The sequence below is a fragment of the Burkholderia sp. WAC0059 genome (genome assembly GCF_002870125.1).
GTDB lineage: Bacteria > Pseudomonadota > Gammaproteobacteria > Burkholderiales > Burkholderiaceae > Paraburkholderia.
Window position 1 is genome coordinate 57672 of record NZ_PNEO01000005.1, and the last position, 57194, is coordinate 114865.

Here is a 57194-nt window from a genome sequence, read left to right on the forward strand (position 1 = left end):
GTATAGATGAGATCCTCCGGCAACGCCCCCCCCGTAAGAACAAATCCGGAAAAAATGATAAAGAAGAAGGAAACTCCCAATCAGCCGGAGCTTGCGGCATAAGAAAGACGGCCACGCCAGACAGTGGATGCATGAAATGCTGCGACCATCAAGGCGACTACACCTCGCACGGCAGTCAGAGACGGGAGTCTTGCGTATCTTGCATTCATAACGCGATCCTTTCGTCACCTCCATCCAGCCCCCTCAAAACCGCATCAACTCCCCCGCCTTCACGATCGTGCCCGCGACCTCCTCGATCGACTCGCGGTTGTGCATCGCCTGCTCCCGCAGACGCTGATACGCCTCGTCCTCGGTCACGCCGTTGGCCCGCATCAGAATCTGCTTCGCCTGCTCGATCACGCGCAGCTTCACCGACTTCTGCTCGAGCCGCTCGATGTATCGCTCGCGCAGGCGGCTCGCCTTATGCTGGCTCAGCGTCAGCGCAATCGCCATCATCAGCCCGGACGAGCGCACCGGCGACGGGATCGTCGTGAACGCCTGCAATTGCAGCACCGCCTCGATCGTCAACGGATTCTCGTAGCCGACGACCGGAATGATCGGCGGCGACGACGCCTTGCCGAGCCACGCGTAGCGCTGCGACATCGTCTCCGGGCGCACCGCCATCAGAATCAGCCCGGTGCCGTCGACGACGACGTCCGCGTCCGGCCAGCACATGTGGACCTGGCAACCGATGCGCTGGAGTTGCGCATGGAGTTCGTCGCCGTCCTGGTCCTGCGGATGGATCAGCATGACCTTCAGCGAGCGCAGATCCTTCAGCACCTGGGGAGTCTGGACCGGAGGGCGGCTCATTGCCCGGCCCCCTCGCGCGGCGCGTGACCGCGCGGCTCCAGCGTCCACGGCGGCGTGTCGTGCGATACGACGTACGGGTCCGCCTTCACGCGCGCAGGCGCGCTCGCGACGATGTCGAACTGCCCGCGGCGATTCACGCGCCCGATCCGCGGATGCAGATACGTGTGGTTGTTGCGCTCGTCGATCCGCACGCGCCCCTGAGGCGCCTCGAATTCGAGGCCGGGCAGCACGCGCAGCAGCATGGTCGGATCGTCGCTCTGCGCGATCCGGATCGCGTCGGCCAGCAAATGCAACTGGAAATACGCGGCTTCCCAGCACATGTTCGTCGTAAGCGCGGCGCCGAAGCGCGCGTGATAGCGCGCGACGACCGCGCGATTCGCGGGCGTGTCGAGGCTCTGGAAATACGCGGCCGCCGTGATATGGCCTTCGGCGGCCTCGGCGCCCATCTGCGCGACCTCGGCCTCGCTCGTCATCGGGCTCGCGATCGGCATGCGGTACGGATCGAGGCCGACTCTCGCGAACGCGCGGTAAAGCGAGGCGATGCCCTCGCCGACCACGGTCGAAAAAACGAAGTCGGGCGCGAGGCGCTTGATGCGCTGCGCGACCCCGAGGTAGTCGCTCGCGCTCGCGTCGAGCGGCAGATAGGTCTCGTCGAGCTTCTCGCCGCCGCGCTCGCCGAGCAGGTCGGTCATCACGCGGTTCGATTCGCGCGGGCACACGTAGTCGGAGCCGACCATCGCGACGCGCGAGCCGTAGTTGGTCAGCATGAAGCTGCCGAGCGGCAGCGTGTTCTGGTTCGGCGCCGCGCCCGTGTAGATCACGTTGCGGCTGTATTCGAAGCCTTCATAGGGCGTCGCGTAGAAGAGCAGCGCGTTGTGGCGCTCGACGACCGGAATCACCGCCTTGCGTCCGCTCGACATGTAGCAGCCCGCGATCAGCCTGACCCGATGCTCGACGATCAGCGCCTCGGCGAGGCTCGCGTAGTTGCGCGCGACGCATTGCGGGTCGACCGGAATCAGACGAATCTCGCGGCCGAGCACGCCGCCCGCTTCGTTGATCTCGTCGGCGGCGAGTTGCGTCGCGCGCAGTTGCGTCGATTCGGCGGACGACGTCACGCCGCTCGTTGAGTACAACACACCGACCTTGATCGGCTCCTGATGGGAATGGGCCATTGCGATTCGTTCGATGAGAAACGGCACCGTCCGGGCGCCGCCCGCGCCGCGCCGCGCCGTTTCCGGGTGCATCCGTGCACGCGCGTTGTGCGCGATGCGACAAAACCGGGCGGACGACGGCAGCCGGCCGGCACGCTTCGACGATGATGCCCGAGCGCGTTCGCGCGACGCAAGCGTTGCCGAAATCGGCGCATGGCGCGAACCGTCGCGCGAGATGAAGCATCGACGCGAGCGTGCGGCGCGCGCATTGGCATGCGCTTTGCTCTTACTGGCATACGCAGACTTCGGGCCATGTGCATGGCGCGCGTCCCGGACTCCGCGCAGCCTCGCGTGCGAAACAACGGTGTTTCGCATCGCACCGGCCAAAAAAGGCCCGAAGCCAGCTCGTCTGGCTTCGGGCCTTTTTTTGTCCTTCACCCATGTCGGAGCTCACAAGATGAAGAGACGTGCGTTTCTTTCGGCAGTCGGTTCGGGGATCGCGACTGCCGCGATCGGCAACCTTCCGCAGGTGGCCCACGCGGCGGGCGGCGAACCGATCAAGCTCGGTCTGCTGTTCTCGCAGTCCGGCACGATGGCCAACGGCGAGTCGCTGCTGAAGGACATCTCGCTGATGACGATCGACCAGATCAACGCGCAGGGCGGCGTGCTCGGGCGCCAGTTGCAGGGCGTCGTCGTCGATCCCGCGTCGGACTGGCCGATGTACGCGCAACTCGCGAGGCAGTTGATCCTGCAGGACAAGGTCGCCGCGCTGTTCGGCTGCTGGACGTCGGTCTCGCGCAAGTCGGTGCTGCCCGTGGTCGAGGCGCAGAACAGCCTGCTGTTCTATCCGCTGCACTTCGAAGGCGAGGAGCAGTCGAAGAACGTCGTCTACCTCAACTCGCCGCCGAGCAGCTCCGTGCTGCCGGCCGTCGACTACCTGATGAGCGCGCAGGGCGGCCAGGCCCGCCGGTTCTACATGGTCGGCACCGACTACGTGTGGCCGCGCACGATCAACAAGATGCTGCGCGGCTACTTCAAGACCCGGGGGATTCCCGATTCGGCGCTGCGAGAGCACTACGTCCCGTTCGGCCAGTCGAACTTCCAGACCATCGTCCGCGAGATCAAGGACTTCGCCTCGCAGCCGGGCGGCCAGGCCATCGTCGTGATGACCGTGGTCGGCGACTCGATCCCCGCGCTGTTCAAGGAAGCCGTGAACCAGGGCGTGCGGGCGACCGACATTCCGATCCTCGGTCTCGACGTCGTCGACAGCGACCTCGAAGGCCTCGACACCACACCGCTCGTCGGAAACCTGAGCTGCTGGTGCTACTTCCAGAACGTCGACACGCCGCTGAACCGCCAGTTGAAAACCGACTGGAAGAACTACGTGACCACCCACAACCTGAAGCACCGACCGGACATGGTGATCGACCCGATGGTGTCCACGTGGCTCGGCATCCACCTCTGGGCGCAGGCGGTCACGAAGGCGAAATCCACCGGCACCGACGCGGTCCGCCGGGCGATCGCCGGCCAGTCGATGCTCGACCCCGCCGGCTACGAGGTGAAAATGGATGCGTCGAACCAGTATCTGTGGCGCGGCGACATGATCGGCTCGATCAACGCGAAACAGGGCTTCGACATCCTGTGGAAGTCGCCGACCATCGTCAAGCCGGTGCCGTTCAGCCCTTACATCAGCCAGGCATGACGACCCGGCTGCACCGCGCGCCCGTACGCATCGCCCGCCTCGCACGTCTCGTCTGCGCGGGCGGAGCGCTCCTCTGCTCGCTCGTTCCGGCGCCTGCTCGCGCGGCGCCGGACGCGAGCGGTCATACGGCGATCGTGCAGGCGTTTTGCGGAACCAACGGCGACCCTGTCGCGGCGCTCTCGCAGGTCGTCGCGGCCGGCCTGTCGGCCGACGCCGGCGAGCGGCGCTGGGCGCGCGACGTCGTCGATGCGCTCGGGAACGGCGGCCTCGGCTGCACGTCCGACGCGCGCGCGACGCTAACTGTCGACGGCCGACAGGTCGATGCGGACACGCTCGCGCCCAGCACGGCAGGCGCGAGCGTCTCGCCGTACGTGCCGAGCATCGTGATGATGCGGCACCTCGCGGTCGCGTCGGCCGAACTCGATCTCGGCGACCCCGACCGCGCGAAGCGGCTCGCCGCCGCGCAGCAGGTCGAAAAATTCTTCACGCTGCTCGACCCTCAACTCGTCGGGCGTGCGCTGCACGCCGAGCACGACGGCGCGGTCGCGGCCGAGTTGCGGCTCGCGCTCGCGGAACGCGGATTGAACAGCACCGTGCGCAGCGAACGCCTCGCGGCGATCGCCGCCATCGCCGGCGCGCCGAGCGAAAGCGGCCGCACGCTGCTCGCGAACCTGCTTGCCGACGACACGGTGCGCGCCGATCCGGCCGTGCTGGCCGCGGTGCAATCGGCAATCGCGGACCTCGACCGGCGGCTCGCGGTCGGCCATGCCCTGTCGGTGCTCTACAGCGGCCTCAGCTATGCGGGCGTGCTGCTGCTCACGGCGCTCGGGCTGTCGATCGTGTTCGGGCTGATGGGCGTGATCAACCTCGCGCACGGAGAGTTCATCATGCTCGGCGCGTACTCGACCTATCTCGTCGAGCAGGCGTTCCGCGCATGGCTGCCGGCCAGCGCATTCGGCGCATACATCTTCGCCGCGCTGCCCGCCGCGTTCGTCATGTGCGCGATCACGGGCATGCTGCTCGAATTCTTCGTGATCCGCTTTCTGTACCGGCGGCCGCTCGAAACGCTGCTCGCCACCTGGGCGGTCAGCATCGCGCTGATCAAGCTCGTGCAGGTGATATTCGGCTCGCAGAACGTCGAGTTCGTGACGCCGGACTTCCTGAACGGCGGCTTCGAGCCGATCGCGGGGTTCTTCGTCACCTACAACCGGCTGTTCGCCATCGCGGTCGCGCTCGCGGTATTCGGCGCGACGTACGCCGTGATCCGCTACACGAAGATCGGCCTGCTGATGCGCGCGACGACCCAACTGCGCGACATGGCGCGCTGCCTCGGCGTGCCGTCCGAGCGGGTGGATCGGCTCGCCTTCGGGTTCGGCGCGGGCCTGGCAGGCCTCGCCGGCGTCGTGCTCACGCAGATCGCGAACGTCAACCCGTCGATGGGCACCGACTTCGTGGTCGATTCGTTCATGGTGGTCGTGCTGGGCGGCGCCGGCAGCCTGGCCGGCACGGTCGTGTCGTCGTTCGCGCTCGGCGAAATCAACCAGTTCATCGAGCCGTTCTACGGCGCCGTCGCCGCGAAAGTCGCCGTCCTGTTGCTGATCGTGCTGATCATCCAGAAGCGCCCGCAAGGGCTCTTCACGGTCAGGACGCGGGTTTGACGGCGCTCGCGTCGGGGCACCGCATGTCATCGAGGAGAGACTTCATGCTGGCAAAACGGGGCATGGGCGAGCAGATGGAACTCGGCTTCGCGGCCGCGCTCGTGCTGCTCGCGCTTTACGTGCCGTTCGCTCATTTCGTGATTCCGGCGGCAAGCGCGCTGCATCTGTCGATCTTCGGCATCAATCTGATCGGCCAGATCATGTGCTTCGCGCTGCTCGCGCTCGCGCTCGACCTCGTGTGGGGCTACGCGGGCATCCTGAGCCTCGGGCACGGCATTTTCTTCGGCATCGGCGCTTACCTGATGGGCATCTACCTGCTCGACGCCGCCTGGCGCGACACGCACGTGCTGCCCGACTTCATGCAGTACATGGGCTGGTCTGCGTTCCCGACGGTCTGGGGACTCTTCTCGGGACTCGGCGCGACGATCGTGCTGACCGTCCTGGTCGCGGCGGCCGTCGCCGGCGTGTTCGGCTTCGTCACGTTTCGCTCGCGGATCAACGGCGTCTATCTGTCGATCATCACGCAGGCGCTCACCTACGCGCTGATGCTGCTACTCTTCATCAACGACGTCGGGCTCGGCGGCAACAACGGCCTGACCGGCTTCACAAGCATCGCCGGCCACCGGCTCGCCGACGTCCCGACCCAGGTCGCGCTCGCCGTCGCGTCGTGCCTGCTGCTCGTCGGCGCGTACCTCGCCCTGCGCGCGCTCACGCGCTCCAGTCTCGGCCGCGCGCTGATCGCGGTGCGCGACGACGAGCCGCGAATGCGCTTTCTCGGCTACCGCACGCACGTGCTGAAGCTGCTCGCGTGGTGCCTGTCCGCCGTGCTCGCCGCGCTGGCCGGCATGCTGTACGTGCCGCAGGTCGGCATCGTCAACCCGACGATCGTGTCGCCGGAGCTGTCGGTCGAAATTGCGGTCTGGGTCGCGATCGGCGGCCGCGGCACGCTCATCGGCGCGATCGTCGGCGCCATTCTGGTCAACGGCCTGAAGTTCTGGCTCTCCGCGCGCCTGCCGAGCGTGTGGCCGTTCATCCTCGCGGCCGTCACGCTCGCGATCACGGTCTATCTCGGCGGCGGCCTGTGGGGCGCCGTGCGACCCGGCCTGCAACGAGGCAAGTAACCATGCGCGCCCCCGCGCCCGCCGCCCGATGAAAACCGATACCGCGATCTACATCAGCGGCCTGTCCGTCACCTTCGCCGGATTCGCCGCGATCACGAACCTGTCGATGGAGCTGCGCTACGGCGAGATCCGCGCCATCATCGGCCCGAACGGCGCCGGCAAGACGACGCTGATGGACGTGATCACCGGCAAGACGCGGCCGGCGGCCGGCGAGGTGTTCCTCGACAAACGGGTCGACCTCTCGAAGCTCGACGAGACGGCGATCGCGCGGCTCGGCATCGGCCGCAAGTTCCAGAAGCCGAGCGTGTTCGAGGCGCTGCTCGTGCGCGAGAACCTCGAGCTGGCGATCCGCAACGGACGCGGCTACGCAGGCATGCTGCGCTCGACGCTCAGCGCACAACAGCGCGCGCGCATCGACGAGGTGCTCGAGACGATCGGGCTCGCGGACGGCGGCGCGCGCCTCGCCGGCACGCTCTCGCACGGCCAGAAGCAGTGGCTCGAAATCGGCATGCTGCTCGTCAGCGACCCGCACGTCATCCTGCTCGACGAGCCCGTCGCCGGCATGACCGATCACGAGACGCAGCGCACGGTCGAGCTGATCGCGCGGCTCAAATCGCCGGAGCGCGCGGTGGTCGTGATCGAGCACGACATGGACTTCGTCGGCGAGATCGCCGACCTCGTCAGCGTGCTGCACGAAGGCCGGCTGCTCGGCGAAGGTCCGATGGCGCAGGTCCGCAACGATCCGCGCGTCATTCAAGTCTACCTGGGACGCTAACGATGCTCACCATCAGCGATCTGAACCAGTATTACGGCAGCAGCCACACGCTGCGCGGCGTGTCGCTTTCGGTGGCCGAGGGCACCTGCACCGTGCTGCTCGGGCGCAACGGCGTCGGCAAGACCACGCTGCTCAAATGCCTCGTCGGGCTGCTGCCGGTGAAGAGCGGCGCGATCGCGCTGCGCGGCCACGACCTGCTGCGCCTGCCCGCGCATCGCCGCGCGCTGGCCGGGCTCGGCTACGTGCCGCAGGGACGCGAAATCTTTCCGCTCCTCACCGTCGAGGAAAACCTGCTGATCGGCGCCTATACCGGCGAGCGCGCGAGCGAGAAGCAATTCTCGTTCGAGGACGTGTTCAACCTCTTTCCGGTGCTCAGGCAGATGCGCTCGCGCATCGCCGGCAACCTGTCCGGCGGCCAGCAGCAGCAGCTCGCGATCGGGCGGGCACTGCTGACGAACCCGTCGCTATTGATCCTCGACGAACCGACCGAGGGCATCCAGCCGTCGATCGTCAAGGAGATCGAGGCCGTCATCCTGTCGCTGAAGGGCTCGCTGTCGATCCTGCTCGTCGAGCAGTTCTTCGACTTCGCGCAGTCGGTCGCCGACCACTACGTCGTGCTCGTGCGCGGCCAGGTGGCGAGCGCGGGCCGCGGCGACGAGATGGACGCCAACGACGTGCGCTCGCTGATCGCCGTCTAGCGTCCGCAGGCCGACATCGCGCGCCGCACCGTACCCGTGAGGCGCCACGTATCCACTCACCACCATCGGGAACCGCAATGAACTGGCTCGACCAATCGATCATGTACACCCGCGGCGTCGCGCGCGGCAAGGTGGGCGCGACCCACTCGCTGACGGAGGAACGGCAGGGCACGTTCCACTATACGATCGGACCGTACTCGACTCCGGTCATGGAGGTGCAGCCCGGCGACCGGATCGTCGTCGAAACGCGCGACGCGTTCGACAAAAAAATCCAGACCGAGCAGGACAAGCCGACCGAGAAGCTGCGCATGCCGTGGCTTAATCCGCAGAACGGGCCGATCATGATCGACGGCGCGGAGAAAGGCGACGTCGTCGCGGTCCACATCGAGTCGATGCTGCCGCGCGGCGAGAACCCGCGCGGCACCTGCTGCCTGATTCCGCGCTTCGGCGCGCTGACCGGCACCGACTACACGGCGACGCTGAACGACCCGCTGCCCGAGATCACGCGCAAGATCGACCTCGACGAGGAAGGCGTCTACTGGAGCAAGCGCGTGCAACTGCCGTACAGGCCGCACATCGGCACGCTAAGCCTCTCGCCGGAGATCGACTCGATCAACTCGCTCACGCCCGACAATCACGGCGGCAACATGGACGTGCCCGACATGGGGCCCGGCAGCATCACCTACCTGCCGGTCCGCTCGCCCGGCGCGCGGCTCTTCATCGGCGACGCGCACGCGTGCCAGGGCGACGGCGAAGTGTGCGGCACGGCGGTCGAATACGCGAGCGTCACGACGATCCAGGTGGAGCTGATCAAGGGCTGGGACATCGTGTGGCCGCGGCTCGAAACGTCGGAGCTGCTGATGACGATCGGCAGCGCCCGCCCGCTCGAGGACGCGACGCGCATCGCCTACCACGAGCTCGTGCTCTGGATGGAGAAGGAATACGGCTTCGACCGCTGGGACGCGTACATGATGCTGAGCCAGTGCGGCAAGGTCCGGCTCGGCAACTTCGTCGACCCGAAGTACTCGGTCGGCGCCGCGATCAGCAAACACTACCTGGCAAGCGCCGCCTGAAGGAGACCACGATGGATCTGCAACTCGCAGGATTGAAGGCGCTCGTCACGGGCGGCACCCGCGGCATTGGCCGCGCGATCGTCGAGCGGCTCGCGGCCGAAGGCGCCGATCTCGCGCTATGCGCGCGCGATGCGGCCGCCGTCGACGCGACCGTCCGGCAGCTCCGCGCGAGCGGCAAGCGCGCGACAGGCGCGGCGGTCGACGTCTCGGACGGCGACGCGCTGCGCCGCTTCGTCGACGCGTCGGCCGCGGAACTGGGCGGACTCGACATCGTCGTCGCGAACGTCAGCGCGCTCGCGATCGGCCAGGACGAGGCGTCGTGGCGGCAGGAGTTCGAAACCGACCTGATGGGCACGGTGCGCCTCGTCGATGCCGCCATGCCGATGCTGCGCCGCAGCCGCGCCGCGTCGATCGTCGCGATTTCGAGCGTGTCGGGCCGCGAGATCGACTTCGCGGCCGGCCCGTACGGCACGTTCAAGGCCGCGCTGATCCACTACGTGCAGGGACTCGCGTACCAGCTCGCGGGCGCGGGCATTCGCGCGAACGTCGTCTCGCCGGGCAACGTTTACTTCGAAGGCGGCGTCTGGCCTCACATCGAAAAGACGAACCCGACGCTGTTCGCCGAGGCGCTGGCCCTGAACCCGACGGGGCGCATGGGTCGGCCCGAGGAAATCGCGAACGTCGTCGCATTCGTCGCGAGTCCACTCGCGAGTTTCGTCAGCGGCGCGAACGTGCTCGTCGACGGCGCGCTCACGCGCGGCGTGCAATTCTGATTGCATCGGCGCGAACGTATCTTCGAAAATAATCGTCCGCGTTCCGGACAGGGGAACCGGGGGCAACGGGCAACGCGACCCGTCGCCCCCTTTTTCGTTTACCGAATGTCCCCCGAATGTCCCGTCCATCAGGCGCCGGGGGCGACCTGCGTCAGGGCTGCCCGAACGCCTCGGCAAACTCGTCCGAATAAATCTCGGCCAGTGCCACGCGCAGTGCCGCCGCGCGGTCCGCGCCGTACACCGTTTCGAAGCGCCCCTGCGCCCGGCGCCAGAGCCGGTTGGCCTCGGCAAGCTTCGCGCGGCCGGCCGGCGTCAACCCCACGCGACGGCTGCGGCCGTCTTCCTCGTCGGGCCGCTGCACGAGATAGCCGTCGCGCTCCAGCGGCTTGATGTTGCGCGCGAGCGCCGAGCGGTCGAGCACCATCGCATAGGCGAGCTCGGTCATGGTCGGGCTGCCCGCCCGGTCGATGTGAACGAGGACCGAGCGCTGCGCCGAGCTGAGCCCGCACGGCGCGAGCGCCGTGTCGTAGAGCTGCGAGAGCCTGCGCGAAGCCTTGCGCAGCGCGGCTCCGTTACAGACGAGCGGATCTTTCGGAATCGACGGCGACACGGCGCACCCCTCCTTCAGGGCTTGAGTTCGGAACTCGAGACTCGACGGGCCGACGCCCGGCCCGACACTGGTACACAGTGTAAATCATCTTGACCAATACGGGCATATGCAAGTACATTCCCACTCAATCTATTTGCATATACCCGTATTTAACTTCCCTCGCCGCCCCTGACGCACGACGATGAACACCTCCCCTCCTCCCGCCGCCGCGCGACCGCTCTCCGCGGCCCATCCCCGCCTGCGCTCAATGCTCGAGGCGCCGATCGCGCCGATGCTCGCGCGCATGGGCTGGTCGAACATGCTGATGATGCTGGCCCAGTCGTCGACGGGCCTCGTCGAGACGTGGTTTCTCGCGAAGCTCGGCACCCAGGTGCTCGCGGGCGTCGCCGTGGTCGTGCCGGTGTTGATGCTGATGCAGAACATGTCGCAAGGCGCGATGGGCGGCGGGATCTCGTCGTCGGTCGCGCGCACGCTCGGCTCCGGCAACGCCGCGCTCGTCGACCCGCTCGCGCGGCACGCGGTCGTGCTCAACACGCTGATCGGCATCGTGTTCTCCGCGGTCCTGCTCGCGATCACGCGGCCGCTCATGCAGATGCTCGGCGCGCACGGCGCCGCGCTCGACGCCGCGACGACGTACGGACACGTCGTGTTCGCCGGCCTGCCGCTCATGTGGGCGATGAACGCGCTCGCCAGCGTCATCCGCGGCACCGGCAACATGGCCGTGCCGGGCGCGGTGATCTGCGGCGGCGCGGTACTGCTGATTCCGCTCTCGCCCTGCCTGATCTTCGGCATCGGGCCGCTACCGCATCTCGGCGTCGCCGGCGGCGCCTGGGCGCTGATCGCCTACTATGCAGCCGGCACCGCGATACTGGGCTGGTATTGCGCGAGCGGACGCAATCCGGCCCGCCTCGCGCGCGGCCCGCTGCACTGGGCGCCGATGCGCAGCATCCTCACGGTCGGCGGCCTCGCGTGCCTGAACCCGCTCCTGACGAACGCGCTGATCGCCCTGACCGGCGCCGCCGTCGGCGCGCACGCGGGCACCGCGGCGCTCGCCGGCTACGGCACGGCCGCCCGCCTCGAATATCTGCTGATGCCGATCGCGTTCGGCCTGGGCGCACCGATGGTCGCGCTCGTCGGCGCGAACATCGGCGCCGGGCAACCCGAGCGCGCACGCCGCATCGCGCTGACGGGCGGCGCGATGGCGTTCGCGCTCGCCGAACTGGTCGGCGTCGCGGCCGCGCTATGGCCGCACGCGTGGTTGCGCCTGTTCGGCGCGAACGAACAGTTACTGCAGACCGGCTCGACCTGCCTGCGCATCATCGGCCCGTTTTACGGTTTCTTCGGGCTCGGCTTCTCGCTGTATTTCGCCGCCCAGGGCGCGGGACGGCTCGAATGGCCGCTCGGCGCGGGCGCGCTGCGGCTCGCGCTCTACGCAGGCGTCGGCTCGCTGGCGCTGAGGCTCACCGGATCGCTGCCGCTCTTCTTCGCGACCGGTTCGGCCGCGATGGCGGCATACGGTTCGATCATTCTGTGGTCGGTCGCCTCGGGACGCTGGTTCGCAGCCGGCCGACGCGGCGACCGCAAGACCGTGAGAAGGACAGGACAATGAAGATTCTCGTAGTGGGCGCCGGGGCCATCGGCGGATATTACGGCGCGAGGCTCGTCGACGCCGGCGCGGACGTCGCGTTTCTCGTCAGGCCGAGACGCGCGGCCGTGCTGGCCGCGCTCGGACTGCAGGTGCGCAGCGTGCTCGGCAACTTCGACGCGCCGGTGCGCACGGTGCAGCGCGACGCGCTCAAGCCCGGGTACGACCTGATCCTGCTGAGCTGCAAGGCCTTCGATCTCGACGCCGCCCTCGCCGACTTCACGCCGGCAGTCGGCCCTCAGACGGTCGTGCTGCCGTTCCTGAACGGCCTCGGCGTGTATGACCGGCTAGACGCCCGCTTCGGACGCGAGCGCGTCGCGGGCGGCGTGTCATACATCGCGACGACGCTTGGGCCCGACAGCGCGATCCGCCACGACGGTCCGACCGACACCGTGCAGATCGGCGCACGCGCGCCGGCCGCGCAGGACGCCGCGCAGCGCTTTCACGACCTGCTCGCCCGTTCGCCCGGCGTGCGCGCGCTCGTGCCCGACATCGGGCAGGCGCTCTGGAACAAGTGGGTGATGCTCGCGGCCGGCGCGTCGATGACGTGCCTGATGCGCGGCACCGTCGGCGACATCCTCGCGAGCCGGGACGGCAAGCGGCTGATGAACCAGGCGATCGAAGAGTGCCTCGCCGTCGCCGCCGCCGAAGGCTATCGGCCCGGCGCCGAGGACGTCGACCGGATCGACGCGCGACTACTCGATCCGGACTCGACGTGGGCCGCTTCGATGATGCGCGACATCGCGAGCGGCGCGGCGCGCGTGGAAGCCGACGCGATCGTCGGCGACCTGCTTGCGCGGGCCGGGCGGCATTCGATCGATCTGCCGCTCGTGCGCATCGCCTATTGCCACCTGCAGGTCTATCAGCGGCAGCATCGCGCGGACGGCACCGCTACGCCATGATGCAACGACGGGCCCCCGACTCACAGCGCCGCGACGAGACACGTCCGCGTATTCGCCAGTATCTCGTCGGCCAGCGCCGCGTCGTCCACCGTGCGCGCGAGCGTCATGGCGCCGGTCAGCGCCCCGGCGACGAACTGCGCGCGCGCGCGTTTCTCCGCTGCGTCGCCCTGCGTCTGAAGGTTCACGAGCGCCTCGACGAAATGGCGGAAGCCGCCGGTCGCCTTGCTGCGCAAGGCCGGCGCCTGCCGCGCGAGCTCGCTTCCGACCGCCGCGAAACCGCAGCCGCAAGCCCGATCCTCGAGATGTCCAGGCGACAGATACAACTCGATGAAGGCACGCAACCGCTGCTCCGCCGGGATCTCCGCCAGCCGTTGGACCAGCGCATCGACCACGGCGGTGAGCATGTCCGCGTAAGCCTCGCCGATCAATTGCTCGCGCGACTCGAAATGCCGGTAAAACCCGCCGTGCGTGAGCCCCGCGTCGCGCATGACGTCGGCCAGCGACGTCGCCTCCAGCCCGCACCGCCGTAGCCGCTCCGACGCGGCGCCGACGATCCGCACCCGCGTTTTCGAGGCTTCTTCTCTCGATTTCCTCATTCCCCCTCGCCCCCAAGGACTTCAACATTCAGATGATACTTGACATCTAATAAGATGTCGATCAACATCTTATTTACGTTGTGCCCGGACCGATCGCATGGTCGCGAAATCGGACGCCCCCGGACGACCGCCGCGCGACGAGGCCGTCACGCAACGATTCAGGTATCCACACGGAGTGAAATCATGGAAGTCAAAGGACAAACTGCCCTCGTCACGGGCGCGAACCGCGGCCTCGGACGCGCCATCGCCGAGGCGCTGGTGGCGGCCGGCGCGAAGAAGGTCTACGCCACCGCTCGCGATCCGTCGAAGATCGACATTCCGGGCGTCGTGCCGATCAAGCTCGACGTCACGAACCTGGCCGATGCCCAGGCCGCGGCATCGCGGTGCGGCGACGTCGGTATCGTGATCAACAACGCCGGCATCATGTCGGCAGGTCCCGCGCTCGCGGAAGCGGCCGACGGGCTCATTCGCAGCCATATGGAAACGAACCTGTTCAGCATCCTCTACGTTTCCGATGCGTTCGCCCCGATCCTCGCAAAGAACGGCGGCGGCGCGCTCGTCAACATTCTTTCCGTGCTGAGCTGGCTCACGATCGACGGCACGAGCGCCTACAGCGCCTCCAAGGCCGCGGCCTGGGCCTACACCAACGGCATCAGGAAGGAACTGGCCGCGCAGAAAACGCTCGTCACGGGCGTTCATCTCGCCTACATGGACACGGACATGACCGCCGGGCTGAACGTCCCCAAGATCACCCCCGCCGACGTCGCGTCGCAAATCCTCGCGGGAATCGGGCAAGGCAAAACGGAAATTCTCGCCGACGACACGACGCGCGCGGTCAAAAAGTCCTTCGGCGCCGAAACGTCCGCATACCTCTGACCGGCCGCGCGTCCGGACGCGAATGCGCCACGGGTAACCGTCAACGATTGTCAGGGTAATTTGCACACCACCCTGTCGCCTTCTACTATCGAGGCGAGTCTCCTCGGTAGTTGTGGCTTGGGCCGCCCATTCGTGGGCGGCTTTTTTTCCGGCCGGAAAAAATAAACACAGGGCGGCCGGCGAGTACGCCAGCCAAAGCGCCGCGACAAATGGCTAGAATGCGCAGAACGCAACGTAATCAGACAAACCGACGGGGAAAAGCATGAAAACAGAAGACGTAATCGCGATCTTCGAGCACTTGAATAAAGACGGCAACATCGACATCGACCTCGCCGACACCTGCACGGGCTTTGCCGAGTGGCTGGCCAAGGTGTGGAACCATCTCGGCTCGGACGATATTTCGCTACTGACGGGCGTAGGCGCGGTGCTGTGGCGCGAAGGCTTCGCCCGCCAACGCTGACCGGACAGCGCCCGACCGGGTGCGGACGGGTCGTCCGACTGCGGCTCCGACCCGGGCACGGGTGTAGTGGCCGATCCGCCGGCGCCCTCTCCTGCCGATCGCGTCCCGGCCCTGCCGCCGCCCGGTCGGGCCACCCGGCGCAATACGACAACCGCAATACGAAAGCCGAGAAAACCACCGGCTTCGCGCTCCAGCGCATGCCCCGCGCTTCGTCTCTGCTCCCCCTGCGCCGGATCGGCGACGCCGATCGTTAAGGCCTGCCAACCCGTTCTTCGTCGCGGAAAAGCGGCGGTCAAACGCCCTTGACGGTTAACGGCAGCCGGGGCCGGCCACCTGAATCGCGGCCGACATTGCCAACCGTGCCAGGGACTCCGACCTTACTAGTCGTCATGGAATCGTCACCGCTTTGCCATCCAAACGTAACCGCCCATTACTAAATTGGCGAAAAAGTTTCATTACCTTTCGACCTGGGACGCACCATGCGAGAAATGTCGACGCCTACCCCGCCCCTCGCTTCGATTTCGTTCGAATCCCATCGGCATCTGCCGCGTGCCCGGGAAACGGTCACGCCGCAGCATCGTCTGCAGGTAGCGTGGGCGCGCAGCGAAGAAGAACTGCGCGAGGCCCAGCATCTGCGCTACCGGATCTTCGCCGACGAAATGGGTGCCCGCCTCGCCGGGCCGGCCGGGCTCGACGTCGACGAATTCGACCCCTGGTGCGATCACCTCATCGTGCGCGACCTCGACACGCTACGCGTCGTCGGCACCTACCGGGCGCTGCCGCCGCACCAGGCGGCGCGCATCGGCCGGCTCTACGCGGAAGGCGAATTCGACCTCTCGCGCCTCGCGCACCTGCGCCCCAAAATGGTGGAGGTAGGCCGCTCGTGCGTGCACCCTGACTACCGCAGCGGTTCCGTCATCATGTCGCTGTGGGCCGGGCTCGCTGCCTATATGTTGCATAACGGCTACGAAACGATGCTCGGCTGCGCCAGCGTCGCGATGGCCGACGGCGGGCACTACGCCGCGAACCTGTACTGCTCGCTCGACGAGCAGACGCTGAGCGCGCCGGAGTATCGCGCGTTTCCGCACACGCCGCTGCCGGTCGAGGAACTGCGCACGGGCGTGCCGGCCGTCCCGCCGCCGCTCGTGAAGGGCTATCTGCGCCTCGGCGCGCGGATTTGCGGCGCCCCGGCCTGGGACCCGGACTTCAACACGGCCGACTTCCTGACGCTCTTCCGGTTCTCCGAGATCAACGCGCGTTATGCGCGGCACTTCCTCGGCGACTCGCCTTCGCGCTGATGCCGCCGTAACGGCAAAACAGAACGCCCGACAGCGCAAACGTTGTCGGGCGTTCTGTTTTCGATGACGACATCGCCGGAAAGCGGGCCGCTTTCCAAACGCCGCGTCACGACTCGCCGGTATAAACCACGCGATACGGAATGCCGATCTTCTCCCATTCGGCCGCTTCCTGGACGAGGCTGTAATCGGTGAGCGGATTGTTCGCGACCCACGCGCCCGGCAGACGCACCTCGTAGCCGCTGGGTCCGTTCGCGACGGCGATGTCGGGCAAACCGACGTCGGCGCGCCGGCGACACAGAAGCGCGGCAAGTCGCAGACAGAACAGCAGCGGCCACTCGACGTCGCGCGCCTGCGAGAGCTTGCCGAGCTTGCCCGCGTGGCCGAGCACGAGCGCGGCGAGGCGCGCCTGGTCGGTTCGCGAAAAGCCCGGCATGTCGGCGTTGCTCGCGATGTAGGCGGAATGCTTGTGATAGGCGCTGTGCGAAATGGACAGACCGATCTCGTGCAGCGACGCGGCCCAGTTGAGAAACATCCGGCACTCCGCGCGCCGCTCGGCGTCGGGCTCGCGAAGCTGCTCGTAAAAGCGCACGGCAAGCTCGCCGATGCGCGCGGCCTGGGCGCGATCCACGCCGTAGCGGCGCATGAACCCTTCGACGGTCACCGCGCGCATGTCCTCGTGCTGCGAGCGGCCGAGCAGGTCATAGAGCACGCCGAGCCGCAGCGCGCCGTCGGTCGTATCGACGTAGTCGACGCCGAGCTCGTCGAACACCGCGATCATGATCGCGAGCCCGCCCGCCAGCACCGGCACGCGGTCGGCCTTGAGCGCGGCCAGCTTGAGGCGGTTGACGTTCTCGGCCTTGACGAGCGCCCGCTTGAGCCGCTCGAGGCCGCCGCGCGAAATGCCGTGCGTCACGCCGACGTCGTTGAAGCCGTTGGCTTCGACGAGTTCGGCGAGCGCGCGCGCCGTGCCCGACGAGCCGATGGCCTGGTCCCAGCCCGTCTGCCGGTAGTCGGCCGAAATGATCTGGATTTCGCGGGTCGCCGCCAGTTCGGCCTGGCGCATCGTGTACTCGTCGACGTTGCCCGTCGGGAAAAACGTGCGGCTGTGGCTCACGCAGCCGATGTAAAGGCTTTCCATGCGGATCGGCGTGTAGTGCGAGCCGATGATGAACTCGGTCGAGCCGCCGCCGATGTCGACCACGAGCCGCTTGCCGGGACTCGCCGGCACCGAGTGTGCCGCGCCGGCGTAGATGAGCCGCGCTTCCTCGCGCCCGGCGATCACTTCGATCGGAAACCCGAGCGCCTTCTCGGCCTCGCCCAGAAATTCGCGGGCGTTCTTCGCGATGCGCAGCGTGTTGGTCGCGACGGCGCGCACGTGGTCCGGATGAAAATCGCGCAGCCGCTCGCCGAAGCGCTTGAGCGCCTCCCAGCCGCGCACCTGCGAGGCGCGGTCGAGCATCTTGTCCTTCGAGAGCCCGGCCGCGAGCCGCACCGGCTCGCGCAGCGCATCGACCGGGTAGATCTGGCTGCCCGCGTCGGTCTCTTCGACCCGACCGACGATGAGGCGAAAACTGTTCGAACCAAGATCCACTGCGGCAAGCAACTGCGGAATATTTACCATCGGTCGGGCGGGCTCCATGTACGCGACCGCCATCGTTGCGGCGGTCGTGCTGTTCAAAGACGCCATTCTAAGCGTACCGGGGGTCTTCGTCCTTCCGCGGACACAGTTTCAGCCAGTATGCACGGTTACACTTTCCGTTGACGGGGCCGCGAAATTGCAGAGTAGAATTTGTGACAGCCCAAATATCATAAGACTGTCATCTTACTGTGAGAATTTCCGAACGTCCTTTCGAGTCCCTGTCCGACATTCCATTCTCACTGCCGATGTCCCTCCGCTACCCCCTGCTCAATCGCGAACTGGGCATTCTGGGCTTCAACGAGCGCGTCCTCGCTCAGGCAGCAGATCCGGCCGTTCCGCTCCTGGAACGTTTGCGCTTCATCTGCATCACCAGCAGCAACCTCGACGAATTCTTCGAAGTCCGCATGGCCGGCCTGCAGGAGCAGATGCGCGACAATCCGGGCACGCTCTCGCCCGACGGCATGTCGCTGCAGCACGTGTACGACCTCGTGGTGGAACGCGCGCAGCGGCTCGTGCACCGGCAATACACGATGCTGCACGACACGGTGATGCCGGCGCTCGAGCAGGAAGGCATCTACTTTCACGGCACCGACACCTGGAACGAGGCGCAGACCGCCTGGGCCCGCCAGTATTTCTTCGACGAACTGCTCCCGGTCCTCACGCCGATCGGTCTCGATCCCGCGCATCCGTTCCCGCGCGTGCTCAACAAGAGCCTGAACTTCGTCGTCGAACTCGAAGGCAAGGACGCGTTCGGCCGCCAGGCGGTCATGGGCATCGTGCAGGCGCCGCGCGCGCTGCCCCGGCTCGTGCGCATGCCCCAGGAGCTGTCGGGCTATCCGCATGGCTTCGCGCTGCTCGGCGGACTGCTGCAGCGTTTCGTCGGCGAGCTGTTCCCGAACCTCGTCGTGCGCAGTTGCAACCAGTTTCGCATCACGCGCAACAGCGAGCTGTTCGTCGACGAAGACGAAATCACCAACCTGCGCGTCGCGCTGCAGGGCGAGTTGCCCGCGCGGCACCTCGGCAATGCGGTGCGCCTCGAAGTGTCGGCCGCCACGCCGTCCCATCTGGCGCGGCGCCTGCTCGACGAAAGCGGTCTCAGCGAGAAGGACTGCTACTACGTCAACGGGCCCGTGAATCTCGTTCGGCTCATGCAGTTGCCCGAGATGGTCGACCGGCCCGACCTGAAGTTCGTCCCGCACGTTCCGGCCATTCCGAAACGCATCGCGGCGGGCGGCAACCTGTTCGACGTCATCGACCAGGGCGACGTGCTGCTGCACCACCCCTACGAAAGCTTCCAGCCGGTGCTCGAACTGCTGCTGCAGGCCGCGCACGACCCCAGCGTCGTCGCGATCAAGCAGACCATCTACCGCACCGGCACCGACTCGCCGCTGATGGATGCGCTGATGCAAGCCGCGCGCAACGGCAAGGAAGTAACCGTCGTCGTGGAGTTGCTCGCGCGCTTCGACGAGGAAACCAACATCAACTGGGCGTCGCAGCTCGAAGCAGTGGGCGCGCACGTCGTATACGGCGTGGTCGGCCACAAGTGCCATGCGAAAATGATGCTGATCGTGCGGCGCATGCCCGTCAACGGCCGCATGGTGATGCGCCGCTACGTGCACCTCGGCACCGGCAACTACCATCCGCGCACCGCCCGCCTCTACACCGACTTCGGGCTCATGACGGCCGAGCAGAAGATCTGCGAGGACGTCCATCACGTTTTCCAGCAGTTGACCGGCATCGGTGGCGAGCTCGAGCTGCACGAACTCTGGCAGTCGCCGTTCACGCTGCATCCGAGACTCGTCGAGGCCATCCGCGCCGAGGCCGAGGCCGCGCGCGCCGGGCGCCGGGCGCGCATCGTCGCGAAGATGAACGCGTTGCTCGAACCGACCGTCATCGACGAGCTTTACGAAGCCTCGCAGGCCGGCGTGAAGATCGACCTGATCGTGCGCGGCGTCTGCTCGCTGCAGCCCGGCGTGCCGGGGCTTTCCGAGAACATCACGGTGCGCTCGATCGTCGGCCGCTTTCTCGAGCATCACCGCATCTATTACTTCTATGCGGACGGCGAAGAGCGCGTCTATCTGTCGAGCGCGGACTGGATGGACCGCAACCTGTTCCGGCGCGTCGAAGTCGCGTTCCCGATCCGCGACCGCCGGCTCAAGCGCCGCGTGATCGCCGAAGGGCTGTCGACATTCCTCGGCGACAACCAGTCGGCCTGGATCATGCAGAGCGACGGCCATTACCGCCGGCGCCGCCCCGGCAAGTCGACGCGCAGCGCGCAGATCAACCTGCTCACGAAGTTCTGTTCCTGAATCGGTTGGCCGAGGCGAGGCGACTCGCGCCGCGCGAAAGCCGCGCCGGCGTCGTTGCCGTCATTGCCCGTTGGGCGGAAACGCCGGCTCAGGCCGGCGCCGGCTGCCGGCGCGCCGTCCGCGCCGCCGGGAAACGCACGGTGAACGTGCTGCCGCGCCCCTCCTCGCTCTTCACGTCGAGCTGCGCCTCGTGTCGCTGCAGCACGTGCTTGACGATCGCGAGGCCGAGACCCGTGCCGCCCGTGTCGCGCGAACGGCTGCGGTCCACGCGATAGAAGCGCTCGGTCAGCCGGGGGATGTCGGCGGCCGGAATGCCGAACCCGCTGTCGGCCACCGAGAACACCGCGTGGCCGTTCTCCTCGACCCAGGCGACGTGAACGCTGCCCGCGCCCGGCGTATAGCGGATCGCATTCGTCACGAGGTTGCCGAGCGCGCTCAGAATCTCGGTCTCCGATCCCGTCACGCTGAGGCCGTCGTCGATCTCGAACGAAATCCGGTGCTGGCCACCGGACAAACCGTCGGCGTCCTCGCGCAGATGGCCGAGCACGGCGCGCATGTCGACCATCTGATCGTCGGGCGGCGCACCCTCGCCTTCGAGCTTCGCGAGCACGAGCAGATCGGTCACGATGTGGCGCATCCGCGCGGCCTGCTGCTCCATCAGCTCGAGGTAACGCTGCCGCTCGCCGTCCGACAGCGGCAGCTCGCGCATCGTCTCGAGAAAACCCGAGAGGACCGTCAGCGGCGTCTTGAGCTCGTGGGACACGTTCGCGACGAAATCGCGGCGCATCGCGTCGGTGCGTTCCAGCTCGGTGATGTCCTCCGAGAGCACGAGCTTGCGGTTCTCGCCGTACGGAAACACCTGCACGGACAGCACGTTCTGACGCTTCGCGCCCATGCCGCGCATGATCAGCATCTCGTCGTACCGGTGCGCGTTCAGGTAACGGACGAACTCGGGCTGGCGCACGAGATGCGTGATGTGCTGGCGCAGGTCGCGCCTCGCGTCGAGCCCGAAATGCACCTCGGAAATGGCGTTGCACCACTCGATCTGGTCGTGGTCGTCGAGCATCGCCACGCCGTTCGGCGAGGCCTGGATCGCCTGGATGAAACGCGAGTGCTGCTGCTCCACCTGGCGCACCTGGGCGTGCCAGCGCTTGGCGAGCTTGTGCAGCCGGTAATAGATTTCGCCCCAGATGCCGGGTGCGCTCGGCACCTCGCCGTACACGGGCGCGTCGAGCAGGCGCCAGAGCCGCTGCTTGTGGAACGTGCTGACGAAGCCCTGCACGAGCAGCGCGGCGACCGCAACGGCCAGCGCGACCCGCACGCCGAAGAACGCGCCCACCGCGCTGCAGACGAGCGCGAGCAGCAGAACCGAGACGAGGGAGCGTGCCCAGATGATGTTCATGTTCCAGCAACCGAGAAGATCGTCCGTGCCGGACCGGGATGCCGTATCGGAGCCACGTGAGCGGCGCGGGCGGATGCGCGGCACGTCGCCGGGACGACGGCGCGAAGCCAGGCGCCGTGTCCGGCGCCGAACGCCCCGTCAGGCCGTTTTCGCCAGCCGGTAGCCGCTGCCGCGCACGGTTTCAATCATAGCATCGCACCCGGCCGGCTTGAGCGCGGCGCGCAGGCGCTTGATGTGCACGTCCACCGTGCGCTCCTCGACGAACACGTGGTCGCCCCACACCTGGTCGAGCAGTTGCGTGCGGCTGTGGACGCGCTCGGGGTGAGTCATGAAGAAATGCAGCAGGCGGAATTCGGTCGGGCCCAGATCGAGCTTGATCTCGCTGCCGTCCGCATGGGCCGCGACGCGGTGCGTGGCCGGATCGAGCTTCAGCCCGTTGATCGCGACGACGTCCTCGGTCAGTTGCGGCGCGCGGCGGCGCAGCACCGCCTTGATCCGCGCCATCAGCTCCTTCGGCGAAAACGGCTTGGTTACGTAGTCGTCCGCGCCGATCTCGAGGCCGAGCACCTTGTCCTGCTCGTCGCCGCGCGCGGTCAGCATGATGATCGGGATATGCCGGGTCCGCTCGTTGTTGCGCAGGTCGCGCGCGAACGCGACGCCCGACTTGCCCGGCAACATCCAGTCCAGCAGGATGAGATCGGGCAACACGTCACTGATCAGGTTTTGAGCCTGCTCCGCGTTGTAGGCACGAATCGGGCAATGGCCCGCGTGCTGCAGGTTCACGGAGATCAGCTCGGAAATGGCGGGCTCATCTTCGATGACGAGAATGCTGCTGGGCATCGACACCTCTTGACCGTGTCTGTACGGATGGATGGGGTTAGCTGAGCGCTTCGCGTTCGAGCGCGTCGCGCGACTTGTGCCGCACGTCCGTCCCCTTCACGATGTAGATGATGAACTCGGCGATGTTCTTCGCGTGGTCGCCGATCCGCTCGATCGCCTTCGCGATGAACAGGTAGTCGAGACCGACCGAGATCATCCGCGGGTCTTCCATCATGTAGGTGACGAGCTTGCGCACGAAGGCGCGGAATTCCTCGTCGATCGCCTTGTCGTCGCGCACGATCTGCGCGGCTGCGACGGTGTCCAGCCGCGCGAACGCGTCGAGCGCGCGGCGCAGGATCGAGACGGCCATCTCGCCCGAGACGCGAATCTCGGCGATGTTGACCGAGCGCGACGCGCCGTCTTCCATCAGGCGCTTCACGCGCTTGGCGATCTTCTCGGCCTCGTCGCCGGCGCGTTCGAGATTCGTGATCGTCTTCGAGATCGCGAGCAGGAGGCGCAAATCGCGCGCGGTCGGCTGGCGGCGCGCGATGATGTTGCTGCACTCCTCGTCGATCTCCACCTCCATCGCGTTCACGCGGTCCTCGACCGTGACCACCGTGTCGGCGATCTCGCCGTCGAAGCCGTTGAGCGCTTCCATGGCCTTGACGATCTGCGACTCGACGAGGCCGCCCATCTCGAGCACCTTCGACGAAACGAGATTCAGGTCGGCGTCGTACTGGCTGGAAAGGTGTTTGTCTGACATATCAGTCTCCCATGGACCCGCGCTCAACCGAAGCGGCCGGTGATGTAGTCTTCGGTTTCCTTGCGGACCGGCTTGATGAAGATTTTCTCGGTGTCGCCGAACTCGATCAGCTCTCCGAGGTACATGTACGCAGTGTAATCCGAGCAGCGCGCGGCCTGTTGCATGTTGTGCGTGACGATCACCACCGTGTAGTCGCTCTTCAGCTCGGCGATCAGCTCCTCGATGCGGCCCGTCGAAATCGGGTCGAGCGCCGAGCACGGCTCGTCGAGCAGCAGCACTTCGGGGCGGATCGCGATGCCGCGCGCGATGCACAGGCGCTGCTGCTGGCCGCCCGACAGGCCGTAGCCGCTCTGCCCGAGCTTGTCCTTCACCTCGTTCCAGAGCGCCGCCTTGGTGAGCGCCCATTCGACGCGATCGTCCATTTCCGGGCGCGAGAGCGTCTCGAACATCTTCACGCCGAACGCGATGTTGTCGTAGATCGACATCGGAAACGGCGTCGGCTTCTGGAACACCATGCCGATGCGCGCGCGCAGGAGCGAGATGTCGCGCCGCGAGGCGAGCAGATTCTCGCCGTCCATCAGGATCTCACCCTCGGCGCGCTGTTCGGGGTAGAGCGCGTACATCTTGTTGAACGTGCGCAGCAGCGTGGACTTGCCGCAACCCGACGGGCCGATGAACGCCGTCACCTTGCCTTCCGGAATCTGCAGGTTGATGTTTTTCAGCGCGTGATACTTGCCGTAGAAGAAGTTCAGGTCGCGCACTTCGATCTTCGACTTGCCGGTCGCCGTCTGGGCGCCCTGTCCCGCGGTGTTGAGGTGACTCTCTGCCATGTTCATCGGGTTACTCCGCCCTTACTTTCTGGAAAAAAACGTGCGCGCGATGATGTTCAGGCTCAGCACGCCGAGCGTGGTGAGGAACACGCCGGCCCAGGCCAGCGACTGCCACTGCGCGAACGGGCTCATGGCAAAATTGAAGATCGTGACCGGCAGGTTCGCGATCGGCTGGTTCATGTCCCACGTGAAGAACTGGTTCGACAGCGACGTGAAGATGAGCGGTGCCGTCTCGCCCGCGATGCGCGCAACGGCCAGCAGCACGCCCGTCACGATGCCGGCGGCCGAGGCCTTCAGCGTGATCGACATGACCATCTTCCACTTCGGCGTGCCGAGCGCGAACGCGGCCTCGCGCAGCGCGTTGGGCACGAGGTTCAGCATGTTCTCCGTCGTGCGGATCACGATCGGAATTTCGAGCAGCGCGAGCGACAGCGCGCCGGCCCAGCCGCTGAAGTGACCGAGATTCGCCACCACGAGCGCATAGACGAACAGGCCGATCACGATCGACGGGGCCGACAGCAGGATGTCGTTGATGAAGCGCGTAATGCCGGCGAGCCACGACCTCTGCCCGTATTCGGCGAGATAGACGCCGGCGAGAATGCCGATCGGCGTGCCGATGACCGTCGCCACCCCCACCAGCATCAGGCTGCCGACGATGGCGTTCGCGAGCCCGCCGCCGTCGGTGTTGGGTGCCGGCGTGGACTGCGTGAACAGCTCGACCGACAGGCCGCCCACGCCGAGGCTCAGCGTCGTGTAGAGAATCCACACGAGCCAGACGAGGCCGAAGGCCATCGCCAGCAGCGAGGCCGTCAGGGCGATCACGTTCTTCACGCGGCGGCGGCGCTGCAGGCGGGCGCGCATCGTGTCGAGTTCGGGCCCGTAAATCGCGCCCGGAATTTTCAGCATCGGCTCGCTCATCGCGCGCCCTCCCCTTTCTGGAGACGCAGCAGCAACAGCTTCGAGATCGAGAGCACGATGAACGTGATCACGAACAGGATGAGGCCCAGTTCCATCAGCGCGGAGACGTGCAGGCCCGGGGCCGCCTCGGCGAACTCGTTGGCGAGCGCCGAGGTGATGCTGTTGCCCGGCGAAAACAGCGACACGTTGCTGAGCAGGTTGGTGTTGCCGATCACGAACGTGACCGCCATCGTCTCGCCGATCGCGCGGCCGAGGCCGAGCATGACGCCGCCGATCACGCCGGTCTTGGTGAACGGCAGCACGATCCGCCACATCACTTCCCAGGTCGTGCAGCCGATCCCGTAGGCCGACTCCTTGAGCAGCACGGGCGTGACCTCGAAGACGTCGCGCATCACCGAGGCGATGTACGGGATGATCATGATCGCGAGGATCACGCCCGCGCACAGAATGCCGATGCCGATCGGCGCGCCCTGGAACAGCGCGCCGACGAGCGGAATGCTGCCGAGCACCGCGCCGAGCGGCTGCTCGAACCAGGTCGCGAAAATCGGCGAGAACACGAGCAGCCCCCACATGCCGTAGACGATCGACGGAATCGCCGCCAGCAGCTCGATGGCGACGCCGAGCGGACGGCGCAGCCAGGACGGCGCGAGCTCGGTCAGGAACAGCGCGATGCCGAAGCTGACGGGCACCGCGATCACGAGCGCGATGACCGACGTGACGAGCGTGCCGTAGATCGGCACGAGTGCGCCGTACTGGCCGCTCGGCGGATCCCATTGGGCAGTCCAGAGGAAGCTGAAGCCGAACTTATGGATGGTCGGCATCGACTCGATGATGAGCGAGACGATGATGCCGCCCAGCATCAGCAGCGTAAGGATGGCGGCGAGACGTGCCAGACCGCCGAAGATGAGGTCGCCGGCCTGGCCTGGCGCCTTCTGCTGCGCGAGACGGCCGGACGAATTCGACACAAGCGGGACGTCGGACATGATGACCTGTTTCCGGTTGCCGCCGGCACGATGCCGGGCGGCACATACTGCAAGCCGCCCGGGCCCGGCGAGAACCGGGACGCCAGGCGGCAGCGGTGCGAGAAGTCGACTGCCGCCGCGGCTCGCGCCGCGGCGGGGTCATGCGCGTATCACTCGGCGATCGGCTGGCCGTTCGCGCCCTTGATCTTCGTCTTCCACTGCGCGCGGATCGTATTGACGACCGACGGCGGCAGCGAGATGTAGTTCAGATCGTCCGCGGCCTGACCGCCGTTGCGGAACGACCAGTCGAAGAACTTCAGCGTTTCCGCGCCCTGCGCCGGCTTTTCCTGCGTGGTCTGGAGCAGCACGAACGTCGCGCCGATCACGGGCCACGAGTTCTTGCCCGGCTCGTTCGTCAGGATCTGGTAGAACGAACGCTGCCAGTCGGCACCGGCCGCCGCGGCCTTGAACGTGTCCGTCGAGGGCTCGACCACCGAACCCGACGCGTTCTTCATCGCAGTGTAGATCATGTGGTTTTGCTTGGCGTACGCCCACTCGACGTAGCCGATCGCGCCCGGCAGGCGCTGCACGAACGCGGCGACGCCGTCGTTGCCCTTGCCGCCCGTGCCGACCGGCCAGCTAACCGTCGCGCCTTCACCGATCTTCGACTTCCATTCCGGATTCACCTTCGACAGGTAGTTCGTCCAGATGAACGTCGTACCCGAGCCGTCCGCGCGACGCACCACGGCGATGGCCGTGTTCGGCAGCTTGAGGTTCGGGTTCAGCGCGGCGATTTCCGGATCGTTCCAGTGCGTGACCTTGCCGAGGTAGATGTCGCCGAGCACCGGGCCCGACAGCGTCAGTTGACCTGCCTTGATGCCCGGCAGATTGATCGCCGGCACCACGCCGCCGACTACCGTCGGGAACTGGAACAGGCCGTCCTTGGCCAGTTGGTCGTCCTTGAGCGGCGCGTCCGAACCGGCGAAATCGACCGTCTTCGCGATGATCTGCTGGATGCCACCCGACGAGCCGATGCCTTGATAGTTGACCTGGCCGCCGCCGGACTTGTGATAAGCGTCCGCCCACTTCATGTAGATGGGTGCGGCAAAGGTGCTACCCGCGCCGGTAATGTCGGCGGCTTGCGCAGCGATCGCGAAAAGCGCGCCGGCAACGCCAGCAAACGCGGTGTGCATCAATTTCATCGAGACCTCCAGTGTGTGAGCGGGGAAACAACACCGCGAAGCTTAGGGTCTCTTTATGACAGTAACGTGACTTTTCGTGAAATTGGCGTGACAACTGCATTACCGATTGAAAGGAAGCGGGAAGGTCGGGAAAGCCGATCGGCGGCGAATCCGCCTCGCTTCGCCGCCAGGGGAAATGGCCGCGAAACCTTGTGCCCGCGCCCGTCGGGCCGTCCTGCCGTCAGACCGGTACCGCCCGGAGGCCGGCAAGCGGGCCCCGGCCTCTGCGGCGGGAGCATCTTCCGTCATGCCCCGCCTTCCGTACCGCTGCGTACGGTTTACCGCACCCGTTGCCGCGCCCGTATCGACAAATCAGGCGATGGCCCGTTTCGCCGTGGCCGCGATCGCGTCCGCATGGCGAGCGGCCGCGTGCTCGTCGCTCGCCTCGACCATCACGCGCAGCACGGGTTCGGTCCCCGAGGCGCGAATCAGCACGCGGCCCGAACCGTTCAGCGCGCTCTCGGCCTCCTGCACGGCCTGCCGGAGCGCGCCGCTCTCCTTCCAGTCCGCGCCCTGCGCGATGCGCACGTTGATGAGCGTCTGCGGGAACAGGCTCACGCCTTCGAGCAGTTGAGCGAGCGTCCGGCCGCTGCGCTTCATCGCGGCCAGCACGAGCAGCGCCGAAACGATGCCGTCGCCCGTCGTATGACGGTCGAGCGACAGGATGTGGCCGGAGCCTTCGGCGCCGAGCTGCCAGCCGCGCTCGCGCAACTGCTCCAGCACGTACCGGTCGCCGACGCGCGCCCGCACGAACGCCACGCCGAGACGGCCGAGCGCCTGCTCGATCGCCATGTTGGTCATCAGCGTGCCGACCGCGCCCTCGACCTTGCCGTCCGTCTCGATGCGGTCCTTCACGAGCACGTACAGCAGCTCGTCCCCGTTGTAGAGCCGCCCGCCCGAATCGACGATCTGCAGGCGGTCCGCATCGCCGTCGAGCGCGATGCCGAGGTCCGCGTGGTTGGCCCGCACGGCGCGCACGAGCGCGTCGGGCGCCGTCGCGCCGACGCCGTCGTTGATGTTGAAGCCGTTCGGCGACACGCCGATCGGAATGACGTCCGCGCCCAGTTCGTGAAACACGTGCGGCGCGATATCGTAGGCGGCACCGTTCGCGCAGTCGACGACGAGCTTCAGCCCGCGCAGATTGAACGCCTGCGGAAACGTGCCCTTGCAGAACTCGATGTAGCGGCCGCCGGCGTCGTGCAGGCGCCGCGCCTTGCCGAGCCACTCCGACGGCGCGCATTCGAGCGGCGCTTCGAGCTGCGCCTCGATCCGCGTCTCGACCTCGTCGGGCAGCTTGTTGCCGTCGGCCGAAAAGAACTTGATGCCGTTGTCGAAGTACGGATTGTGCGAAGCGCTGATGACGACGCCCGCCGCCAGCCGCAGCGCCCGCGTCAGATAGGCGATGCCCGGGGTCGTCATCGGTCCCGCGAGCATCACGTCGATGCCCGCCGCCGACAGCCCCGCCTCGAGCGACGCCTCGAGCATGTAGCCCGACACGCGCGTGTCCTTGCCGATCAGCACCGTCGGCCGTTGCCCCGACGACGCCGTGCCCGTGTGCTGCGCGTCGCCCGCCAACACCTTGCCGGCGGCATAGCCGAGCCGCAGGACGAAATCGGGCGTGATCGGCGCGACGCCCACCTTGCCCCGAATGCCGTCCGTACCGAAATAGCGACGTGCCATGATCTGCTCCCTCCTCTTGTTCCCGTACTCAGGCGGCCTGCGCCGCTCAGCCGCCGCGCGCGGCGTCGCGCACCGCGGCCCATATTTTCAGTGCATCGACCGTCTCGGCTACGTCGTGCACGCGGACGATCGCCGCGCCGCGCTCGGCGGCGCAGACCGCCGCGGCCACGCTCGCCGCCGTCCGGCCGGACGCGTCGCGCCCCGTCAACGCGCCGAGCATCGACTTGCGCGACATGCCCGCCAGCACCGGATACCGGCGCGCCGCGCGCGGCGCCGTATCGGCCAGATGCGCGAGCAAGGCATAGTTGTGCTCAATAACGGATTTGCCGAAGCCGAAGCCCGGGTCGACGCTGATCCGCTCCGGCGCAATGCCGCCGGCTTCGAGTGCTGTCACGCGCTCCTCCAGAAAACGCCGGACGTCGGTCACCACGTCGCGATAGTCGGGCTCGCGCGTCTGCATCGTCTGCGGTTCGCCGAGCATGTGCATCACGCACAGGCCGCACGTGCTGTCGCGCACCGCGTCGACGGCGCCGGGCATCCGGAATCCCCAGATGTCGTTGATCAGGTCCGCGCCGGCCGCGAGCACGTGGCGCATCACGTCCGGCTTGTAGGTATCGACCGAAAGCGGCACGCTCGCGCCGCGCAGCCGCTCGACGAGCGGAACGACGCGCGCGAGCTCCTCGTCGAGCGGCACCGGCGGCGCCCCCGGTCGCGTCGACTCGCCGCCGATGTCGATCAGGTCGGCGCCGTCGAGCATCATGCGCTCGGCCCGGCGCAACGCGTCGTCGAACGAGAAAAACTGGCCGCCGTCGGAAAACGAGTCCGGCGTGGCGTTCAGAATGCCCATCACGAGCGGACGCTCGAAAGTCAGCGTGAAACGACCGCAGCGGAGCGGTCCGGGAAGCGGCCGGCTGGCCTGCGAATCTTGGACGGGGGGCACGTCGAAAACGGTCGGAAATCGGAAATACGGCTTTGCAAAGCAAAGCGGGCCGATGTGAATTCACACCGGCCCGCCACTCTACACGACTCGGGCTTACGCCGGCGCCGTGGCGCTCCCCGGTTTGACTTCGGAACCCGCGTTGCCGCCCGGCGAGGAAGCGTCGCCCGTCGTCGTGGGCGGGCTGCTCTTCGGCGAGCGCGGCGGCCGGCCGGCCATGATGTCGTTGATCTGGTCGGCGTCGATCGTTTCCCACTCCATCAGCGCGGCGGTCATCGCCTCGACCTTGTCGCGGTTCTCTTCGAGCATGCGCCGCGCGAGGTTGTACTGATCGTCCAGCACGCGGCGAATTTCCGCGTCGACCTTCTGCTGCGTCGCCTCGGAAATCGTGCGCGTGAAACCGCGGCCGAACGGCGAGCTGTCGTTCTCGTCGTCGACGTACACCATCGGCCCGAGCGCGTCGGTCATCCCGAAGCGCGCCACCATCGCGCGCGCCGTCTGCGTCGCCTTGTTGAAGTCGTCCGACGCGCCCGTGCTGAGCAGGTTCAGGAACAGCTCCTCCGCCACGCGACCGCCGAACAGAATGGCAAGGCGATCCAGCAGATAGTCCTTCGAATACGTCTCGTTGTCGTGCTCGGGCAACTGCCACGTGACGCCAAGGGCGCGGCCGCGCGGAATGATCGTAACCTTGTGGACCGGATCGGCCTTCGGCAGCAGCTTCGCGATGACCGCGTGGCCCGACTCGTGATAGGCGGTCGCGCGCTTCGCTTCCTCGCGGATCACGGCCGACTTGCGCTCCGGACCCATGAAAATCTTGTCCTTGGCGTCCTCGAAATCCTGCATCTCGACGATGCGCTTGCCGCGCCGCGCCGCGAAGAGCGCCGCCTCGTTGACGAGGTTCGCGAGATCCGCGCCCGAGAAGCCCGGCGTGCCGCGCGCGATGACGGCCGCGTCCACGTCGTTCGAGATCGGCACCTTGCGCAGATGCACCTTCATGATCTGCTCGCGGCCGCGGATGTCGGGCAGGCCGACATAGACCTGGCGGTCGAACCGGCCCGGACGCAGCAGCGCCTTGTCGAGCACGTCCGAGCGGTTGGTCGCGGCGATCACGATCACGCCGGAGTTCGCCTCGAAACCGTCCATCTCGACGAGCATCTGGTTCAGCGTCTGCTCGCGCTCGTCGTTGCCACCGCCCATGCCGGCGCCGCGATGGCGGCCGACCGCGTCGATTTCGTCGATGAACACGATGCAGGGCGCGTGCTTCTTCGCCTGCTCGAACATGTCGCGCACGCGGGCCGCGCCCACGCCAACGAACATTTCAACGAAGTCCGAACCCGAGATGCTGAAGAACGGCACCTTCGCCTCGCCGGCGATCGCGCGCGCGAGCAGCGTCTTGCCGGTACCGGGCGGGCCGACGAGCAGCACGCCGCGCGGAATCCGGCCGCCGAGCTTCTGGAATTTCTGGGGGTCGCGCAGAAAGTCGACGAGTTCGGACACTTCCTCCTTGGCTTCGTCGCAACCGGCGACGTCGGAGAAATTGACCGCGTTGTTGTTCTCGTCGATCAGCCGCGCGCGCGATTTGCCGAACGAAAACGCCCCGCCTTTGCCGCCCCCCTGCATCTGCCGCATCATGTAGAACCAGAAGCCGATGATCAGGATGGTCGGCCCGAGGTAATAGAGTGCGGAGACGAGCGCGTTCGGTTCTTCGTCGGCCTTGCCGCTCACCTGGACGCCGTATTTCATCAGGTCACCGACCATCCAGATGTCGCCGGGCGAGACGATCTGGTATTTCTGGCCGTCCGCCGGAGTGACCGTGAGGTTCCGCCCCTGCACCACGACGTCCTTGATCTTGCCGGCTTTGGCGTCGTCCATGAACTGCGAATAGGAAACGCCTTCCTGGACACGGGGCTTGTCGAACTGCTTGAACACCGTGAACAGCACCAGTGCGATAACCAGCCACACTGCCGCTTTCGAAAACATGTTGTTGTTCAAAGCACCACTCCTTCACTCATAGACGGGCGCCTACATTTGCCTTGCGGCACCACTAAGGCATTCTAATCCAGTCCGCAGACCCCTGCCATAACGATTCGCTACCGCGGGAATAGCCTCCGGCCGCGACTGGAACCGCTCCGGCGGGCCTCGCTGACGGCTTGCCGGACAGAATTCCGCGAACCGGAACCGGACGCCGCCGTCAGCCGGCGGGACGCTTCAGATGCCGGCCCAAAATAAACGTTTCGGCCGATTTGTCCCGCGAAGCCTTGGGCTTGCGGGCGGCCACGGTTTTGAACTGATGCTTGAACCGCTCGACGATCTGGCTGTAGCCGCTGCCGTGAAAGCATTTGACCAGCAAGGCGCCATCGGCCTTCAGATGAAGCTGCGAGAATTCCAGCGCCAGATCGCAGACGTGCTCGATACGCGCCGAATCGGCCGACGCCACGCCCGAGAGATTGGGCGCCATGTCGGAAATTACAAGGTCCACCCGGCGCTCGCCGACCACTTCCTCGAGTTGCCTCAGCACGCTTTCCTCGCGAAAGTCGCCCTGAATGAAGTGGACGTCGGCAATCGGCTCCATCGGCAGGAGGTCGAGCGCGATGATCGTGCCGTCGATGCCGCCCTCGCGCGTCGTATCGCGGTTTTTGCCGGCGGCGAGCTGGTTGCGCGCGTACTGGCTCCAGCTTCCCGGCGCCGCGCCCAGATCGACGATGACCTGCCCCGGCCGGATCAGCCGGTCCTGCTCGTCGATTTCTTTCAGTTTGTAAGCGGCGCGGGCACGATAACCCTCGCGCTGCGCCAGCTTCACGTACGGGTCGTTGATATGGTCGTGCAGCCACGACTGGTTGAAGCGGTTTTTTGCCATTAAACGTCGAACTCTTGCTGCGTGATGCCGCACTTTTAGCGGATAATACGTGTTTTATCCGTAGGGTCGCCGCCGCCTGCCGGAAGCCTTCCGGCCCCGGATCCGCGCGCCGCCCGTTTCCACGGTTTTTCCTTTTCCCGATGCGCCCCGTTGCGTGGCCGGACCGTCGTTCCGGCCACGCGGGCGCCGTCATTCTAGTTGAGTCAGTCCTACTTCCATGCCCGCCCTTTCTCTTTCCCCCGACCAGCGCGCCGAACTGCGATCGGCGGCCCACGCGCTCAAACCCGTCGTGCTCGTCGGCGCCGAGGGGCTGACCGATGCCGTGCTCAGGGAAATCGAGGTGCACCTCGCCGCGCACCAGCTCATCAAGATCCGCGTGTTCGGCGACGAACGCGCGGAGCGCGTCGCGATCTACGAACAGATTTGCGACACGCTGAACGCCGCGCCGATCCAGCACATCGGCAAGCTTCTCGTCGTCTGGAAGCCGCTGCAAGCCGCCAAGCCCGCTCGCCCCGGCGCGAAAAGAGGCCCGGCGGCCGTACCCGACGCGCGCGAAGCGCGGGCCGCCCAAACGCGCGGCGCCGCGCCGCGCGTCGTGAAGGTGGTGAAGCCGAGCGACAACCCGATGCGCCGGCCCAAGCCGGAACGGGTTCTCGTGCGCGGCAACGAACGCGTGACCGCGGGCGGCAACGTCAAGCGGGCCAAGAAACGTCAGACGAGCGCGAAACGCCAGCGTCAGGGATCGAAATAAGTCCGTTCTAACTGGGTGTCCCACAAGGGGACACCCGGCCCAATCCCGATCGGGACACCCGGAACGTCGCTTGCCCGGCCCGGACTAAAAAACCCCCGGTCGCGCCGGAATCGCGGTCAGCACGACCCCGTTAAATGACGGCGCGCGCGCTGCGTGCCGACGACAGCCAGACGAGCGCGATGCCCAGCACGCTCTCGACGAGATAAAAGACGCTCGATACGCCGTGCAGCATGCCGAAGCGCTGGGCATACGGCGAGTGCCCGACGTCCACGCCGGCATTCATCGCCGCGACGCGCAACGCGTTCATGAACGGCTGCAGTGCGAAATAACCGATCAGCACGCACAGAATCATGCCCGCGAGCAGCCAGCGCAGCCGCAGGTACGCCAACTCGCCGCGCTGGGCAAACAGGTTGCACAGCACGAGCAGCACCACGCCGCAGACGATGCCCGTCACGCCTTCGATGCGAAAGAGCATCGCGGCCACGGACCCGGCCGTCATATGGTCGAGCAACGTGAAGAGGACGGGCGCCACGGCATAGCCGATCGTAAGCTGACTGCCGACCCACAACATGGCCAGCAGCCCGAACAGCCGATGAGGAAACGAAGACACGATGCCCGCGCTCCTCAGACGTAGCGCACTTCGATGATTTCGTATTCGCGCAGCCCGCTCGGGGCCTGCACCTGCGCCACGTCGCCCTCGGACTTGCCGATCAGCGCGCGCGAGATCGGCGAGCTGACCGAAATGAGGCCGTGCTCGAGATCGGCTTCGTCGTCGCCGACGATCTGATAGGTGACCGTCTTGCCCGACCCGAGGTCCTCGAGATCGACCGTGGAGCCGAACACCACGCGGCCGTCGGCTTCGAGCGTCGCCGGATCGATGACCTGGGCGGCCGCCAGCTTCGACTCGATCTCCGCGATGCGGCCTTCGATGAAACCCTGTTTTTCCTTCGCGGCGTCGTATTCGGCGTTTTCCGACAGATCGCCCTGGGCACGCGCCTCGGCAATCGAATTGATGACCGCCGGACGTTCGACGGACTTCAGGCGCTGCAACTCGTCGCGCAACTGATCCGCGCCGCGCTTCGTCAAGGGAATAGTGCTCATAGACAACTCATGCGGCCTGAGACGGCCATAAAAAAAATCACCGCGGTTAAGTGCATCCCGAAGCCATCCGGCCAGCTTACGCGCACCGGCTGCGAATGCTTCAGGGACGCCGCCTAACCGCGGCAGTGACAATAAACGTGATCGTTGGACTTAACGTCGCTATTCTAGTTTAGGCGAGCGTGGAGGCCTTGTAAATCATAGACTTCCAGGTTCTTCAGGTAGCGCAGCCCTTCGACGGCCGCGCGCGCGCCCGACATCGTCGTATAGTACGTCACCTTATTCGCCTGCGCGCTCATGCGAATCGAGCGCGAATCGGCGATCGCCGCGCGCGTCTCGTCGACCGTCGTGAACACGAGCGCGATCTCGCCGTTCTTGATCATGTCGACGATATGCGGACGGCCGTCCTTCACCTTGTTGACGACCTTCACGGGCACGCCGGCCGCCTCGATCGCCGCGGCCGTCCCGCGCGTCGCCACGAGCGGATAGCCGAGTTCGTGCAGCATCCGCGCGACCTCGACCGCCTTCGGTTTGTCGGCGTCCATCACCGTGAGCAGCACCGTGCCCGATTCCGGCAGGCGCGAACCCGCGGCCAGTTGCGACTTGAAGAGCGCCTCGCCGAAGGTCTGACCAACGCCCATCACCTCGCCCGTCGAACGCATTTCAGGTCCGAGCACCGGATCGACGGCCGGGAACTTGATGAACGGGAACACCGCTTCCTTCACGCTGAAGTACGGCGGCACGACTTCCTTCGTCACGCCCTGCTGCGCAAGCGTCTGGCCGACCATCGCGCGCGCGGCGATTTTCGCGAGCGGCAGGCTCGTCGCCTTCGAGACGTACGGCACCGTGCGCGAGGCGCGCGGATTCACTTCGAGCACGTAAATCACGTCCTCTTTCGAGCCGTCCTCGCGCGGCACCTGCTGGATCGCGAACTGCACGTTCATCAGGCCGACCACGTCGAGCGCCTTCGCCATCGCGCCCGTCTGGCGCTTCAGCTCGGCCACCGTCGCCTTCGAGAGCGAATACGGCGGCAATGAGCAGGCGGAGTCGCCCGAGTGCACGCCGGCCTGCTCGATGTGCTCCATCACGCCGCCGATGAACACGGCCTCGCCATCGCAGATGCAATCGACGTCGCATTCGATCGCGTCGTTCAGGAAGCGGTCGAGCAGCACGGGCGAGTCGTGGCTGACCTTCACGGCCTCGCGCATGTAGCGCTCGAGGTCGCGCGGCTCGTGGACGATTTCCATCGCGCGGCCGCCGAGCACGTACGACGGACGCACGACGAGCGGATAGCCGATTTCGTCGGCGAGCTTCAGCGCCTCGTCCTCGGCGCGCGCGGTGCGGTTCGGCGGCTGGCGCAAGTTCAGTGCCTGCAGCAGCTTCTGGAAACGCTCGCGGTCTTCGGCCGCGTCGATCATGTCGGGCGACGTGCCGACGATCGGCACGCCGTTCGCCTCGAGATCGAGTGCGAGCTTCAGCGGCGTCTGGCCGCCGTACTGGACGATCACGCCGAGCGGCTTTTCCTTGTCGACGATTTCGAGCACGTCTTCGAGCGTGAGCGGCTCGAAGTACAGACGATCGGACGTGTCGTAGTCGGTCGAAACGGTCTCGGGGTTGCAGTTGACCATGATCGTTTCGTAGCCGTCCTCGCGCATCGCGAGCGCCGCGTGCACGCAGCAGTAGTCGAACTCGATCCCCTGGCCGATCCGGTTCGGACCGCCACCGAGCACCATGATCTTCCGGTTGCCGGTCGGCTGCGCCTCGCACTCTTCCTCGTAGGTCGAGTACAGGTAGGCCGTCTTCGTCGCGAACTCGGCCGCGCAGGTGTCGACGCGCTTGTACACGGGACGCACGTTCAGCTCGACGCGGCGCGCGCGCACCTCGGCCGCCGTCGCGCCGAGCAGCTTCGCGAGACGCCGGTCCGAAAAGCCGCCCTGCTTCAGGTAATAAAGCTCTTCCTTCGAGAGGCTCACGAGCGTGCGGCCCGAGAGCGCCTTTTCCTTCAGGACGATCTGCTCGATCTGCGCGAGGAACCACGGGTCGATCGCCGTTTCCTCGAAGATCTCTTCGCGCGTCATGCCCACGCGGAACGCGTCGCCGACGTACCAGATGCGGTCCGGGCCGGCCTCGCCGATCTCGCGGATGATCTCGTCGCGGCTCGCGGTCTTCTCGTCGAGCCCGTCGACGCCCACTTCGAGGCCGCGCAGCGCCTTCTGGAACGACTCCTGAAACGTGCGCCCGATCGCCATGACTTCGCCGACCGACTTCATCTGCGTGGTCAGGCGCGGATCGGCCTCGCGGAACTTCTCGAACGCGAAGCGCGGAATCTTCGTGACGACGTAGTCGATGGTCGGCTCGAACGAAGCCGGCGTCTGGCCGCCCGTGATCTCGTTCCTGAGCTCATCGAGCGTGTAGCCGACCGCGAGCTTCGCGGCGACCTTCGCGATCGGAAAGCCCGTCGCCTTCGAGGCGAGCGCCGACGAACGCGAGACGCGCGGATTCATTTCGATCACGATCATCCGGCCGTTCTTCGGGTTGATCGAGAACTGGACGTTCGAGCCGCCCGTGTCGACGCCGATCTCGCGCAGCACCGCGAGCGAGGCATCGCGCAGGATCTGGTATTCCTTGTCGGTGAGCGTCTGCGCCGGCGCGACGGTGATCGAGTCGCCGGTGTGAATGCCCATCGGGTCGAGGTTCTCGATCGAGCAGACGATGATGCAGTTGTCCTTCTTGTCGCGAACCACTTCCATCTCGTACTCTTTCCAGCCGAGCAGCGACTCCTCGATGAGCAGCTCGCGCGTCGGCGACAGGTCGAGCCCGCGCCGGCATATCTCCTCGAATTCCTCGCGGTTGTAGGCGATGCCGCCGCCCGAGCCGCCGAGCGTGAACGACGGCCGGATCACGACCGGATAGCCGCCCGAGCCCGTCGCCGCCGCGATTTCCGCGTGGACCTTCAGCGCCTCTTCCATCGAATGCGCGACGCCCGACTTCGCCGAGCCGAGGCCGATCTTCGTCATCGCGTCCTTGAACTTCTGGCGGTCCTCGGCCTTGTCGATGGCCTCGGGCGACGCGCCGATCAGCTCGACGCCGTACTTCGCGAGCACGCCGTGGTGGTGCAGGTCGAGCGCGCAATTGAGCGCGGTCTGGCCGCCCATCGTCGGCAGGATCGCGTCGGGGCGCTCCTTCTCGATGATGCGCTCGACGACTTCCCACGTGATCGGCTCGATGTAGGTGACGTCGGCCGTGTTCGGGTCCGTCATGATCGTCGCCGGATTGCTGTTGACGAGGACGACCTTGTAGCCCTCCTCGCGCAGCGCCTTGCAGGCCTGGGCGCCCGAGTAGTCGAACTCGCAGGCCTGGCCGATGATGATCGGCCCCGCGCCGATGATGAGAATGCTCTTGATGTCTGTCCGCTTGGGCATAACGCTCTCGCTAATATTTCCTTGTGTCTTTTTTCCGGCCTCAGGCGGCCGCGCCGCGCTTGCCGCCCTTCGCGGCATCCATCAGCGCGGTGAAGCGGTCGAACAGATAGCCGATGTCGTGCGGCCCGGGCGAGGCTTCCGGGTGGCCCTGGAAGCAGAAGGCCGGCTTGTCGGTCAGCTCGAAGCCTTGCAGCGTGCCGTCGAACAGCGAGACGTGCGTAACGCGCGCGTTCGCGGGCAGCGTGTCGGCATCGACGGCGAAGCCGTGGTTCTGCGACGTGATGACGACGCGGCCGTCGCCGAGATCCTTGACCGGGTGGTTCGCGCCGTGGTGGCCCGTCTTCATCTTCACGGTCTTCGCGCCGACGGCGAGACCCATGATCTGATGGCCGAGGCAGATGCCGAAGGTCGGCAGGCCGTGCGAGATGAATTCCTGCGCCGCGCGGATCGCGTAGTCGCACGGCTCCGGATCGCCGGGACCGTTCGAGAGGAACACGCCGTCGGGGTTGAGCGCGAGCGCGTCGGCCGCGCTCGCCTCGGCGGGCAGCACCGTCACGTGGCAGCCGCGCTCGGCCAGCATGCGCAGGATGTTCTGCTTCACGCCGTAGTCGAACGCCACCACGCGGTACTTCGCCTCGCCGAGCGTGCCGTAGCCCTCGCCGAGGCGCCATTCGGTCCGGGTCCACTCGTAGGGCGCCTGCGTGGACACCACCTTCGCGAGGTCCATGCCGGCCAGCCCCGGGAACGAACGCGCCAACCCGACTGCCTTCGTCGCGTCATCGGAGCCGGCGAGAATCGCGCCGTTCTGGGCACCCTTGTCGCGCAGCAGCCGGGTCAGCTTGCGGGTGTCGATGCCGGCGATCGCCACCACGCCTTCGTCGCGCAGATAAGCGTCGAGCGTGCGCTCCGCGCGGAAATTCGACGCGAGCACCGGCAGATCGCGAATGATCAGCCCGGCGGCATGGACTTTCGTAGCTTCGACGTCCTCGGCATTGACGCCGACGTTGCCGATGTGCGGATACGTCAGGGTGACGATCTGGCGCGCATAGCTCGGATCGGTCAGGATTTCCTGATAGCCGGTGATGGCCGTGTTGAACACGACCTCGCCGATCGTATGACCGGGGGCGCCGATCGAGTAGCCACGAAAGACCGTGCCGTCGGCAAGCGCAAGCAGAGCGGGAGAGAAAGACGGCAACACGGGAGACTCCTTGGGGAACACCCTGTGCCGACCCGTTTATCCGACCGTGCGGCTGCAGCGTCGGCATCCTTCGATGCGCGCGCAGACCGGCTCGCGTGTCGGGCCTGCCCTGCCGGCTGGACGACGCGCCTGGTAATTTCCGCGCCCCGACACGGGAACACGGTCGGACGGGCAAAAGCGGAAAATCGGCGCGAATCGGCAGCAAAACGCAAAAAGCAGGCGACGCGCGAAGCGGATGAACAGTTTGGAAAAGGTAGGCGCTAGGGTGCGGGTTGATAAGCTCAAACCTTGAAATTATAGCGTGAAACCGCCCCTTCCTTCAAATCCGGGCGAGAAGAAGCCGGATGGCGGCGGGCATTCCGCGCGTTTTCCCATGATAGGCGCCGGACCGGAAGCCCCCAAACCGGGCCCCTCGGCCCAGGGAAGCGCTCGCCCGTTTCGCCGCCCCGCGCGACCTCCATGCCCTCCGGGTCGCCCAAACGAAAACGCCGTCACTCACCGTGACGGCGTCCAAAACGTCGAGTGCCAGAATCATGCCTGTGCACCGCCCCCGCAGCGCACGGCGCACTCTTCGCGAACCGCTTCTTCTAGTGCTTTTTCCGCGTATGGGCGACGGCCTTCGAATGACCGCCCCCCGACTTCTTCGAGGCCTTCCCGCCCGAGCCGGCCGCCGCCTTCGTCTTCGGCGCCTTGCCCTTCACGGGATCGGATACCCGTTCGATCGCCACGCCGCGGCCATGCCGCCGGTCGTAGCGCGAGCCCGAAACCCGCGTGCCGATCCGCTCGACGCCACCGCCCTGCACGCTGGCCGAAATCCGCTCGAACCCCGGCTCCCGCGGCATCGCCCGGCCGACCGGCACGTGCAGCACCAGCACCTGACCCGGCGACACCTGCGAGCGACGCGTCCGGTTCCAGCCCTTCAGTTGCGCCACCGACACGCCATAGCGGTGCGCCACCTCGTCCATCGACTGCCGGCGGCGGATGCGGATCAGCATCTTGCGCGTGTCGGGCACGTCGGGCTCCATCGCGAGCACCGCGCTTTCCGCCACGTCGGCGCTGATGTCCTCGTCGTCGTCCCCGTCGGTGCGCGGCACGAGGATCGTCGAGCCGGGCTTCAGGCGCATGCCCGCCGGAATCTTGTTCACCGACATCAGCGTCTGTTCGTCGACGCCGATCTTCTCGGCGATCGCGGCCGGCGTCGCGCGCTGGTCGACCGTATAGGTGGTCCACGACGAAAGCTGGCCGGTGTAGGCCTTGAGGTTGTGCTCGAACGCGCTCGCGTTGTCGAACGGCAGCAGGATCTGCGGCTGCGTCGCGCCGAGAATCACGGGCTTGCGGAACGACGGGTTCAGCGAGCGGAACTCGTCGGGCGTCATGTTCGCGAGCTTCGCCGCGACGTCGACGTCGATGTCGTGCGCCGTCGTGACGGTCACGAAGTACGGGTGGTTCGGGATCGGCGGCAGCGTGAGCCCGTACATCTGCGGGTTCATCACGATGTTCTTGATCGCCTGCAGCTTGGGCACGTAATTGCGGGTTTCGCTCGGCAGGCGCAGGTCCGCGTAGTCGGTCGGCAGGCCCGCGGCCTGGTTGCGGGCGATCGCCCGCTGCACGTTGCCCTCGCCCCAGTTGTAGGCGGCGAGCGCGAGATACCAGTCGCCGAACATGTCATGCAGATGCGACAGGTAGTCGAGCGCGGCGCTCGTCGAGGCGAGCACGTTGCGCCGGTCGTCCTGCCACATGTTCTGCTTCAGGTTGTAGGTGCGCCCCGTGTCCGGCACGAACTGCCAGATGCCCGCCGCCTTCGCGACCGAGAGCGCCTGGGGGTTGTATGCCGACTCGACGAACGGCAGCAGCGCGAGCTCGGTCGGCATGTGCCGCTCCTCGAGCTGTTCGACGATGTGGTAAAGATACTTTTTCGAGCGTTCGGTCATCCGCGCGACGTAGTCGGGGCGCTGGACGTACCAGTTGACCTGCGTGTCGACGAGGTCGCCCTGCAGGTCGGGAATCTGGAAGCCGCGACGGATGCGGGCCCAGAGGTCGGCGTCGGCCGTCGTCAGTTGGCTGACGGAACCCTGGTCGACGTTGATGGTTTCGTTGGCGGCGGAGGTTTGGCGAATCTGGTCGGCGATGGCTTGCGCGTCGGTGGCGCCCGGCGAGCCGGAAGAACTGCTGACGGTTGGTCCCTGGCTCGCGCAGGCGGCGAGCAGGAGGGCCAGCAGCACACTGAGGATAAATCGCATGAACGTCTTGACTTCCGCATGGCTGGAGTTTGCAGCCGATAGTACGGAAGCCTTTCGTTTCCGTCAACAAAAAATGCCGGAAAAAGCGTGCGAAATCCGCGAGTTGGGTGCGTTTGCGCATCCTCGTGCTGAGAATACCCGCGAGACGGGGCAGGTCAGCGGAAACGATTCTTCCATTCCCGCATCAGCGTGAATGCCGCGAGCCGGTCCGGCACCCTTTCGTGCAACTGGCCGGCGAGGCTCGCCTGGACAGCCGGGTCGCCCGCGCGCAGGAACGGGTTGACAGCCCGCTCGTGCCCGATCGTCGTGGGCAGCGTGGGCTCGCCCCGTTCGCGCAGCGCGGCCGCCTCCCGGCTCCAGGCCTGCAGTTGCGCGTTCTCCGGATCGCAGGCGAGCGCGAAGCGGATGTTCGAGAGCGTGTACTCGTGCGCGCAATGGACCCGGCTCGCGCCGGGCAGCGCCGCGAGCGCGTCGAGCGAGGCCAGCATCTGCGCCGGCGTGCCCTCGAAGATGCGCCCGCAGCCGCAGGCGAAAAGCGTGTCGCCGCAAAAGAGGTGTGGGATACCCGACGGATCGGCCGGCTGGAAATAGGCAATATGTCCGCGCGTGTGGCCCGGCACGTCGATCACCGCGAAGTCGAGCGCGGGCGCCTCGATCCGGACGCGATCGCCGCCCGACAGGCGCTGCGTGATCTCTCCGATCGCCTCGCCGGCCGGACCGTAGACGGGGACGGACGCGTCCTCGAGCAGCGCCGCCACGCCGCCCACGTGGTCATGGTGATGATGCGTGAGTAAAATGGCGGCGAGCCGCCAGCCCCGCTTCGCGAGATAGGCGCGCACGGGCGCGGCTTCGCCCGGATCGACGACGACAGCGTGGCGGCCGTCGGAAACGACCCAGATATAGTTGTCGTCGAACGCCGGAACCGGTACGTATTCATACGTGGCGTGGGCAGCAAGTGCATTCATGGGCGACGTATTCTTCTCAACATATGTCTGACCGAACGATTATAGACTGGCCCGCCTGGACTGCCTCGCCCACCGGACGCTACGTGCTCGACTGGGAACAGGCGCAGCTCGACAGCGTGGTATCGAACGTGTTCGGCTACCATGCGCTGCAGCTCGGCCTGCCCCAGCTCGACGCGCTGCGCGAGAACCGCATGTCGGGCCGCGGGCTCGTGCTCGACGCGGCCAGCGCCGCGAGCCTGCCGTATACGCCGCCGCCCGCCCTGTCTCTTCCGCCGCATCGGGAGCCCGACGCCGGCGCAGCGAGCGCGGAAAGCGGGAAAGCGGCGGAACACGAAACCGGCGAGACCGGCGAGTCTTCGCCGCCGGCCCGCGGCCGCCATGCGCCGGGGGGGCGCAACGTCATCTGGTGCGACCTGCTCGACCTGCCGTTCGAAACGCAGAGCGTCGACCTCATCGTGATGCCGCACACGCTCGAGTTCACGAGCGACCCGCACCGCCTGCTGCGCGAGGCCGAGCGCGTGCTGATGCCCGAGGGGCAGCTCGTCATCGCCGGCTTCAACTCGCTGAGCCTGTGGGGCGTGCGCCAGTCGATCGGCAAAATGACGGGCCGTCCGTTCATGCCCGCGCGGCATGAGCTGATCGCGTTCACGCGGCTCAAGGACTGGATCAAGCTGCTCGGCTTCGATCTTGATCGCGGGCGCTTCGGCTGCTATCGTCCGCCCCTTTCGAGCGACCAGTGGCTCTCGCGCTACGCCTTCATGGAGGCCGCCGGCGACCGCTGGTGGCCGATCTTCGGCGCGGTCTACATGGTGACGGCCATCAAGCGCGTGCGCGGCATGCGCCTCGTCGGCCCCGTGAAGGTCAAGAAACCCGTGCGGGCGCCGAGCCTGAAGGCCGCCGCCACTTCGCACACACGCAACAAGGACACATGAACGCACCCGACACCGATATCGTCGAAATCTTCACCGACGGCGCCTGCAAGGGCAATCCGGGCCCCGGCGGCTGGGGCGCGCTGCTGCGCTTCGGCACGCAGGAAAAGGAACTGTTCGGCGGCGAGGCCGGCACGACCAACAACCGGATGGAGCTGATGGCTGTGATCGCCGCGCTCGACGCGCTCAAGCGCCCGTGCCGCGTGGTCGTCCACACCGACTCGCAGTACGTGCAGAAAGGCATCAGCGAGTGGATCCACGGCTGGAAAAAGAAGAACTGGATGACCGCGGCGAAAACCCCGGTCAAGAACGACGATCTGTGGAAGCAGCTCGACGCGCTCGTCGCGCAGCATCGGATCGAATGGCGCTGGGTGAAGGGCCACGCCGGCCACCCGGAGAACGAGCGCGCCGACGCGCTCGCGAACCGCGGCGTCGCCACGCTCGCCGAACTTTGACGCCCGACGCATCTCCCCTGCTGCATCCGATTCCGCCACCCTACCGACCGACATGCGCCAGCTCATTCTCGACACCGAAACCACCGGCCTGAACGCCCGCTCCGGCGACCGCATCATCGAAATCGGCTGCGTCGAACTGCTCAACCGCCGCCTGACCGGCAACAATCTGCACTTCTACGTCAACCCGGAACGCGACAGCGACCCGGGCGCGCTCGCCGTCCACGGCCTCACGACCGAATTCCTCAGCGACAAGCCGAAATTCGCCGAAATCGCGGACGAGCTGCTCGCCTTCATCCGCGGCGCGGACCTCATCATCCACAACGCCCCGTTCGACATCGGCTTCATCGACGCCGAGCTGGCCCGGCTCGGACAACCGCCGCTCGCCGGGCATTGCGGCGAGATCATCGATACGCTGGTGCAGGCCAAGCAGATCTTCCCCGGCAAGCGCAACTCGCTCGACGCGCTCTGCGACCGCTTCGGCATCAGCAACGCGCACCGTACGCTGCACGGCGCGCTGCTCGACTCGGAGCTGCTCGCGGAAGTCTATCTGGCGATGACGCGCGGCCAGGAGAGCCTCGTCATCGACACGCTCGGCGAACCGGCGCCCGGCCCCGACGCGCATCTGCCCGCCGAGGCCAGCATGCAGCTACCCGGAGCGTTCGATCTCCCCGTGATCGCGGCCACCGACGAAGAGCTCGCGGCGCACCAGGCGGTGCTCGACGACCTCGACAAGGCGATCAAGGGAACGAGCGTCTGGCGGGCCGTGCCGGTCGTTGCGCCGGATGCGGCGTCGGCCGGGACGCAGTCCGCCTAAAAAGGGCTTTACGGGGCCCCCAAAGCCTGACATAATTTCGCTCTCTTCGGGTGGTTAGCTCAGCGGTAGAGCACTGCCTTCACACGGCAGGGGTCACAGGTTCAATCCCTGTACCACCCACCAGATTCATGGGTACGTTGGAAGCCCGAAGAACAAAGGCCCTCAAGGCGAAAGCCTGAGGGCCTTTTTCTTTCTTCCTCGCCGCGTCACCCTACTCCGGTCCGACCGGCCGGCCCAGTCTCAGTGACTGATCATCCACGGTCGCGAGTTACCGGAAGGGCTCTTGAGCCCGCCGCCCTGGGACGCCCCGTCCGCCCCGGCCAGCGACACCTTCCCCCCCGAGCAGCACCCGCAACCGTATCGGTGCGCCGCCCCGTCGCCCGACTGCAGCGGCGCGTTCGCGGCCCGCTCGTTCGTGGCGAACGCCTTGCGCTGCGCGCCCGACATCAGCGCGATCGCCGGCGCGCTGACCATGCGCGAGGCTGCGCCGCCGCAGTCGGGGCATGACCACGGGGCATCGCGCTCGGCAATCGGGCGCATCACGGCGAACTCGCCGCAGGTCTCGCAGTGGAAGTCGTAAATCGGCATGGGGCTCCCTGGCGTAATGGACGACCGTGTCAGGACTTGTCTTTCGAAAGGGGCAAGTCGACGCCGCCCTTCACGTGCCTGACCGGCCCGTCGGCGCCCGGACGGATGTCGAAGTCGAAGATCTCCGTCGGCAGCCACAGCGTCGCGCAGGCGTTCGGGATATCGACGACCCCGCTGATATGCCCCTGCACAGGCGCACATCCTAGCAGCGAATACGCCTGCGCGCCCGAGTAGCCGAATTTCTTCAGATACTCGATCGCGTTCAGGCAGGCCTGCCGATAGGCGACGTTGACGTCGAGATAGTACTGGTTGCCGCTGTCGTCGACGGAAATGCCCTCGAAAATCAGGTAGTCGTTATAGGTCGGCACGATCGGGCTCGGCTTGAACACCGGGTTGCGGATGCCGTACTTCTCGACGCCGCCCTTGATCAGGCTGACCCGCATGTGCACCCAGCCCGCCATCTCGATCGCGCCGCAGAACGTGATCTCGCCGTCGCCCTGGCTGAAGTGCAGGTCGCCGACCGAAAGCCCCGCGCCGTCGACGTACACGGGAAAATAAACCTTCGAGCCGCGCGAGAGATCCTTGATGTCGCAATTGCCGCCGTGCTCGCGCGGCGGCACGGTCCGGGCGCCCTCGGCGGCAGCCTTCTTCTTCGCGTCGCCGCCCAGCTTGCCCATGTGGGCGGTCGCCGCGAACGGCGGATTGGCGAGCGGCGGCACGCGGTCGGGCTGCGTCGCGATGAGCCCCGTCTCGCGCGTATTCCACTTCTCGAGCAGCTTCGCGTCGGGCAGGCAGCCGATAAGACCCGGATGGATCAGCCCCGCGAAGTTCACGCCGGGAATGTGGCGCGAGCTCGTGTAGAGGCCGTGGAAGTCCCAGATCGACTTCTGCGCGTCGGGAAAGTAGTCGGTCAGAAAACCGCCGCCGTTCGACTTCGAGAAGAAGCCGTTGAAGCCCCAGAGGCTGTCGGGCTTCGCGCCGATGTCGAGCAGATCCACGACGAGCAGGTCGCCCGGCTCCGCGCCGCGCACGCCGACGGGCCCCGACAGGAAGTGCACGATCGAAAGGTCGATGTCGCGCACGTCGTCGGCGCTGTCGTCGTTCTTGATGAAACCACCGGTCCAGTCGTACGTTTCGAGGATGAAATCGTCGCCCGGGTTGACCCAGCAGGCCATCGGAATATCGGGGTGCCAGCGGTTGTGGACGCCCTCGTTCTCGTACGCGGACTGCTTCAGGTCGACCTTGATCAGGGTATCAGGCATCTCAGACGCTCCCAGTTTCAATGACAGATAACAGACACAAACAGACTTGCAGATCCTTGCGGCCGCGCGCGGCGACGCGGCTGCCCGGCGGTTTCGAACGGCGGCGGGGCGCCATCTCGCCGTGCCCGCCGGCGCGCCCCGATGCACCACGACGATCAGGCGGCCGGCGTGCCGTCGCGAACGGACGCGAGGCCCGTCGGCCGTTTCCCGGTCGCGGGTGCGCCGCCCGGCCCCCCGCCGGGGCGTTCGCCCGAATGTAGAAAGCCAATATGGCGGCCGGAATACGTCGATTGACGTATTCACGCGGGCCATACTGGAACGTAACTTGCTCGACGCTCACATCCAGCGATCGACGCACCAATCCGGTTCATCCGACATGGCCCAGATGCACCCGCCTGCATCGCCCCACCCTACGACGCAGCGCATCGTCAAGATCCGGCGCGACTACAACGCGTGGGTCGGGCACGAAATGCTCGAGGACTACGCGCTGCGCTTCACCCCGCGCTCGTTTCGCCGCTGGTCGGAGTTCCGCGTCGCGAACACCGCGATCGGCGCGGTGTCGTTCCTCGTGCTCGAGGCGGTCGGCGGCGAGCTCGTGATCAACTACGGCTTCACGAACGCGGTCTGGGCCATCGCCGCCGTGTCGGTCCTCATCTATCTGACGAGCCTGCCCATCAGCTACTACGCGGCGCGCTACGGCGTCGACATGGACCTGCTTACGCGCGGCGCGGGCTTCGGCTACATCGGCTCGACGCTCACGTCGCTGCTCTACGCGAGCTTCACGTTCATCTTCTTCGCGCTCGAGGCGGCCATCATGTCGCTCGCGCTGCGGCTCGCCTTCCACATCTCGCTGGCGCTCGCGCAAATGATCAGCGCGATCGTCGTGATTCCCGTCGTGATATTCGGCATCACGCTGATCAACCGCCTGCAGAGCTGGACCCAGCCGCTCTGGATCGTGCTGTTCGTCCTGCCCTACGTGGCGGTGCTCTGGCATGGCGGAGGACTGCTCGCGGCATGGACGACGTTTCCGGGCCGCGCCGTCCACGGCAACACGTTCAGCCTGCTCGCGTTCGGCGAGGCCTGCACGGTGGTGTTCGCGCTGATCGTCCAGGTCGGCGAGCAGGTCGACTATCTGCGCTTCCTGCCGCCGCTCGACGCGCACAACCGCCGCCGCTGGTGGATCGCGCTGCTTACGGCGGGCCCCGGATGGATCGTGCCCGGCGCGGTCAAGATGCTCGGCGGCGCGTTTCTCGCCTACGTCGCGACGCGCCACGGCGTGGACATGACGCACGCGATGCAGCCGACGCAGATGTACCTCGTCGCCTACCACGCGCTGCTCGACCCGGCCGGGCTCGCGGCCTGGGCGCTGCCGGCCATGACGCTCTTCGTCGTCGTGTCCCAGCTCAAGATCAACGTGACGAACGCCTACGCCGGATCGCTCGCCTGGTCGAACTTCTTCGCGCGCCTCACGCACAGCCACCCGGGGCGCGTCGTGTGGCTCGTCTTCAACGTGCTGATCGGGCTGCTGCTCGTCGAGATGGGCGTGTTCGAGGCGATCGACCGCGTGCTCTCGCTGTACGCGAACGTGGCCATCGCGTGGATCGGCGCGCTCTTCGCCGACCTCGTCGTCAACAAGCCGCTCGGCTTCAGCCCGCGCCACATCGAGTTCAAGCGCGCGCATCTGTACGACGTCAATCCGGTCGGCGTCGGCGCCATGCTGATCGCCACGGTCGTCGCCGCGCTCGCCCATAGCGGCATGCTCGGCGAGACCGCGCATGCGATGTCGTCGTTCATCGCGTTCGGCGTCGCGTTCGCCAGCGCGCCGATCATCGCGTTCGCGACGGGCGGAAAGTATTACCTCGCGCGCGCGGGCGAGCGGCAGGAAAACGGCGCGACGACCCGCCAGTGCGTGATCTGCGAAAACGCCTTCGAATACGAGGACACGGCCCACTGCCCCGCCTACGGCGGCACGATCTGCTCGCTGTGCTGCTCGCTCGATTCGCGCTGCAACGACTGCTGCAAGCCTCACGCGCGCTTCACGTTCCAGCTCGACCGAGCCGTTCACCGGCTGTTCCCGCGGCTGCATCTCGCCCCGGCGGCGCTGCGCCTCGTCCATTACGCGAGCCTCGTCGTCGCGATGCTCGCGCTGCTCGCCGTCGTGCTGTACGCGGTCTGGTCGCAAAGCCTCGGCTCGCTCGGCGCCCCCTCGGCCGTGCGCCTCATGCTCGCGCACAGCTACCTGAGGATTTTCCTCGCGCTCTCGCTCGTCGGCTGCATCGGCGCCTGGTGGTTCGTGCTCGAGCGCGAGAACCGGCGCGTCACGCAGGAGGAGTCGCAGCGACAAACGGAACTGCTGATGCTCGAGATCGAGGCCCACCAGAAAACCGACGCCGCACTCAAGCACGCGCGAGCGGCCGCGGAGGCGGCCAACCACGCCAAGAGCCGCTACGTCACCGGGCTCAGCCACGAGCTGCGCACGCCGCTCAACAGCATCCTCGGCTACGCGCAGCTCCTCCTGCAGGCGAAGGACGAACTGCCGACCGGCCGGCAGCACGCGGTGCAGACCATCCTCAGAAGCGGCGAGCATCTGCTCGCGCTCGTCGACGGCCTGCTCGACGTCGCCCGCATCGAGGCCGGCAAGTTGCAGCTCAACGTCACAAAGGTCTCGCTGCCCGACTTCATCGCGCACATCGCGTCGATGCTGCGCCCGCTCGCCGCCGAAAAAGCGCTGAATTTCGAGGTGCAGGCCGGCTCGCGCCTGCCGCAGGTGGTCCGGTCCGACGAAAAGTGCATGCGCCAGATCCTCACGAACCTGATCGTCAACGCGATCCGCTTCACGCCTACCGGCACCGTGACGCTGCGCGCGAGCCACGCGTGGGACACGCTGACCTTCGAGGTGATCGACACGGGCCCGGGCATTCCGGCCGCCGAGATCGAACGCATCTTCATGCCGTTCGAGCGCGGCGAGGGCGCGCGCGAGCACGATCACGGCGCGGGCCTCGGGCTCACCATCTGCCGGCTGCTCACCCAGGCACTCGGCGGCAGCCTCGACGTGGACAGCGAAGTCGGCAAGGGCACGCGCTTCGTCGTCAAGCTGTTCGCGCCCGAAGTGCAGCCCGTGGAGGCCATGCGCACGGCGCTCTCGTCGATCCGCGGCTATCGCGGCGCGCGCCGCACGATCCTCGTCGTCGACGATCTGCCCGACCAGCGCGGCATCGTCGCCCAGTTGCTCGCGCCGCTCGGCTTCCCGATCGCCGAAGCCGCCGACGGACCGCAGGCGCTGCGCTGGCTCGGCATCCATCGCGCCGACGCCATCATCATGGACATCTCGATGCCCGGCATGGACGGCTACGAGACGAGCCGCCTGATCCGCGAGCGCCAGTTGAGCGACGCGCCGATCGTGCTGCTTTCGGCGAACGCATTCGCCGACGACCGCGAGCGCGCGGCGAAGATCGGCCGCAGCGACTATCTGGTCAAGCCGCTGCAGATGCCGCTGCTGCTCGACAAGCTGGCGAGCCTCATCGGCATCGAGTGGATCCTGACGGGCGAGCCGGCCGACGAGACGCACGCCGACGCGACAGCCGCCGGCCGCGACGACCGCTCCCCCGCGCGGCTGCCGGAACGGCTCGGCGAGAAACTGCGCGCGCTGCTCGACATGGGCTACGTGCAGGGCATCGTCGAACAACTGGACGCGGTCGTCGCAGAGCGGCCCGAACTGCGCGCCGAGCTGGAATCGCTACGCGCGCTCGCGCAGCGATTCCAGCTCACCGAGCTTGCCCACCAGATCGAGCAGCTATCCGATGATCCACATGGTTGAAGAATCCGCCCATCGTCCGCCGGACGCGCCGCCCGATTTCCCGGGCGAGCGCGCCGTCGTGCTGATCGTCGACGACACGCCCGACAACCTCGCGCTGCTCTCCGACGCGCTGCAAGGCACCGGCTACGCGGTGCTCGTCGCGCTGAGCGGCGAGGCCGCGCTCAAGTGCCTCGCGCGCATCACGCCCGACGTCGTGCTGATGGACGCCATGATGCCCGGCATGGACGGTTTCGAAACCTGCCGGCGCCTGAAGGAAGACGAGCGCCATGCCCATCTGCCGGTGATCTTCATGACGGCGCTGACCGAGAGCGAGCACGTCGTGCAGGGCTTTCGCGTCGGCGGCATCGATTACGTGACGAAGCCCGTCAAGCCCGGCGAAGTCTGCGCGCGAATCAACGCGCACGTGGAACGCGCGCGGGCCCAGCTTTATGCCGAAGCGGCGCTCGGTCTCGAAACGCGGGCCGCGCTGATCGCGGCGGCCGACGGTACGATCCGCTGGAAGAATCCGCACGCGGCCCGCCAGCTCGCGCGTTACGAAGAGGTGCGCGGCGAGCGCGCGGCGGCCGCCGCGCAACAGCTACCGGCAGGCCTGCGCGCGTGGCTCGCGACGTGGATCGCGCACGGCTGCAACCCCGAGCTCGCCTACGAAATCACCACGAACGGCGTGCGGCGCATCGCGCGCGTGAGCGGCAGCCCCGTGCGCGGCGACTGGCTGATGATTCTCGAGGAGTACGACGACGCCGTGCAGATCTCGTCGCTCGCGGCGCGCTTCGGCATCACGGTGCGCGAAGCGGAAGTCCTGCTCTGGCTCTCGCGCGGCAAGACCAACCGCGACATCGGCGACATCCTGGACATGGCGCCCCGCACGGTCAACAAGCATCTCGAGCACCTGTTCCGCAAGCTGCACGTGGAAACGCGCTCCGCCGCCGCCGCGATGGCCGTCAAGGCGGGAAACCATCACTGAAGACGCGAAGCGTGCCGGTCGGCACGCAGACGCCCCGCCCCGGAAACGCCGAGGCCCGGCATGCAAAAGGCCCGCGTGAAAGCGGGCCTTCATGAAACAACGCCGAATTTCTCCTGCAAACCGGCATCGTCCGCGCGAACCCCGGACGACGCCGGCCCCGACGAAACCGCTTACGCGGCCCGCCTTTCCGTGGCGTGCAGTTCGAACAGCTTCACGTTCCGGTACTCGCCCGACTTGCAGACGTCGCCGCACGAGCTTTCGAGCGTGCAGCACAGCGAGCAGATATGGCCCTTGTGGAACGGGCAGCCGCTCATGTCCGGCGCTTCGTAGCTGCCGCCGCACGACGCGCAGACGTGCTCCTTTTCGGCGTGCGCGGCGCTGATCGGCTCCGCCGCGCGGGCGAGGTAGTACTTGCCGTTGGTAGCAAGCGCGATGATCGGCGAGAGCACGAACGCGATGACGAGCGCGAGGAACGGAGAAAACGCCTGCGCCACCGGCCCGAACGCCCCGAAGAACGCGATGATCGAGATGATCGAGGCGACGACCATCGAGCCGAATCCGACCGGGTTGAAGCTGTAGAGATTGCTGCGCTTGAACTCGATGTAGGACGGGCTGATCTTGAGGATCGGCTTGTTGACGACGAGGTCCGCGACGACCGCTCCGATCCACGCGATGGCGACGTTCGAGTAGAAGCCGAGGATCGAGTTCAGGACGTGGAAGACGTTGAACTCCATCAGCGCGACCGCGATCGCGATGTGCAGGACGAGCCACACCGCGCGCCCCGGGTGACGGTGCAGCAGGCGCGAGAAGAAGTTGGACCACGACAGCGACCCCGAGTACGCGTTCGTCACGTTGATCTTGATCTGCGAGATCACGACGAAGAGCGTCGCCACGGCGAGCGCGATGAACGGAGACGGAATCATCAGTTCATAGCCGTGCAGGAACTGCTGGATCGGCTCGACCGCGACCGAACCCGCCACCGTCCCGAAGATCAGCGAGAGCAGGAAACCGCCGCCGAGCTGCTTGAGCGCGCCGATGACGACCCAGCCCGGACCTGCGCTGACGACGGCCGCCCACCACTTGCCGCTATTCTCGGGCGTCTTCTCCGGCATGAAGCGCAGGTAGTCGACCTGCTCGCCGATCTGCGCGATCAGCGAGAGCGCGATGCCCGCGCCGAGACCGACCGAGATCATGTCGAAGCCCGCGCCGTGCGGCGAGTTGCCGGCGAAGCTGCTCCACTGCGCGTAGGCGTGCGGTTGCTTGATCGCCACGATGATGAACGGCAGCACGAGCAGCGTGATCCAGACAGGCTGCGTCCAGACCTGCAGCTTCGAGAGCAGCGTCATGCCGAACAGCACGAGCGGAATGAAGATCAGTGAGCAGATCAGATAACCGGCCGGCAGCGGCAGACCGAAGAAGAGCTTCAGACCCTGCGCCATGATCGCGCCCTCCAGCGCGAAGAAAATGAAGCAGAAGCTCGCGTAGATCAGCGACGTCCACGTCGAGCCCAGATAGCCGAAGCCGGCGCCGCGCGTGAGCAGGTCCATGTCGAGGTTGTAGCGCGCGGAGTAGTAGGCGATCGGCAGGCCCGTCACGAAGATGACGACGGCCGCGATCAGGATGGCCCAGAGCGCGCTCGAAAAGCCGTAGCTCAGGAAGATGGACGCGCCGATCGCGAAGTCGGCGAGATAGGCGATGCCGCCCAGCGCCGTCATCGCGATCGTGAACTCGCTCCACTTGCGGAAGGACTTGGGCGCGTAGCGCAGCGAGTAGTCTTCGACCATCGGCTGGCTGATCCATTCCTTCAGGCGGCTACCCATGCCGCCGGACGGCACGGATTGCCCAGGCATGCTCGCGGTTACGGACGGCGCGCGACCGTCATGGAACTGATCTGACATATAGACTCCTCGGTACCGTGATGAAACCGTCACGCGGCCATCCGGACGAACGCCGGCGGCAGCCCCCATTGGTCCTGCATTGGCCGATTATCGGGAGCGCCAGGTGGCCAAAAAATACGTCAGATGACGTACATTCCCACCCCGTCGTTATGGCCTGCCGAGGATTGACAGACGCTTTTTGGCGCGCCAACTTGAATAGGCATCGGACGCGGGTTGGGCGGCCCGGATTTGCGGCTGGGTTTGTGCACGATGGACGCGTGCGCCATTTTTTCGTTTTCCTGACAAAACAACTCATGAGGTTTCGTCGTCTGGATGTCGTCAACGTGCCGTCCTGCCTGCCGCCTCGCCGGCAGGACGAAAAAGGTAACGAAGCCCGGGCGGGCCGATGGGTCTGCCCGGGCTTTTTTCGTGGTTTCCGCGCCAACCGGGAGAACAGCAATGCGCCATGGTGATATTTCCAGCAGCAACGACTGCGTCGGAGTCGCAGTCGTCAACTACAGGATGCCGCGCCTTCACACGAAGGCCGAAGTGCTCGAGAACGCGCGCAAAATCGCGGACATGGTGGTCGGCATGAAGCAGGGCCTGCCGGGCATGGACCTCGTGATCTTTCCCGAGTACTCGACCCACGGCATCATGTACGACCCCAAAGAGATGTACGAAACGGCGTCCACGGTGCCCGGCGCCGAAACGGAGATATTCAGCGCGGCCTGCCACAAGGCGAACGTCTGGGGCGTCTTCTCGCTGACGGGCGAGCAGCACGAGGAACATCCGCGCAAGGCGCCCTACAACACGCTCATCCTCATGAACAACCGCGGCGAGATCGTGCAGAAGTACCGTAAGATCATGCCGTGGACGCCGATCGAGGGCTGGTATCCCGGCAACTGCACCTACGTGTCCGAGGGCCCGAAGGGCATGAAGGTGAGCCTCATCATCTGCGACGACGGCAACTACCCCGAAATCTGGCGCGACTGCGCGATGCGCGGCGCCGAGCTCATCGTGCGCTGCCAGGGGTACATGTACCCCGCGAAGGAGCAGCAGGTGATGGTCGCGAAGACGATGGCATGGATGAACAACGTCTACGTCGCGGTGGCGAACGCGACGGGCTTCGACGGCGTGTATTCGTACTTCGGGCACTCGTCGATCGTGGGCTTCGACGGCCGCTCGCTCGGCGAATGCGGCACCGAGGAGATGGGCATTCAGTACGCCGAGTTGTCCGTCAGCCTGCTGCGCGACGCGCGACGCAACATGCAGTCCCAGAACCACCTCTACAAGCTGCTGCACCGCGGCTACACCGGCAAGATCAATTCCGGGGAGGACGTGCACGGCGTCGCGGCCTGCCCCTACGAGTTCTACAGCAAGTGGATCAACGACCCCGAGGGCACGCGCCGCGCCGTCGAGGCGCTCACGCGCGACATGCCGGGCACGCCCGAATGTCCGATCGAAGGCATTCCGCACGCCGAGCCGTCTCACCGATAAGGCACCGACAACCCGCCCCGCCCGCGCGCCCGGCAACGGGCGCCGCGCGGCCAGTGAAGAAAGGACATGCCGATGCAGGACATCCTCGCGCCGTACCGGATCCGGAACGTGCCGTACTACCAGCCGGTCGGCCGCGAAGTCGAGCTGTTCGCGGCGGCCAGCGCACAGCGTCTGCCGGTGATGCTCAAGGGACCGACCGGATGCGGCAAGACCCGCTTCGTCGAGTACATGGCCGCGACGCTGAACCAGCCACTCGTCACGGTCGCCTGCAACGAGGACACGACGGCGTCCGACCTGCTGGGCCGCTTCCTGCTCGGCGGCGACCGGACCGAATGGCACGACGGACCGCTAACGACGGCCGTGCGCCACGGCGCTCTCTGCTATCTCGACGAGGTCGTCGAAGCGCGTCCGGACGCCCTCGTCGTCATCCACCCGCTCACCGACGAGCGCCGCATGCTGGCGCTCGACCGGCGCGGCGAGCTGGTCCACGCGCACCCCGACTTCCGGCTCGTGGTGTCGTACAACCCCGGCTACCAGTCGTTCGGCAAGGACCTCAAGACCTCGACGCGCCAGCGCTTCGGCGCGATCGAGTTCCGGTATCCCGACGAGGCGGTCGAGACGGCGATCGTCGCACACGAGGGCGAGGTCGATCGCGCGCTCGCCGCGCAGCTCGTGCGGATCGCCGCCCAGTCGCGCGAACTGCGGGGACGGGGCCTCGCCGAAGGCATCTCGACGCGCATGCTCGTGCATGCCTGCGCCCTGATCCGCGCGGGCATCGACGCGCCCGCGGCCTGCTCGCTGGCGATGACCTGCCCGCTGACGGACGACGACGAGGTGAAAGCGGCGCTCGACGGCTTCGTGCGCGCGCAATTCGGAGCCTGACGACCATGCCGGCGCCCGACGAGGATCGCGACGGCGCGCCCGCCCCGTCCGACGGCATGATCCGGCGGCTCGAATGCTATGCCGCAGGGTTCGGGCCCCCGTGCGCCGGCGACGACGGTCGCGGGAACGCGAACGGCCGCGCGCCGATACGCGTGTCGATCGCGACCGGCGCGCCGGCCGGGCACGGTGCCGGGCTCAGAACCTCGATCGGCGACGACGCGATCTGCCTCGCCCCCGCGCCCGCCGGCGATGGCTTCCGTGCCGCCCTGTTCCACGAGGCCAGCCTTGCCCATGCGCTCGCGCATCTGCGCTACTCGCGCGCGGCCACGCCGATCGGCACGCGTACGTCGCTGCGAATCGCGATCGCGTCGCTGCTCGAGGACGCCCGCGTCGAGCGCCTGTTCATGCGCGAATACCCCGGTCTGCGCGACGTGTGGGGCGTATTCCATGCCACATCGCCCGAACCGGGCCCGCCCGGATTCGCCTCGCTCGCGGCGCGCCTCGCCCGCGCGCTGCACGATCCCGGCCACGACGACGCCAACGACTGGGTACGCAAGGCACGCGCGCTCGTCCGCGCCCTCGATGCCCGCCCCCACGACGTCGACGCCAGGCAGGAAGCCGCCGACATCCTGGCCGTCGATCTCGCGCAAATGCGCGTGCGGTTCGAATCGTCCGCCTGGCGCGTCGAGCCGCCGTATCGCGACGACAACCGCTGGCTGTGGGCGCTCGAAAGCGAGGCTGTGCAAGCGCGCGCGGAGCATGAGGACGGCGCGCGCGAGCAGGCCACGGCGCGCCCGGACCGCGCCGATACGCCCGCGCGGCCGGACGATCCCTCCCGCGACATCGCGGGGCTGCGGGCTTATCGCTACCCGGAATGGCACGCGCGCATCGGATGCCTGCTGCCGGACTGGACTTGCGTCTACGACCGCGAACCGGCGGCCGGCGCCCGCCGCGACGACAGCACGCGAACCATGCGAACGATGCGCCAATCCGCGCCGCCCATGCGACTGCCGCAATGGCAACGCCCGGTGTTGCGTCTTCGGCGGCGCCCCGAAGGCGACGAACTCGACCTGAACGCGCTCCTCGATCACGGCGTCGCGCGGCGCATGGGCTTCCCCGGCGACGGGCGAATCTTCGAAGCGCGCCGCCATGCGCGGCCGCCCGCTTCCGTGCTGCTGCTGATGGACTGCTCGGCCTCGACCGGCGAGCGTCTCGGCCCGCACGGCCCGACCGTGCTCGACATCGAAAAGCACGCCGCTGCGGCGACAGCCGCCTCGCTCGAATCGACGGCCACGCGCGTCGCGCTGCACGGCTTCGCCTCGAACGGCCGGCACGACGTCCGCTACCTGCGCATCAAGGACTTCGACGAGCCGTTCGGCGACGTCCAGCGAACGCGGCTGCACGGGCAGCAGAGCGCGTTCTCGACGCGCATGGGCGCCGCGCTCCGGCATGCGGCCGCGCAGTTCGACCCCGCGCGACGCGACGCGAAGCTGCTGCTCCTCGTCACCGACGGCCAGCCGTCCGACATCGACGTTCACGGCCCGTCCACGCACCTCGTCGAGGACGCGCGCCATGCGGTCCAGACGCTCGCGGCCCAAGGCATCCTGCCGTTCTGCATTGCGTTCGATCGCGATGCGGACCCGTATCTGCGGCCGATTTTCGGCTCGCGCCGTTACGCCATTCTCGGCAGCACGACGAATCTCGCGGCGCAGATCGGCGCGGTGCTTGCGAATCTGCGGTAATCGACCCGAGCGCCAGCCGGCCGGGCTCGCCTGTCTGCATCGGCAGGTCCTGTCATGCAATCGTTATCAACTGTAATTTAGGGGTAACCCAATTAATATTGACGCCCCCTAGACTGCCGCTCGTCCGCCCCAATCCCTGCGGGGCGCCG

General features: G+C 66.8%; 49 protein-coding genes and 1 tRNA gene. 25 read left to right on the top strand and 25 right to left on the bottom strand.

What is annotated here, in order from left to right; translation table 11 throughout:
• Positions 1-243: 243 nt before the first annotated feature.
• The gene (locus CY652_RS06950; RefSeq protein ID WP_102129974.1) at positions 244-849 is read right to left on the bottom strand and encodes an ANTAR domain-containing response regulator; all 606 of its coding nucleotides are present in this window, start codon (positions 847-849) and stop codon (positions 244-246) included.
• The gene (locus CY652_RS06955) at positions 846-2021 is read right to left on the bottom strand and encodes a transporter substrate-binding domain-containing protein (RefSeq protein WP_102130126.1); all 1176 of its coding nucleotides are present in this window, start codon (positions 2019-2021) and stop codon (positions 846-848) included. The genes CY652_RS06950 and CY652_RS06955 overlap by 4 nt, the downstream gene beginning before the upstream one ends.
• A 436-nt stretch (positions 2022-2457) precedes the next feature.
• Here CY652_RS06955 and CY652_RS06960 point away from each other — a divergent pair, with 436 nt between their 5' ends.
• From CY652_RS06960 to CY652_RS06990, 7 genes are all read left to right on the top strand, one after another.
• Positions 2458-3702 (top strand): urea ABC transporter substrate-binding protein, encoded by a 1245-nt coding sequence (locus tag CY652_RS06960; protein WP_219723710.1) that lies wholly within the window; start codon positions 2458-2460, stop codon positions 3700-3702.
• On the top strand, positions 3699-5360 hold the full coding sequence (urtB, locus tag CY652_RS06965) for an urea ABC transporter permease subunit UrtB (RefSeq protein ID WP_102129975.1): 1662 nt from the start codon (positions 3699-3701) through the stop codon (positions 5358-5360). Before CY652_RS06960 ends, urtB begins: the two co-directional genes overlap by 4 nt.
• 44 nt (positions 5361-5404) lie before the next feature.
• Positions 5405-6481: an urea ABC transporter permease subunit UrtC gene (urtC, locus tag CY652_RS06970; RefSeq protein ID WP_102129976.1), complete on the top strand. Its 1077-nt coding sequence runs from the start codon at positions 5405-5407 to the stop codon at positions 6479-6481.
• A gap of 28 nt (positions 6482-6509) precedes the next feature.
• A complete protein-coding gene (urtD, locus tag CY652_RS06975) occupies positions 6510-7256 on the top strand; it encodes an urea ABC transporter ATP-binding protein UrtD (RefSeq protein WP_102129977.1) in 747 nt (248 codons plus the stop codon).
• A 2-nt stretch (positions 7257-7258) separates the two neighbouring features.
• Positions 7259-7954 (top strand): urea ABC transporter ATP-binding subunit UrtE, encoded by a 696-nt coding sequence (gene urtE / locus CY652_RS06980; RefSeq protein ID WP_102129978.1) that lies wholly within the window; start codon positions 7259-7261, stop codon positions 7952-7954.
• A gap of 77 nt (positions 7955-8031) precedes the next feature.
• Positions 8032-9027 carry an acetamidase/formamidase family protein gene (locus tag CY652_RS06985; protein ID WP_102129979.1) on the top strand — a complete coding sequence of 332 codons (996 nt, stop codon included), beginning with the start codon at positions 8032-8034 and terminating at the stop codon, positions 9025-9027.
• An 11-nt stretch (positions 9028-9038) separates the two neighbouring features.
• Positions 9039-9800, top strand: a complete 762-nt coding sequence (locus CY652_RS06990) for an SDR family NAD(P)-dependent oxidoreductase (protein ID WP_102129980.1) — start codon at positions 9039-9041, stop codon at positions 9798-9800.
• Positions 9801-9951: 151 nt separating this feature from the next.
• Here CY652_RS06990 and CY652_RS06995 read toward each other — a convergent pair whose 3' ends face one another.
• Positions 9952-10410, bottom strand: a complete 459-nt coding sequence (locus CY652_RS06995; RefSeq protein WP_102129981.1) for a MarR family winged helix-turn-helix transcriptional regulator — start codon at positions 10408-10410, stop codon at positions 9952-9954.
• 181 nt (positions 10411-10591) lie between these two features.
• On the opposite strand from CY652_RS06995, the gene CY652_RS07000 reads away from it, so the two are divergent.
• Positions 10592-12019 carry an MATE family efflux transporter gene (locus CY652_RS07000; RefSeq protein ID WP_258002217.1) on the top strand — a complete coding sequence of 476 codons (1428 nt, stop codon included), beginning with the start codon at positions 10592-10594 and terminating at the stop codon, positions 12017-12019.
• Positions 12016-12957, top strand: a complete 942-nt coding sequence (locus CY652_RS07005) for a 2-dehydropantoate 2-reductase (RefSeq protein ID WP_102129983.1) — start codon at positions 12016-12018, stop codon at positions 12955-12957. Before CY652_RS07000 ends, CY652_RS07005 begins: the two co-directional genes overlap by 4 nt.
• A 20-nt stretch (positions 12958-12977) precedes the next feature.
• Here CY652_RS07005 and CY652_RS07010 read toward each other — a convergent pair whose 3' ends face one another.
• On the bottom strand, positions 12978-13553 hold the full coding sequence (locus tag CY652_RS07010; RefSeq protein WP_102129984.1) for a TetR/AcrR family transcriptional regulator: 576 nt from the start codon (positions 13551-13553) through the stop codon (positions 12978-12980).
• Positions 13554-13736: 183 nt separating this feature from the next.
• Between CY652_RS07010 and CY652_RS07015 the strand changes: the two genes are divergently transcribed.
• From CY652_RS07015 to CY652_RS07025, 3 genes are all read left to right on the top strand, one after another.
• Entirely contained in the window at positions 13737-14429 is a 693-nt protein-coding gene (locus CY652_RS07015; RefSeq protein WP_102129985.1) for an SDR family oxidoreductase, read from the top strand.
• 262 nt (positions 14430-14691) lie between these two features.
• Complete coding sequence (locus tag CY652_RS07020) at positions 14692-14889, top strand: hypothetical protein (RefSeq protein ID WP_102129986.1); 198 nt, start codon at positions 14692-14694, stop codon at positions 14887-14889.
• Between the two features lie 479 nt (positions 14890-15368).
• Positions 15369-16187 (top strand): GNAT family N-acetyltransferase, encoded by an 819-nt coding sequence (locus tag CY652_RS07025; protein WP_102129987.1) that lies wholly within the window; start codon positions 15369-15371, stop codon positions 16185-16187.
• A gap of 106 nt (positions 16188-16293) precedes the next feature.
• On the opposite strand, the gene ppx is transcribed toward CY652_RS07025, so the two are convergent.
• Entirely contained in the window at positions 16294-17874 is a 1581-nt protein-coding gene (ppx, locus tag CY652_RS07030) for an exopolyphosphatase (RefSeq protein WP_102129988.1), read from the bottom strand.
• 197 nt (positions 17875-18071) lie between these two features.
• Here ppx and ppk1 point away from each other — a divergent pair, with 197 nt between their 5' ends.
• Positions 18072-20135 (top strand): polyphosphate kinase 1, encoded by a 2064-nt coding sequence (gene ppk1, locus CY652_RS07035; RefSeq protein ID WP_102129989.1) that lies wholly within the window; start codon positions 18072-18074, stop codon positions 20133-20135.
• A gap of 88 nt (positions 20136-20223) precedes the next feature.
• On the opposite strand, the gene phoR is transcribed toward ppk1, so the two are convergent.
• The 11 genes from phoR to CY652_RS07090 all read right to left on the bottom strand — a co-directional run bounded on the left by phoR (position 20224) and on the right by CY652_RS07090 (position 32544).
• Positions 20224-21537 (bottom strand): phosphate regulon sensor histidine kinase PhoR, encoded by a 1314-nt coding sequence (phoR, locus tag CY652_RS07040; protein WP_102129990.1) that lies wholly within the window; start codon positions 21535-21537, stop codon positions 20224-20226.
• Between the two features lie 138 nt (positions 21538-21675).
• On the bottom strand, positions 21676-22377 hold the full coding sequence (gene phoB / locus CY652_RS07045) for a phosphate regulon transcriptional regulator PhoB (protein WP_102129991.1): 702 nt from the start codon (positions 22375-22377) through the stop codon (positions 21676-21678).
• A 37-nt stretch (positions 22378-22414) separates the two neighbouring features.
• The gene (gene phoU, locus CY652_RS07050; RefSeq protein WP_102129992.1) at positions 22415-23119 is read right to left on the bottom strand and encodes a phosphate signaling complex protein PhoU; all 705 of its coding nucleotides are present in this window, start codon (positions 23117-23119) and stop codon (positions 22415-22417) included.
• Between the two features lie 23 nt (positions 23120-23142).
• Entirely contained in the window at positions 23143-23949 is an 807-nt protein-coding gene (gene pstB / locus CY652_RS07055; protein WP_180970448.1) for a phosphate ABC transporter ATP-binding protein PstB, read from the bottom strand.
• 21 nt (positions 23950-23970) lie between these two features.
• Positions 23971-24867: a phosphate ABC transporter permease PstA gene (gene pstA / locus CY652_RS07060; RefSeq protein ID WP_102129994.1), complete on the bottom strand. Its 897-nt coding sequence runs from the start codon at positions 24865-24867 to the stop codon at positions 23971-23973.
• The gene (gene pstC / locus CY652_RS07065) at positions 24864-25850 is read right to left on the bottom strand and encodes a phosphate ABC transporter permease PstC (protein ID WP_102129995.1); all 987 of its coding nucleotides are present in this window, start codon (positions 25848-25850) and stop codon (positions 24864-24866) included. The genes pstA and pstC overlap by 4 nt, the downstream gene beginning before the upstream one ends.
• Before the next feature lie 149 nt (positions 25851-25999).
• Positions 26000-27031, bottom strand: coding sequence for a phosphate ABC transporter substrate-binding protein PstS (gene pstS / locus CY652_RS07070; protein WP_102129996.1), 1032 nt, complete (start codon positions 27029-27031; stop codon positions 26000-26002).
• 351 nt (positions 27032-27382) lie between these two features.
• Positions 27383-28750: a phosphoglucosamine mutase gene (glmM, locus tag CY652_RS07075; protein ID WP_102129997.1), complete on the bottom strand. Its 1368-nt coding sequence runs from the start codon at positions 28748-28750 to the stop codon at positions 27383-27385.
• Between the two features lie 46 nt (positions 28751-28796).
• Positions 28797-29690: a dihydropteroate synthase gene (gene folP, locus CY652_RS07080; protein WP_258002218.1), complete on the bottom strand. Its 894-nt coding sequence runs from the start codon at positions 29688-29690 to the stop codon at positions 28797-28799.
• Positions 29691-29783: 93 nt separating this feature from the next.
• Positions 29784-31679, bottom strand: a complete 1896-nt coding sequence (ftsH, locus tag CY652_RS07085) for an ATP-dependent zinc metalloprotease FtsH (protein WP_102129998.1) — start codon at positions 31677-31679, stop codon at positions 29784-29786.
• A gap of 199 nt (positions 31680-31878) precedes the next feature.
• The gene (locus tag CY652_RS07090) at positions 31879-32544 is read right to left on the bottom strand and encodes an RlmE family RNA methyltransferase (RefSeq protein WP_102129999.1); all 666 of its coding nucleotides are present in this window, start codon (positions 32542-32544) and stop codon (positions 31879-31881) included.
• Between the two features lie 217 nt (positions 32545-32761).
• On the opposite strand from CY652_RS07090, the gene CY652_RS07095 reads away from it, so the two are divergent.
• On the top strand, positions 32762-33295 hold the full coding sequence (locus CY652_RS07095) for a YhbY family RNA-binding protein (RefSeq protein ID WP_102130000.1): 534 nt from the start codon (positions 32762-32764) through the stop codon (positions 33293-33295).
• Between the two features lie 130 nt (positions 33296-33425).
• On the opposite strand, the gene CY652_RS07100 is transcribed toward CY652_RS07095, so the two are convergent.
• The 5 genes from CY652_RS07100 to CY652_RS07120 all read right to left on the bottom strand — a co-directional run bounded on the left by CY652_RS07100 (position 33426) and on the right by CY652_RS07120 (position 41253).
• Positions 33426-33866, bottom strand: a complete 441-nt coding sequence (locus tag CY652_RS07100) for a DUF4149 domain-containing protein (RefSeq protein WP_102130001.1) — start codon at positions 33864-33866, stop codon at positions 33426-33428.
• 53 nt (positions 33867-33919) lie between these two features.
• Positions 33920-34396, bottom strand: coding sequence for a transcription elongation factor GreA (gene greA / locus CY652_RS07105; protein ID WP_102130002.1), 477 nt, complete (start codon positions 34394-34396; stop codon positions 33920-33922).
• A gap of 164 nt (positions 34397-34560) precedes the next feature.
• Positions 34561-37815 carry a carbamoyl-phosphate synthase large subunit gene (gene carB / locus CY652_RS07110; RefSeq protein WP_102130003.1) on the bottom strand — a complete coding sequence of 1085 codons (3255 nt, stop codon included), beginning with the start codon at positions 37813-37815 and terminating at the stop codon, positions 34561-34563.
• A gap of 40 nt (positions 37816-37855) precedes the next feature.
• Positions 37856-39013 (bottom strand): glutamine-hydrolyzing carbamoyl-phosphate synthase small subunit, encoded by a 1158-nt coding sequence (gene carA / locus CY652_RS07115; protein WP_102130004.1) that lies wholly within the window; start codon positions 39011-39013, stop codon positions 37856-37858.
• Between the two features lie 587 nt (positions 39014-39600).
• Entirely contained in the window at positions 39601-41253 is a 1653-nt protein-coding gene (locus CY652_RS07120; protein ID WP_102130005.1) for a transglycosylase SLT domain-containing protein, read from the bottom strand.
• Here CY652_RS07120 and CY652_RS23850 point away from each other — a divergent pair.
• Positions 41252-41446 carry a hypothetical protein gene (locus CY652_RS23850; protein ID WP_146010034.1) on the top strand — a complete coding sequence of 65 codons (195 nt, stop codon included), beginning with the start codon at positions 41252-41254 and terminating at the stop codon, positions 41444-41446. The two genes, CY652_RS07120 and CY652_RS23850, sit on opposite strands and share 2 nt — an antisense overlap.
• On the opposite strand, the gene gloB is transcribed toward CY652_RS23850, so the two are convergent.
• On the bottom strand, positions 41409-42218 hold the full coding sequence (gene gloB / locus CY652_RS07125; RefSeq protein ID WP_102130006.1) for a hydroxyacylglutathione hydrolase: 810 nt from the start codon (positions 42216-42218) through the stop codon (positions 41409-41411). The two genes, CY652_RS23850 and gloB, sit on opposite strands and share 38 nt — an antisense overlap.
• Positions 42219-42241: 23 nt before the next feature.
• Between gloB and CY652_RS07130 the strand changes: the two genes are divergently transcribed.
• The 4 genes from CY652_RS07130 (at position 42242) to CY652_RS07145 (ending at position 44539) form a co-directional block, all read left to right on the top strand.
• Entirely contained in the window at positions 42242-43150 is a 909-nt protein-coding gene (locus tag CY652_RS07130; protein WP_102130007.1) for a class I SAM-dependent methyltransferase, read from the top strand.
• Positions 43147-43602, top strand: coding sequence for a ribonuclease HI (gene rnhA / locus CY652_RS07135; RefSeq protein ID WP_102130008.1), 456 nt, complete (start codon positions 43147-43149; stop codon positions 43600-43602). The genes CY652_RS07130 and rnhA overlap by 4 nt, the downstream gene beginning before the upstream one ends.
• A 52-nt stretch (positions 43603-43654) precedes the next feature.
• Complete coding sequence (gene dnaQ, locus CY652_RS07140; protein ID WP_102130009.1) at positions 43655-44416, top strand: DNA polymerase III subunit epsilon; 762 nt, start codon at positions 43655-43657, stop codon at positions 44414-44416.
• 48 nt (positions 44417-44464) lie between these two features.
• Positions 44465-44539: transfer RNA gene (locus CY652_RS07145), tRNA-Val, on the top strand.
• 117 nt (positions 44540-44656) lie between these two features.
• Here CY652_RS07145 and CY652_RS07150 read toward each other — a convergent pair.
• Positions 44657-45004: an FmdB family zinc ribbon protein gene (locus CY652_RS07150; protein WP_102130010.1), complete on the bottom strand. Its 348-nt coding sequence runs from the start codon at positions 45002-45004 to the stop codon at positions 44657-44659.
• A 29-nt stretch (positions 45005-45033) separates the two neighbouring features.
• Entirely contained in the window at positions 45034-46266 is a 1233-nt protein-coding gene (gene fmdA / locus CY652_RS07155; RefSeq protein WP_102130011.1) for a formamidase, read from the bottom strand.
• Positions 46267-46642: 376 nt separating this feature from the next.
• On the opposite strand from fmdA, the gene CY652_RS07160 reads away from it, so the two are divergent.
• Both CY652_RS07160 and CY652_RS07165 read left to right on the top strand, forming a co-directional pair.
• Positions 46643-50083: an ATP-binding protein gene (locus CY652_RS07160; protein WP_102130012.1), complete on the top strand. Its 3441-nt coding sequence runs from the start codon at positions 46643-46645 to the stop codon at positions 50081-50083.
• Positions 50076-51047 (top strand): response regulator transcription factor, encoded by a 972-nt coding sequence (locus CY652_RS07165; RefSeq protein ID WP_102130013.1) that lies wholly within the window; start codon positions 50076-50078, stop codon positions 51045-51047. The genes CY652_RS07160 and CY652_RS07165 overlap by 8 nt, the downstream gene beginning before the upstream one ends.
• Positions 51048-51217: 170 nt before the next feature.
• On the opposite strand, the gene CY652_RS07170 is transcribed toward CY652_RS07165, so the two are convergent.
• Complete coding sequence (locus tag CY652_RS07170; RefSeq protein WP_102130014.1) at positions 51218-52897, bottom strand: purine-cytosine permease family protein; 1680 nt, start codon at positions 52895-52897, stop codon at positions 51218-51220.
• 305 nt (positions 52898-53202) lie between these two features.
• Between CY652_RS07170 and CY652_RS23855 the strand changes: the two genes are divergently transcribed.
• From CY652_RS23855 to CY652_RS07185, 4 genes are all read left to right on the top strand, one after another.
• Positions 53203-53397: a hypothetical protein gene (locus CY652_RS23855; RefSeq protein WP_146010035.1), complete on the top strand. Its 195-nt coding sequence runs from the start codon at positions 53203-53205 to the stop codon at positions 53395-53397.
• Positions 53384-54421 (top strand): aliphatic amidase, encoded by a 1038-nt coding sequence (locus CY652_RS07175; protein WP_102130015.1) that lies wholly within the window; start codon positions 53384-53386, stop codon positions 54419-54421. The genes CY652_RS23855 and CY652_RS07175 overlap by 14 nt, the downstream gene beginning before the upstream one ends.
• A gap of 72 nt (positions 54422-54493) precedes the next feature.
• Positions 54494-55303 (top strand): CbbQ/NirQ/NorQ/GpvN family protein, encoded by an 810-nt coding sequence (locus CY652_RS07180; RefSeq protein ID WP_102130129.1) that lies wholly within the window; start codon positions 54494-54496, stop codon positions 55301-55303.
• A 5-nt stretch (positions 55304-55308) separates the two neighbouring features.
• Entirely contained in the window at positions 55309-57045 is a 1737-nt protein-coding gene (locus tag CY652_RS07185) for a nitric oxide reductase activation protein NorD (protein ID WP_102130016.1), read from the top strand.
• Positions 57046-57194: the final 149 nt, after the last annotated feature.

What these genes read in the sequence shown, in the direction of transcription:
- urtC (WP_102129976.1), top strand. Translation starts at nt 5,405, where the DNA reads ATGCTGGCAAAACGGGGCATGGGCGAGCAGATGGAACTCGGCTTCGCG.
- CY652_RS07170 (WP_102130014.1), bottom strand. Translation starts at nt 52,897, where the DNA reads ATGCCTGGGCAATCCGTGCCGTCCGGCGGCATGGGTAGCCGCCTGAAG.
- CY652_RS07090 (WP_102129999.1), bottom strand. Translation starts at nt 32,544, where the DNA reads ATGGCAAAAAACCGCTTCAACCAGTCGTGGCTGCACGACCATATCAAC.
- CY652_RS07150 (WP_102130010.1), bottom strand. Translation starts at nt 45,004, where the DNA reads ATGCCGATTTACGACTTCCACTGCGAGACCTGCGGCGAGTTCGCCGTG.
- CY652_RS07015 (WP_102129985.1), top strand. Translation starts at nt 13,737, where the DNA reads ATGGAAGTCAAAGGACAAACTGCCCTCGTCACGGGCGCGAACCGCGGC.
- CY652_RS07020 (WP_102129986.1), top strand. Translation starts at nt 14,692, where the DNA reads ATGAAAACAGAAGACGTAATCGCGATCTTCGAGCACTTGAATAAAGAC.
- phoU (WP_102129992.1), bottom strand. Translation starts at nt 23,119, where the DNA reads ATGTCAGACAAACACCTTTCCAGCCAGTACGACGCCGACCTGAATCTC.
- CY652_RS23850 (WP_146010034.1), top strand. Translation starts at nt 41,252, where the DNA reads ATGAACGTCTTGACTTCCGCATGGCTGGAGTTTGCAGCCGATAGTACG.
- pstC (WP_102129995.1), bottom strand. Translation starts at nt 25,850, where the DNA reads ATGTCCGACGTCCCGCTTGTGTCGAATTCGTCCGGCCGTCTCGCGCAG.
- urtE (WP_102129978.1), top strand. Translation starts at nt 7,259, where the DNA reads ATGCTCACCATCAGCGATCTGAACCAGTATTACGGCAGCAGCCACACG.
- glmM (WP_102129997.1), bottom strand. Translation starts at nt 28,750, where the DNA reads ATGGCACGTCGCTATTTCGGTACGGACGGCATTCGGGGCAAGGTGGGC.
- greA (WP_102130002.1), bottom strand. Translation starts at nt 34,396, where the DNA reads ATGAGCACTATTCCCTTGACGAAGCGCGGCGCGGATCAGTTGCGCGAC.
- CY652_RS07160 (WP_102130012.1), top strand. Translation starts at nt 46,643, where the DNA reads ATGGCCCAGATGCACCCGCCTGCATCGCCCCACCCTACGACGCAGCGC.
- CY652_RS07120 (WP_102130005.1), bottom strand. Translation starts at nt 41,253, where the DNA reads ATGCGATTTATCCTCAGTGTGCTGCTGGCCCTCCTGCTCGCCGCCTGC.
- CY652_RS07025 (WP_102129987.1), top strand. Translation starts at nt 15,369, where the DNA reads ATGCGAGAAATGTCGACGCCTACCCCGCCCCTCGCTTCGATTTCGTTC.
- CY652_RS07175 (WP_102130015.1), top strand. Translation starts at nt 53,384, where the DNA reads ATGCGCCATGGTGATATTTCCAGCAGCAACGACTGCGTCGGAGTCGCA.
- CY652_RS07100 (WP_102130001.1), bottom strand. Translation starts at nt 33,866, where the DNA reads ATGTTGTGGGTCGGCAGTCAGCTTACGATCGGCTATGCCGTGGCGCCC.
- CY652_RS07095 (WP_102130000.1), top strand. Translation starts at nt 32,762, where the DNA reads ATGCCCGCCCTTTCTCTTTCCCCCGACCAGCGCGCCGAACTGCGATCG.
- gloB (WP_102130006.1), bottom strand. Translation starts at nt 42,218, where the DNA reads ATGAATGCACTTGCTGCCCACGCCACGTATGAATACGTACCGGTTCCG.
- CY652_RS07130 (WP_102130007.1), top strand. Translation starts at nt 42,242, where the DNA reads ATGTCTGACCGAACGATTATAGACTGGCCCGCCTGGACTGCCTCGCCC.
- rnhA (WP_102130008.1), top strand. Translation starts at nt 43,147, where the DNA reads ATGAACGCACCCGACACCGATATCGTCGAAATCTTCACCGACGGCGCC.
- urtD (WP_102129977.1), top strand. Translation starts at nt 6,510, where the DNA reads ATGAAAACCGATACCGCGATCTACATCAGCGGCCTGTCCGTCACCTTC.
- phoR (WP_102129990.1), bottom strand. Translation starts at nt 21,537, where the DNA reads ATGAACATCATCTGGGCACGCTCCCTCGTCTCGGTTCTGCTGCTCGCG.
- carB (WP_102130003.1), bottom strand. Translation starts at nt 37,815, where the DNA reads ATGCCCAAGCGGACAGACATCAAGAGCATTCTCATCATCGGCGCGGGG.
- CY652_RS07165 (WP_102130013.1), top strand. Translation starts at nt 50,076, where the DNA reads ATGGTTGAAGAATCCGCCCATCGTCCGCCGGACGCGCCGCCCGATTTC.
- fmdA (WP_102130011.1), bottom strand. Translation starts at nt 46,266, where the DNA reads ATGCCTGATACCCTGATCAAGGTCGACCTGAAGCAGTCCGCGTACGAG.
- pstS (WP_102129996.1), bottom strand. Translation starts at nt 27,031, where the DNA reads ATGAAATTGATGCACACCGCGTTTGCTGGCGTTGCCGGCGCGCTTTTC.
- ppk1 (WP_102129989.1), top strand. Translation starts at nt 18,072, where the DNA reads ATGTCCCTCCGCTACCCCCTGCTCAATCGCGAACTGGGCATTCTGGGC.
- CY652_RS06955 (WP_102130126.1), bottom strand. Translation starts at nt 2,021, where the DNA reads ATGGCCCATTCCCATCAGGAGCCGATCAAGGTCGGTGTGTTGTACTCA.
- CY652_RS07005 (WP_102129983.1), top strand. Translation starts at nt 12,016, where the DNA reads ATGAAGATTCTCGTAGTGGGCGCCGGGGCCATCGGCGGATATTACGGC.
- phoB (WP_102129991.1), bottom strand. Translation starts at nt 22,377, where the DNA reads ATGCCCAGCAGCATTCTCGTCATCGAAGATGAGCCCGCCATTTCCGAG.
- CY652_RS06990 (WP_102129980.1), top strand. Translation starts at nt 9,039, where the DNA reads ATGGATCTGCAACTCGCAGGATTGAAGGCGCTCGTCACGGGCGGCACC.
- CY652_RS07000 (WP_258002217.1), top strand. Translation starts at nt 10,592, where the DNA reads ATGAACACCTCCCCTCCTCCCGCCGCCGCGCGACCGCTCTCCGCGGCC.
- CY652_RS07180 (WP_102130129.1), top strand. Translation starts at nt 54,494, where the DNA reads ATGCAGGACATCCTCGCGCCGTACCGGATCCGGAACGTGCCGTACTAC.
- CY652_RS07010 (WP_102129984.1), bottom strand. Translation starts at nt 13,553, where the DNA reads ATGAGGAAATCGAGAGAAGAAGCCTCGAAAACGCGGGTGCGGATCGTC.
- urtB (WP_102129975.1), top strand. Translation starts at nt 3,699, where the DNA reads ATGACGACCCGGCTGCACCGCGCGCCCGTACGCATCGCCCGCCTCGCA.
- pstB (WP_180970448.1), bottom strand. Translation starts at nt 23,949, where the DNA reads ATGGCAGAGAGTCACCTCAACACCGCGGGACAGGGCGCCCAGACGGCG.
- ppx (WP_102129988.1), bottom strand. Translation starts at nt 17,874, where the DNA reads ATGGCGTCTTTGAACAGCACGACCGCCGCAACGATGGCGGTCGCGTAC.
- CY652_RS06950 (WP_102129974.1), bottom strand. Translation starts at nt 849, where the DNA reads ATGAGCCGCCCTCCGGTCCAGACTCCCCAGGTGCTGAAGGATCTGCGC.
- pstA (WP_102129994.1), bottom strand. Translation starts at nt 24,867, where the DNA reads ATGAGCGAGCCGATGCTGAAAATTCCGGGCGCGATTTACGGGCCCGAA.
- CY652_RS06985 (WP_102129979.1), top strand. Translation starts at nt 8,032, where the DNA reads ATGAACTGGCTCGACCAATCGATCATGTACACCCGCGGCGTCGCGCGC.
- dnaQ (WP_102130009.1), top strand. Translation starts at nt 43,655, where the DNA reads ATGCGCCAGCTCATTCTCGACACCGAAACCACCGGCCTGAACGCCCGC.
- CY652_RS07185 (WP_102130016.1), top strand. Translation starts at nt 55,309, where the DNA reads ATGCCGGCGCCCGACGAGGATCGCGACGGCGCGCCCGCCCCGTCCGAC.
- CY652_RS06960 (WP_219723710.1), top strand. Translation starts at nt 2,458, where the DNA reads ATGAAGAGACGTGCGTTTCTTTCGGCAGTCGGTTCGGGGATCGCGACT.